Annotated in this window: 38 protein-coding genes; 31 read left to right on the forward strand and 7 right to left on the reverse strand. The window is 70.4% G+C overall.

The genetic code is table 11. From position 1 onward, the window contains the following. Positions 1 to 21: 21 nt before the first annotated feature. Both ACYVF3_RS18155 and ACYVF3_RS18160 read right to left on the reverse strand, forming a co-directional pair. Complete coding sequence (locus tag ACYVF3_RS18155; RefSeq protein WP_461155412.1) at positions 22 to 600, reverse strand: DUF3515 domain-containing protein; 579 nt, start codon at positions 598 to 600, stop codon at positions 22 to 24. A 48-nt stretch (positions 601 to 648) separates the two neighbouring features. Beyond that, complete coding sequence (locus ACYVF3_RS18160; RefSeq protein WP_145737693.1) at positions 649 to 882, reverse strand: Lrp/AsnC ligand binding domain-containing protein; 234 nt, start codon at positions 880 to 882, stop codon at positions 649 to 651. A gap of 73 nt (positions 883 to 955) precedes the next feature. Here ACYVF3_RS18160 and ACYVF3_RS18165 point away from each other — a divergent pair, with 73 nt between their 5' ends. Then, on the forward strand, positions 956 to 1,945 hold the full coding sequence (locus tag ACYVF3_RS18165) for a thiamine-phosphate kinase (protein ID WP_461155413.1): 990 nt from the start codon (positions 956 to 958) through the stop codon (positions 1,943 to 1,945). A 72-nt stretch (positions 1,946 to 2,017) separates the two neighbouring features. On the opposite strand, the gene ACYVF3_RS18170 is transcribed toward ACYVF3_RS18165, so the two are convergent. Continuing rightward, positions 2,018 to 3,346: an MFS transporter gene (locus ACYVF3_RS18170; RefSeq protein ID WP_461155414.1), complete on the reverse strand. Its 1,329-nt coding sequence runs from the start codon at positions 3,344 to 3,346 to the stop codon at positions 2,018 to 2,020. Between the two features lie 358 nt (positions 3,347 to 3,704). Between ACYVF3_RS18170 and ACYVF3_RS18175 the strand changes: the two genes are divergently transcribed. Continuing rightward, positions 3,705 to 4,379 (forward strand): uracil-DNA glycosylase, encoded by a 675-nt coding sequence (locus ACYVF3_RS18175; protein ID WP_461155415.1) that lies wholly within the window; start codon positions 3,705 to 3,707, stop codon positions 4,377 to 4,379. 298 nt (positions 4,380 to 4,677) lie between these two features. On the opposite strand, the gene rpmB is transcribed toward ACYVF3_RS18175, so the two are convergent. After that, positions 4,678 to 4,869, reverse strand: a complete 192-nt coding sequence (rpmB, locus tag ACYVF3_RS18180; protein WP_132625373.1) for a 50S ribosomal protein L28 — start codon at positions 4,867 to 4,869, stop codon at positions 4,678 to 4,680. A 292-nt stretch (positions 4,870 to 5,161) separates the two neighbouring features. Between rpmB and ACYVF3_RS18185 the strand changes: the two genes are divergently transcribed. From ACYVF3_RS18185 to ACYVF3_RS18215, 7 genes are all read left to right on the forward strand, one after another. Beyond that, positions 5,162 to 6,718 carry a DAK2 domain-containing protein gene (locus ACYVF3_RS18185; protein WP_461155416.1) on the forward strand — a complete coding sequence of 519 codons (1,557 nt, stop codon included), beginning with the start codon at positions 5,162 to 5,164 and terminating at the stop codon, positions 6,716 to 6,718. 106 nt (positions 6,719 to 6,824) lie between these two features. Continuing rightward, a complete protein-coding gene (locus ACYVF3_RS18190; protein ID WP_461155417.1) occupies positions 6,825 to 7,172 on the forward strand; it encodes a GntR family transcriptional regulator in 348 nt (115 codons plus the stop codon). Beyond that, entirely contained in the window at positions 7,169 to 8,116 is a 948-nt protein-coding gene (locus ACYVF3_RS18195) for a DUF1648 domain-containing protein (RefSeq protein ID WP_461155418.1), read from the forward strand. Before ACYVF3_RS18190 ends, ACYVF3_RS18195 begins: the two co-directional genes overlap by 4 nt. Before the next feature lie 110 nt (positions 8,117 to 8,226). Beyond that, positions 8,227 to 8,685 (forward strand): hypothetical protein, encoded by a 459-nt coding sequence (locus tag ACYVF3_RS18200; protein WP_461155419.1) that lies wholly within the window; start codon positions 8,227 to 8,229, stop codon positions 8,683 to 8,685. Positions 8,686 to 8,724: 39 nt separating this feature from the next. Further along, entirely contained in the window at positions 8,725 to 10,959 is a 2,235-nt protein-coding gene (gene recG, locus ACYVF3_RS18205) for an ATP-dependent DNA helicase RecG (protein WP_461155420.1), read from the forward strand. 341 nt (positions 10,960 to 11,300) lie between these two features. Then, a complete protein-coding gene (locus tag ACYVF3_RS18210; RefSeq protein WP_461155421.1) occupies positions 11,301 to 14,678 on the forward strand; it encodes a pyruvate carboxylase in 3,378 nt (1,125 codons plus the stop codon). Positions 14,679 to 14,851: 173 nt separating this feature from the next. Beyond that, a complete protein-coding gene (locus ACYVF3_RS18215) occupies positions 14,852 to 15,373 on the forward strand; it encodes a hypothetical protein (RefSeq protein WP_461155422.1) in 522 nt (173 codons plus the stop codon). 155 nt (positions 15,374 to 15,528) lie between these two features. Here ACYVF3_RS18215 and ACYVF3_RS18220 read toward each other — a convergent pair whose 3' ends face one another. Further along, positions 15,529 to 17,592 (reverse strand): HelD family protein, encoded by a 2,064-nt coding sequence (locus ACYVF3_RS18220; protein WP_461155423.1) that lies wholly within the window; start codon positions 17,590 to 17,592, stop codon positions 15,529 to 15,531. 170 nt (positions 17,593 to 17,762) lie between these two features. Between ACYVF3_RS18220 and rsmD the strand changes: the two genes are divergently transcribed. The 8 genes from rsmD (at position 17,763) to mutM (ending at position 23,254) form a co-directional block, all read left to right on the forward strand. After that, positions 17,763 to 18,323 carry a 16S rRNA (guanine(966)-N(2))-methyltransferase RsmD gene (gene rsmD / locus ACYVF3_RS18225; RefSeq protein ID WP_461155424.1) on the forward strand — a complete coding sequence of 187 codons (561 nt, stop codon included), beginning with the start codon at positions 17,763 to 17,765 and terminating at the stop codon, positions 18,321 to 18,323. Positions 18,324 to 18,377: 54 nt separating this feature from the next. Continuing rightward, positions 18,378 to 18,860 (forward strand): pantetheine-phosphate adenylyltransferase, encoded by a 483-nt coding sequence (coaD, locus tag ACYVF3_RS18230; RefSeq protein WP_145737680.1) that lies wholly within the window; start codon positions 18,378 to 18,380, stop codon positions 18,858 to 18,860. A gap of 109 nt (positions 18,861 to 18,969) precedes the next feature. Continuing rightward, complete coding sequence (locus ACYVF3_RS18235; protein ID WP_145737679.1) at positions 18,970 to 19,386, forward strand: guanyl-specific ribonuclease; 417 nt, start codon at positions 18,970 to 18,972, stop codon at positions 19,384 to 19,386. A gap of 405 nt (positions 19,387 to 19,791) precedes the next feature. Continuing rightward, positions 19,792 to 20,520 (forward strand): DivIVA domain-containing protein, encoded by a 729-nt coding sequence (locus ACYVF3_RS18240; protein ID WP_461155445.1) that lies wholly within the window; start codon positions 19,792 to 19,794, stop codon positions 20,518 to 20,520. Positions 20,521 to 20,699: 179 nt separating this feature from the next. After that, on the forward strand, positions 20,700 to 21,272 hold the full coding sequence (locus ACYVF3_RS18245; RefSeq protein ID WP_461155425.1) for a YceD family protein: 573 nt from the start codon (positions 20,700 to 20,702) through the stop codon (positions 21,270 to 21,272). 2 nt (positions 21,273 to 21,274) lie between these two features. Beyond that, on the forward strand, positions 21,275 to 21,457 hold the full coding sequence (gene rpmF, locus ACYVF3_RS18250) for a 50S ribosomal protein L32 (protein WP_125091036.1): 183 nt from the start codon (positions 21,275 to 21,277) through the stop codon (positions 21,455 to 21,457). Between the two features lie 14 nt (positions 21,458 to 21,471). Continuing rightward, the gene (gene rnc, locus ACYVF3_RS18255; RefSeq protein WP_461155426.1) at positions 21,472 to 22,233 is read left to right on the forward strand and encodes a ribonuclease III; all 762 of its coding nucleotides are present in this window, start codon (positions 21,472 to 21,474) and stop codon (positions 22,231 to 22,233) included. Between the two features lie 136 nt (positions 22,234 to 22,369). Continuing rightward, a complete protein-coding gene (mutM, locus tag ACYVF3_RS18260) occupies positions 22,370 to 23,254 on the forward strand; it encodes a bifunctional DNA-formamidopyrimidine glycosylase/DNA-(apurinic or apyrimidinic site) lyase (RefSeq protein WP_461155427.1) in 885 nt (294 codons plus the stop codon). A 189-nt stretch (positions 23,255 to 23,443) separates the two neighbouring features. On the opposite strand, the gene ACYVF3_RS18265 is transcribed toward mutM, so the two are convergent. Then, complete coding sequence (locus tag ACYVF3_RS18265; RefSeq protein ID WP_461155428.1) at positions 23,444 to 25,510, reverse strand: ArnT family glycosyltransferase; 2,067 nt, start codon at positions 25,508 to 25,510, stop codon at positions 23,444 to 23,446. Between the two features lie 186 nt (positions 25,511 to 25,696). On the opposite strand from ACYVF3_RS18265, the gene ACYVF3_RS18270 reads away from it, so the two are divergent. The 4 genes from ACYVF3_RS18270 (at position 25,697) to ACYVF3_RS18285 (ending at position 31,498) form a co-directional block, all read left to right on the forward strand. Beyond that, positions 25,697 to 26,944: a bifunctional glycosyltransferase family 2/GtrA family protein gene (locus ACYVF3_RS18270; RefSeq protein WP_461155429.1), complete on the forward strand. Its 1,248-nt coding sequence runs from the start codon at positions 25,697 to 25,699 to the stop codon at positions 26,942 to 26,944. Further along, a complete protein-coding gene (locus ACYVF3_RS18275; RefSeq protein ID WP_461155430.1) occupies positions 26,941 to 29,160 on the forward strand; it encodes an ArnT family glycosyltransferase in 2,220 nt (739 codons plus the stop codon). The genes ACYVF3_RS18270 and ACYVF3_RS18275 overlap by 4 nt, the downstream gene beginning before the upstream one ends. Positions 29,161 to 29,342: 182 nt before the next feature. Then, the gene (locus tag ACYVF3_RS18280) at positions 29,343 to 30,059 is read left to right on the forward strand and encodes a response regulator transcription factor (RefSeq protein WP_461155431.1); all 717 of its coding nucleotides are present in this window, start codon (positions 29,343 to 29,345) and stop codon (positions 30,057 to 30,059) included. After that, a complete protein-coding gene (locus ACYVF3_RS18285) occupies positions 30,056 to 31,498 on the forward strand; it encodes a sensor histidine kinase (RefSeq protein ID WP_461155432.1) in 1,443 nt (480 codons plus the stop codon). Before ACYVF3_RS18280 ends, ACYVF3_RS18285 begins: the two co-directional genes overlap by 4 nt. Before the next feature lie 58 nt (positions 31,499 to 31,556). Here ACYVF3_RS18285 and asnB read toward each other — a convergent pair whose 3' ends face one another. Next, positions 31,557 to 33,383 carry an asparagine synthase (glutamine-hydrolyzing) gene (gene asnB / locus ACYVF3_RS18290; RefSeq protein WP_461155433.1) on the reverse strand — a complete coding sequence of 609 codons (1,827 nt, stop codon included), beginning with the start codon at positions 33,381 to 33,383 and terminating at the stop codon, positions 31,557 to 31,559. Positions 33,384 to 33,770: 387 nt separating this feature from the next. On the opposite strand from asnB, the gene kdpF reads away from it, so the two are divergent. The 10 genes from kdpF (at position 33,771) to ACYVF3_RS18340 (ending at position 44,888) form a co-directional block, all read left to right on the forward strand. Further along, the gene (kdpF, locus tag ACYVF3_RS18295; RefSeq protein WP_461155434.1) at positions 33,771 to 33,866 is read left to right on the forward strand and encodes a K(+)-transporting ATPase subunit F; all 96 of its coding nucleotides are present in this window, start codon (positions 33,771 to 33,773) and stop codon (positions 33,864 to 33,866) included. Continuing rightward, the gene (gene kdpA / locus ACYVF3_RS18300; protein WP_461155435.1) at positions 33,866 to 35,512 is read left to right on the forward strand and encodes a potassium-transporting ATPase subunit KdpA; all 1,647 of its coding nucleotides are present in this window, start codon (positions 33,866 to 33,868) and stop codon (positions 35,510 to 35,512) included. Before kdpF ends, kdpA begins: the two co-directional genes overlap by 1 nt. Continuing rightward, positions 35,509 to 37,560, forward strand: coding sequence for a potassium-transporting ATPase subunit KdpB (kdpB, locus tag ACYVF3_RS18305; protein WP_461155436.1), 2,052 nt, complete (start codon positions 35,509 to 35,511; stop codon positions 37,558 to 37,560). The genes kdpA and kdpB overlap by 4 nt, the downstream gene beginning before the upstream one ends. A gap of 5 nt (positions 37,561 to 37,565) precedes the next feature. Next, positions 37,566 to 38,168: a potassium-transporting ATPase subunit C gene (locus ACYVF3_RS18310; RefSeq protein ID WP_461155437.1), complete on the forward strand. Its 603-nt coding sequence runs from the start codon at positions 37,566 to 37,568 to the stop codon at positions 38,166 to 38,168. Positions 38,169 to 38,329: 161 nt separating this feature from the next. Next, on the forward strand, positions 38,330 to 40,867 hold the full coding sequence (locus tag ACYVF3_RS18315) for a DUF4118 domain-containing protein (RefSeq protein WP_461155438.1): 2,538 nt from the start codon (positions 38,330 to 38,332) through the stop codon (positions 40,865 to 40,867). Then, complete coding sequence (locus ACYVF3_RS18320; protein WP_461155439.1) at positions 40,868 to 41,548, forward strand: response regulator; 681 nt, start codon at positions 40,868 to 40,870, stop codon at positions 41,546 to 41,548. Between the two features lie 129 nt (positions 41,549 to 41,677). Continuing rightward, on the forward strand, positions 41,678 to 42,049 hold the full coding sequence (locus ACYVF3_RS18325) for a hypothetical protein (protein ID WP_461155440.1): 372 nt from the start codon (positions 41,678 to 41,680) through the stop codon (positions 42,047 to 42,049). A gap of 11 nt (positions 42,050 to 42,060) precedes the next feature. After that, positions 42,061 to 42,654 (forward strand): DUF3558 family protein, encoded by a 594-nt coding sequence (locus ACYVF3_RS18330; RefSeq protein ID WP_461155441.1) that lies wholly within the window; start codon positions 42,061 to 42,063, stop codon positions 42,652 to 42,654. Between the two features lie 9 nt (positions 42,655 to 42,663). Further along, the gene (locus tag ACYVF3_RS18335; protein WP_461155442.1) at positions 42,664 to 44,046 is read left to right on the forward strand and encodes a hypothetical protein; all 1,383 of its coding nucleotides are present in this window, start codon (positions 42,664 to 42,666) and stop codon (positions 44,044 to 44,046) included. Positions 44,047 to 44,048: 2 nt separating this feature from the next. Beyond that, a complete protein-coding gene (locus ACYVF3_RS18340) occupies positions 44,049 to 44,888 on the forward strand; it encodes an ESX secretion-associated protein EspG (protein WP_461155443.1) in 840 nt (279 codons plus the stop codon). Positions 44,889 to 44,985 lie beyond the last annotated feature (97 nt).

A 44,985-nucleotide genomic window follows, 5' to 3' on the forward strand; every position in this document is an offset into this window, starting at 1 on the left:
GTGTGGTGGCCGGGTGGTGGGTCACGGGAAGACGGGTTGTTTCGGGAGCTTCGCGCCGATCAGCTTCGAAAGATCTTGCAGCGGGCCCGTCCCCGTGTCGGCGGGGGCGCTCAGCGCCACGCGCACCGGCCGGTCGACGGCCAGCCACGACGAGTCGCCGCCCTGGTTGATCTCCAGCCAGCTGACCCCCGAGACGTCCATCAGCTGCGACGTCGGGGTCAGCTCAGCGGGCGCGTCGATGCCGCAGCGCACGGTGATCGGGTCGTGCTCCGCATCGCCCCACGCCACGGTCGCGGCGGGCGCCGGCTCGGCCAGCGCCCTGCGCGGCACCAGCGCTCCACCGACCGACAGCTGGGCGGGGAGCGCCGACATCACCGAGGCGCACTCGGCTGACTGCGCCCCCGGCGCGGGGATCGGAGCCGCCGCCAGCGGACCCGTGCGCCGGGCAGCCGCGGCGGCCTCGGCGTCCTCCCGCATCCGGTGCTCGCCGTACCAGCCGTAGACGCCGACGCCCGCCACTCCCACGGCCAGCAGCACGCCGAGCGCGATCGCGATGATCAACACCGGCTTGGGGACGCCGGAACTCTCCTGCTCAACCACGTTCCCCACTACAGCACCACGTGGGGAGCCGGGTGGAACAGGGGCACCTCAGAGGTGAACCACCGGACAGGTCAGCGTGCGGGTGATGCCCTCCACGTTCTGGATCTTGGCGACGACCATCTTGCCGAGGAGGTCGACGTTCTCGGCTTCCGCGCGCACGATGACGTCGTAGGGACCGGTGACGTCCTCGGCGCTGATGACGCCTGTGGAGCCCGCGATCTCGCCGGCGACGGCGGCCGCTTTGCCGACCTCGGTCTGGATGAGGATGTATGCCTGTACCACGGCGTGCCCCTTCGTCTGGCCCACGTGCTCGGGGTAGGAAACTGGCAGAAAGCTACCCCATCTGACCGAGCTGATGCTCAAGGAAGGAAGGTCCCAGTTGGGTCCTGACTCGTCCCAGGAACCACAGACCATTTCCCAGGTGGGTGAGTTCAATCTCATCGATCGAGTGACAGCTGGCCGCGAGCAGTCGCCGGGCACGTTGCTCGGCCCTGGTGACGACGCAGCGGTGCTCGCCGCTCCCGACGGTCGCGTGGTGGCCAGCACGGACGTGCTGGTCGAGCAGGTCCACTTCCGCTTCGACTGGTCGACGCCGCACCAGGTGGGCCGCAAGGCCGTCGCGGTCAACCTCTCCGACATCAACGCGATGGGCGCGGTGCCGACCGGTCTGCTGGTCGGCCTCGGCTGCCCGCCCGACACGCCCGCGTCCGTCGTCGACCAGCTCGCCGACGGCATGTGGGAGGAGGCTCAGCGGGTCGGCGTCGGGATCGTGGGTGGCGACATGGTGTCCGCGCCGGCCCTGACGGTCTCGATCACGGTCCTCGGCGACCTGCAGGGCAGGGCTCCGGTCACCCGCTCCGGCGCGCGCCCGGGCGACGTCGTCGCCGTGGCGGGAAGGCTCGGCTGGTCGGCGGCGGGGTTAGCCGTTCTCGGGCGCGGATTCCGCTCGCCGGTCGCGGTCGTGGGCGCCCACCGCGTGCCCGAGCCGCCCTACGGGGCAGGACCGCAGGCCGCCGTCGCGGGTGCCACGTCCATGGTGGACACCTCCGACGGGCTGCTGGCCGACCTCGGCCACATCGCCGCGGCCTCGCGCGTCGCCATCGACCTGCGCTCGGATCAGGTCGAGATCCCGCAGCGGCTCATCGAGGTCGCCTCCGCTCTCGGCGCCGACGCCCGGCACTGGGTCCTCACCGGCGGCGAGGACCAGGCCCTGATCGCGACCTTCCCCGCCAACCGTCCGGTGCCCCCGGACTTCCGCGAGATCGGCGTGGTCGCGGAGGGATCCGGGGTGACCATCGACGGTGCGGACTACGAAGGCCCCACCGGCTGGGAGCACTGGCGGTAACCGGTCGAAACACCGAACGCCCCCTGGCAGCTGCCAGGGGGCGTTCCTGCTTGTGTGGTGGGTTCCGGCAGGTCAGCTAGCCGGGGCCGCCGATGGAGCTTCCTGCATCAGCGGTTTCCTCGCAGTCTCCTTCATGAGCATGATCGGCACCAGGGCGACCAGTGCCGCGGCCATCAGGTAGAAGGCGGGGAAGTAGCTGTTGCCCGTGCTGCTCACGACCGCGTCGTTGATCAGCGGCGCCGTGCCGCCGAAGGCAGCGGTGGACAGGTTGTAGCCGACGGAGAAGGCCGCGTAGCGGACCTTCGTCGGGAACATCGCCGGCAGCGTCGACGCCAGTGGCCCGATCAGCTGCACGTGGCCGATCGCCAGCAGACCCAGACCGGCGATCGTCGTGAGCACCGTGCCCTGGCCGATCAGCCAGAACGCAGGCACCGGCAGCACCAGGAAGCAGATCGCCGCGGACAGGAACAGCGGCTTGCGGCCGATGCGGTCCGAGAGCGCGCCGATCGGCGTGATGATGATCATCATGAACAGGACCGTCAGCAACAGCGGGATCAGGACCTGGTGCTCCTGCCCGTCGGGCACGTGGAGCGTGTCCGAGAGGTAGGTCTCCATGTAGGTCAGGATCGTGTAGTTGGCGACGTTGATCAGGATGACGATGCCCATGAGGATCAGCAGCTGGCGCCACCACTCGCGGACCAGGTCCCGCAGCGGGGACTTGGCGACCTGGTGGGTGTTCTCCAGCTGCTTGAACGCCGGGGTGTCCTCCAGCTTGGACCGCAGGTACAGACCGACGCCGCCGAGCGGACCGGCGATCAGGAACGGGATGCGCCAGCCCCAGGTCTCCATGGCGGTGCTGTCCAGCGTCAGGATCAGGATGGTCGGCACCAGCGCGCCGAGGCCGAATCCGACCAGCGTGCCGAATTCCAACCAGCTGCCCCAGAAGCCGCGCTTGCGGTCGGGGGCGTACTCGGCGATGTAGGTCGCCGCGCCTCCGTATTCGCCCCCCGTGGAGAAGCCCTGCAACAAACGGCACAGCAGCAACAGCATCGGCGCGAATATGCCGATGGCGCCGTAGGTCGGCAGCAGGCCGATGACGAACGTCGAGCCCGACATCAGCAGAATCGTCACCGCGAGGACCTTCTGCCTGCCGATCCGGTCACCGAGGGGGCCGAAGAACAGGCTGCCCAGCGGTCGGAAGAGGAAGGAGATGGCGAAGACGCCGAACGCGGAAACGGTCTCCAACGGGCCGGGGAAGAACTGGTGGCCGACGTACGCGGCCACGTAGGCGTAGACACCGAAGTCGTACCACTCTGTGCAGTTACCGATCGCCGCTGCGCCGACCGCGCGGCGCAGCAACGACTTCTGCTCCGGTGATTCGGCTGTTTCCTGAGAAGTCATGAGATTGCGGCCCACCTCCGGGTGTTGTCTCCACGCCGTGGTCGATTTGGAACTTCGCCAGAACTTAGCCGAGTGGCCAGGGGGAGGCCACCAAAAGCGCGACATCGAGCATTCCCACGTTATTTGCTTTATCCGGAATCGCACGGCGTCGGTCCCGGAACGCTGCCCCGGAGCGTCACCGATTTGACAGGTGAATTTCAGGGGTGACGGGCGGAAATGGCGCCAACGGAGTAGTCCCGATTACGCATGTGACCCAACTCGCGATCACCGTTACGTCTTTGGTATGTGACGTGTGCCACTGCCGGGTGGTTCTGGGGTTGCGTGCGGGACTCGCGGTGTCGATCGATAGCCTCCCGGCATGGCAGCACGTCCACTGCACGAAACCGTCGAAGCCGGCTGGGCGGAGGCGCTCGCTCCGGTCGCGGATCAGATCACGGCGATGGGCGAGTTCCTGCGCTCAGAGGTCGCCGAGGGTCGAACGTACCTCCCGGCTCCGGAGAACGTGCTGCGCGCGTTCCAGCAGCCGTTCCACGACGTCCGCGTGCTCATCGTCGGGCAGGACCCGTACCCGACGCCCGGCCACCCCGTCGGCCTCAGCTTCTCCGTGGCCGAAGGTGTCGCACCACCGCGCAGCCTGGTCAACATCTTCCGCGAGTACGGCGAAGACCTCGGCCATCCCAAGCCCACCAGCGGTGACCTCACGCCCTGGACCGAGCGAGGCGTGCTGCTGCTCAACCGCGCTCTCACCGTCAGCCCAGGCAAGCCCGGCTCGCACCGGGGCAAGGGCTGGGAGCAGGTCACCGCGCAAGCGATCAAAGCCCTTGCCGCCCGCGAAGAACCGCTCGTCGCGATCCTCTGGGGACGCGACGCCCGCGACCTGCGGCCGCTGATGCCCGGGGTGGAGTGCGTCGAGTCGCCCCACCCGAGCCCGATGTCGGCCGACCGCGGGTTCTTCGGATCTCGTCCCTTCAGCAGGACGAACGAGATCTTGCAGAGCAAAGGGTGGCAACCGATCGACTGGAAGCTCCCCTGATCGTTTTGGGTCCTGCCCACTGCTCTCTGGTTCCGCTGCTTCGGGGTGCGGGTGGCGGAACCTCAGACGCCTCCTGGCTCCGGGATCCGCGACTTGAGTATTAGGGGATACGCGGCGCTGCGGCTGTCCTCCCCAGGAGGCGTCTGAGAACCCGCGGCTGTGCCGGGTGCTGGGGTGGGGCATTGAGGAACCGGCTTCGCCGGTTGCCTGACGAGCTCGTGGCGGGGTGGCGGCTGGCCCCCTGGAATGCAGAAAACCCCGAGGTGAATCACCTCGGGGTTCCTAGCCTCGAAAACCCTCAGCCGCGGGCGACCTTGCCTGCCTTCATGCAGGAGGTGCACACGTTCATGCGCTTGCGCTGGGACAGACCGATCTTGGCGTGCACGGTCTGAATGTTCGGGTTCCACCGGCGCTTGGTCTTCCGGTGGGAGTGCGAGACCGAGTTGCCGAAGCCTGGTCCCTTGCCACAGACGTCGCAGACGGCAGCCACGTCAGACACCCCTTACTTTGCTTGACGGTTACAGCGATGAGGGCTCCGCAGTCCTGCCACGCCGAAGCGGAGAGGCACATGCGGGAGCGCTTCCTGCTCACCGCCGTGCGGCGGCCTGAGCCCGGAGAACCCGGTTGCCCGGGGTCATCGCCACCCTGGGACCGGATCAGTCTAGCCCACCGCTACCGGGAGCTTCCGAGGTGGGGGCCGATGTGCGGCGCAGCACCGCGAGGTCTCCGGCGGCGGATAGTCTCGGCTCCGACCGATCCTAACTCGCGTGGGAGGTTCCCGGGTGTTGCGGACGCTGAACGCGGCGGCTGCCCGGCGCTGGGCGGACCTGGTCCTGTCGGCGCTGACGGCCGAGCGCGACGCGATCGACCGGATCAACGTCTACCCGGTCGCCGACGGTGACACCGGGACGAACCTGCTGCAGACCGTGCGGGCGGCGGTGCGCACTCTCGACGAGGCCGCTCCGGACACGCTCGGCGGCGTTCTCGGCGCGTTGTCCAAGGGTGCTCTCGGCGGCGCCTGCGGGAACTCCGGGATGCTGTTGTCGCAGGCCATCAGGGGTATCGCCGAGCCGCTCCGGGACGCGATGACCGCCGACGGGGTGGCCTGGCGGGAGGCGCTGCGGCGAGCCGAGGAACTGGCCCGCCACGCCGTCGCCGAACCTCAGGAGGGAACGCTGCTGTCGGTGCTGCGGGCGGCGGTGCGCGGTGCCGAAGGGTCCGACGAGCTGGGCGAGGTGGTGCGCACCTCGACGCGGGCGGCGATCGACGCGCTGGCCGCGACGCCCGCTCAGCTGCCCGTGCTGTCGGAGGCCGGGGTCGTCGACGCGGGCGGTCGCGGGCTGGTGGTCCTCCTCGACGCGCTGCACGCGGTGGTCCGCGACGGCGAGTGGCTGGCCCCGAACTCCCCGGTGCCCGGCGAGGCGGACCAGCTGGAGCACGAGTCGAGCTTCTCCTACGAGGTCATGTACCTGCTGGCGGACACCGACGCCGGGCGGGCCGAGGCGTTGCGCGACCGGCTCGCGGGGCTGGGCGACTGCGTGTCGGTCGTCGGCGACGGACTCGACTCCTGGGCCGTGCACGTGCACTGCGACGACATCGGGGGCGCGATCGAGGCGGGCATCGAGTCCGGCCGAGCGCACCGCATCAAGGTGACCCGCTTCGCCGACCAGCAGGCCGCCTACGCCCGCGAGGTGGCGGTGCTGGCGTGCGTGCCCGGTCAGGTGCTCGGCGAGATCTTCACCGCTGAGGGAGCCGACGTGCTGGTCACCGACTCGTTGCCGGTGCCCGCGGAGCTGCGGGAGGCGGTCGCGGGCACCGGTGCCGGCCACGTCGTGGTGCTCCCCAACGACCTGGACACGGCGTTGGTCGTGGAGCGGGCCGTGACCGACATGTCCGAGGGGCCGGAGGTCGTGGTGGTGCCGACCGCCTCGTCCGTGCAGGGGCTGGCCGCGCTCGCGGTGCACGATCCGCACCGGCGCCGGGCGACCGACCAGGTTGCGATGGCGGAGGCCGCTGCCGCGACCCGCCGGGGTGAGCTCTACGTGGCCGACGTGGAGGCGCTGACGTGGGTCGGGCGCTGCCGTCCCGGTGACATCCTCGGCCTGATCGACGGCGAGGTCGTGCTCATCGGCGAGGACCTGACGACCACGGCCCAGGAGCTGCTGACGCGGATGCTGACCACCGGCGGTGAGCTGTTCACCGCGCTCATCGGTGACAACACCCCGCCCGACCTGCTCGGGGAGCTGTCGGCTCACCTGCGTCGGGTGCACCCCGAGGTGGAGATGGCGAGCTACCCGGCCGGTGCCCTCGACTCGTTGCTGCTGGTCGGCATCGAGTAATCGGCGTTTCGCGAGCAGGGGAAGCTTCCTGTCATCCGGAGGAGGTTCCCCGGTTTCGTCCTGCCGCTTCCAAGATGAACAACATGATGCTAGTGTCATTAGCACCATGTTGCTCTCGTTGGACCTCGAAGACGGTCGGCCCCTGCACGAGCAGGCCGCCGACGCCATACGGCGCGCCATCGCCGACGGCGAGGTGGAACCGGGCGACCGGCTGCCTCCCGCCCGCGACCTCGCCGACGCGATGCGCATCAACCCCAACACCGTGCTGCGGGCGCTGCGCGAACTGCGGGCGGAAGGACTGCTGGAGTTCCGCCGCGGGCGAGGGGTGACCGTGCTGCACCGCCCGGATCCGGAACAGGGGCTGCGCTCACGACTGCGCGACCTGGTGGCCGACTCGCGCCGCCAGGGATTCACCGCCGAGGACCTGACTCGGTGGATCGAGGAGGAATCGTGAACCACCGGAAGATCTTCCTGGCCGTCTCGCTCGTCTGGACCGCGGTCGTGACGCTGGCCCTCGTCGGACTGCTGAGGCTGTGGAGCGACCGCCTCCCGGACCCGATCGCCACCCACTGGGGGTTCAGCGGCGTCGCCGACGGCTCCTCGTCACTGGCTGCGTTCCCGCTGTTCATGCTGCCGGCGTGGCTGATCATGGCGCTGCTGGCGGTAGCCGTGGGAACGCTGGGCAAGCGGCGCGCTCACCGGGCCGGCTCCGCGGCCGGGCTGGCGGCGATGGCCTTCTTCTTCGCGGGGATCACGGCCTCGACGCTGCTGGCGAACCTCGATCACACCACCTGGCAGGACGTCCGGTTACCCGGGTGGCACGTGCCGGCGGTGCTGGTCGCGGCCGTCGTGGCCGGTGGACTCGGATGGCTCCTCGGCAACCGAGGGCCGGACGAGCCGGGCACCGAGCACGACGCGGCGGGTGAGCTCGCTCTCGAACCCGGGCAGCGCGCGGTCTGGATCTCCTCGGTGTCCAGCCCGGTTCTCGTCGTCATCGGAGTCCTCGGGCTGGTCGTCGGCCTGGGAACCCTGGCCCTGGAGCTCTGGCAGGTCGCGCCGCCCGCGCTGCTGGTGGGAATCGTCGTGTCAGCGCTGTCGACCGTGCGGGTCCGCGTCGACGAGCGCGGTGTGAGCGCCGCCTTCGGGCCGCAGCGCTTCCCGGTCCGCCGGATCGGCCTGCAGCAGATCAGCAGTGCCGGAGTCGCGCGCCACCGCGCCCTGGAGGTCGGCGGCTGGGGGTACCGGGTCCTTCCCGCCACCACCGCGATCATGCTGCGCGGCGGCGAATGCCTGGTGCTGCGCCTGACCTCGGGCCGCGACTTCGTCATCAGCGTGGACCGGCCGGAACGCGGCGCGGAGCTGATCAACGGCCTGCTCTCGGAGCGCTCGGCGATGTGAGGATGGGAACCTTCCGCTCACCACCCGCGCGTCGTCCCGGGTGGTGAGCGGCCCCGACGTCCGGTGCCGCTAATCTCGGACCGAGTCGTCGAGCGACGCGGGAGAGCGCAGTGCGGATCCGGAGCCGGTACGTGGGGTTGATCGGTGGCTGGACGCTGTGCGTGGCGGTGCTGATGCTGGCCGTGCCGCTGATGGCGGCTGCGCGGCTGCCCGAACCCATCGCGGTCGAGTGGACCGCGACCGGGACGCCGGAGAGCTCCAGCTCGCTGCGCGATTTCCTGGTCGGCAAGCTGCTGTGGTGGCTGGTGGTCGCCGCGGTGTGGAGCGCGCTCGTGCTGCGCGGGGTGCTCCGCAAGCGCGGGGAGGAGCTGGCCGGTGCTGTGATGGCGGTGTTCGGCTGGGTGATGCTGGGAACCGTGGTGCTCACGACGTTGGCCAACCTGGACGCGCCGGACTTCCGCGACGCCACCGGGCTCGCCGGTGAGGGCTGGTTGCTGCTCGGCGCGCTGCCGATGGCGTGGGCCGGCTGGCGGTTCGGCGGCCGGGAAGCAGTCGGTGCCGCCGAGTAACCTGCGGTGCCATCCGAGGACGCAGGCGGAGGACGTGCAGTGACCACATTGGACGCGAAGCTCGACCGGTTGTTGGGCGCCAAGACCGGCAAGGCGCTCGAGTCTGCGCTCGGCCTGGTCACCGTCGGCGATCTGCTGCGGCACTACCCCCGCCGCTACGCGGAGCGCGGTGAGCTGACGGCGATCGCCGGGCTGGAGCTCGGCGAGCACGCCACCGTGCTGGCCAAGGTCGAGCGGGTCACCAAGCGCACCATGAAGTCCCGCCGCGGGACCATCGTCGAGGCCCGCATCACCGACGGGCACCGGTCGCTGTCCTGCACGTTCTTCAACCAGGCCTGGCGCGAGCGGGAGCTGATCCCCGGCAAGCGCGGCATGTTCGCGGGCAAGGTCACCGCCTTCCGCGAGCAGCTGCAGCTCTCGCACCCCGAGTACCAGCTGTTCGACGCGGAGGCCACCGACGTCGGGACCGCGGCCGAGGAGTTCGCGAGCGCGCTGCTGCCGGTCTACCCGTCGGCGCAGGGGTTGCCGTCGTGGTCGCTCGCGCGCTGCGTGAAGCAGGTGCTCGACGTGTGGGACGGGACCGACGACCCGCTGCCGCCGGAACTCCGCGAGCGGCTGGGCCTGACGGTGCTGGAGGACGCGCTGCGCAAGATCCACGTGCCGCAGAACTTCGGCGAGGTCGCCGCGGCGCAGGAGCGGCTCAAGTGGGACGAGGCGCTGGCGGTTCAGCTCAGGCTGGCGCAGCGGCGCAGCGCCACTCAGTCGCACCCGGCGCCGGTGTGCGAGCGCCGCGACGACGGCGTGCGGGCGTCCTTCGACGAGCGGATGCCCTTCGAGCTGACCAAGGGCCAGCGGGAGATCGGCGAGCAGATCGCCGTCGACCTCGGCACCGAGCACCCGATGAACCGCCTGGTCCAGGGCGAGGTCGGCAGCGGCAAGACGATCGTGGCGCTGCGCGCGATGTTGCAGGCCGTCGACGCCGGGCGGCAGGCTGCGATGCTCGCGCCCACCGAGGTGCTGGCCGCGCAGCACGCGCGTTCGCTGCGCGAGCTGCTCGGCGACCTGGCCATGGCCGGGGAGCTCGGGGGAGCCGAGAACGCGACCCGGGTGACCCTGCTGACCGGTTCGCTCAACACCGCGCAGCGGCGCAAGGCGATGCTGGAGGCGGCTTCCGGCGAGGCCGGGATCGTGGTCGGTACGCACGCGTTGATCCAGGACAAGGTGTCCTTCGCCGATCTCGGGCTGGTCGTCGTCGACGAGCAGCACCGCTTCGGCGTCGAGCAGCGCGACGCCCTGCGCGCACGCGGCGGCGAGGAGACCGCACCGCACGTGCTGGTGATGACGGCGACGCCGATCCCGCGCACGGTGGCGATGACGGTCTACGGCGACCTGGAAACCTCGGCGCTGCGCGAACTCCCGCAGGGGCGTTCGCCGATCAGCACCAGCGTGGTGCCGGTTTCGGAGAAGCCGGCGTGGCTGGACCGGGCGTGGGCGCGCATCCACGAGGAGGTCGCCGCCGGGCACCAGGTCTACGTGGTGTGCCCGCGGATCGGCGACGACGAGGAGAGCTCGGGCAAGGGCAAGAAGACCAAGAAGTCCACTGTGGATGACGGTGACGGTGAGGAGCCGCCGCCCGATGACGACGGTGGCGAGCAGCGGCGTCCTCCGGTCGCGGTGATCGACGTGGCCGAGCAGCTGGCCGCGGGCCCGCTTTCCGGGCTGCGGCTGGGGATCCTGCACGGCCGGTTGGCGCCGGACGACAAGGACGCGGTGATGCGGACTTTCGCGGCCGGTGAGCTGGACGTGCTGGTGGCCACCACGGTCATCGAGGTCGGCGTCAACGTCCCCAACGCGACCGTCATGGTGATCATGGACGCGGACCGGTTCGGGGTGTCGCAGCTGCACCAGCTGCGCGGCCGGGTCGGCCGGGGCAGCGCGGCGGGATTGTGCCTGCTGGTCACCGAGGCCATGGGCGGCACCACCACGCGCGAGCGGCTGGACGCGGTCGCCTCGACGACCGACGGTTTCGAGCTCGCGCGGCTGGACCTGGAGCTGCGCCGGGAGGGCGACATCCTGGGCGCCGCGCAGTCGGGTCGCAAGTCCGGGCTGAAGATGCTGTCGTTGTTGCGCGACGAGGACGTCATCGCTCAGGCTCGCGAGGAGGCGGACCGCTTCGTCGGGGCGGATCCGGAGCTGCGGGAGCACTCGGGGCTGGCGCGGATGGTGGCCGAGGTCGTCGACGACGACCGCGCGGAGTACCTGGAGAAGTCGTGATCGCCCTCCGGTGAGGCGCGAAATCCCGGAGTGCGGGCAGTTTTGGTCCGAACTGACCGGGCAAATGCGACATCGATCATGGGCGGTTCGGACCAAAACCGCCCGCCGGGTGCCCCGAGGTGTCCGCGAGATGACCACACAGCTTCGAATAGGTGAGCGAAAGTTCTGCGAATGGAAAGAATGCATGATTTTCTTTCCGATGCAGCTTGTGTGCGCACTGCATTTACGCTGGTCATCAGGGGTGTGGAGGCCTTCATCACCTGACGGGTTCTCCCGTAACGGGGAATTTTCGCGGTAGTGTCTCCCACACCGACCGACACCTGTTATCCGAGGGAGCCGGCATGTTCCGCAAGGTGCTCGTCGCCAATCGCGGCGAGATTGCGATTCGCGCTTTCCGCGCCGCCTACGAGCTGGGAGCGGGAACCGTCGCGGTCTTCCCGCACGAAGATCGCAACTCGCTGCACCGCCTGAAAGCCGATGAGTCGTACGAGATCGGCGAACCCGGCCACCCGGTCCGGGCCTACTTGTCCGTGGACGAGATCATCAACGCCGCGCAGCAGGCGGGCGCCGACGCGATCTACCCCGGCTACGGCTTCCTGTCCGAGAACCCCGATCTGGCCAGGGCGTGCCACGAAGCGGGCATCACGTTCGTGGGGCCCAGCCAGCAGATCCTGGAGATGACCGGCAACAAGGCCACCGCCGTGGCAGCCGCGCGCGACGCGGGCGTTCCGGTGCTGGACTCCTCGTCGCCCTCCACCGACATCGACCAGCTCCTGGCCACCTCCGAGCAGATGACCTTCCCGGTCTTCGTGAAGGCCGTCGCCGGGGGCGGTGGCCGCGGCATGCGGCGCGTCGACGACCCGTCCGGTTTGCGCGAGGCGCTGGAAGCGGCGATGCGCGAGGCGGAGTCCGCCTTCGGCGACGCGACGGTGTTCCTGGAGCAGGCCGTGGTCAACCCGCGGCACATCGAGGTGCAGATCCTCGCCGACGGCGCGGGCAACGTCGTGCACCTCTTCGAGCGCGACTGCTCCGTGCAGCGCCGGCACCAGAAGGTCATCGAGATCGCCCCGGCCCCGAACCTCGACCCGCAGCTGCGGGAGCGGATCTGCGCCGACGCGGTGGCCTTCGCCCGCAAGATCGGCTACGTCAACGCCGGAACCGTCGAGTTCCTCGTCGACGAGCGCGGCAACCACGTGTTCATCGAGATGAACCCGCGCATCCAGGTCGAGCACACCGTGACCGAGGAGGTCACCGACGCCGACCTCGTCCAGTCGCAGATGCGCATCGCCGGCGGCGAGACGCTGGAGCAGCTGGGCATGACCCAGGACGCGATCCGGCTGCGCGGCGCCGCCCTGCAGTGCCGCATCACCACCGAGGACCCGGCCAACGGGTTCCGGCCCGACACCGGCATGATCAGCGCCTACCGGTCCCCGGGCGGCGCGGGCATCCGCCTCGACGGCGGAACCGCCTTCGCGGGAACCAGCATCAGCGCGCACTTCGACTCGATGCTGGTCAAGCTGTCCTGTCGAGGCCGCGACTTCCCGACGGCGGTCGGTCGCGCCCGCCGCGCGCTGGCCGAGTTCCGCATCCGCGGCGTGTCCACGAACATCCCCTTCCTGCAGGCGGTTCTGGACGACGACGACTTCGGCGAAGGGCGCGTCACCACCTCGTTCATCGACGAGCGCCCGCAGCTGCTCACCGCCCGGCACTCCGCCGACCGCGGTACCCGGCTGCTCAACTACCTCGCCGACGTCACCGTCAACAAGCCCAACGGCGAGCGGCCGAGCGCGGCGGACCCGACCTTCAAGCTCCCCGAGGTCGACCTGACGGTCGCTCCGCAGCCCGGTTCGAAGCAGAAGCTCACCGAGCTCGGGCCGGAGGGGTTCGCGCGCTGGATGCGCGAGAGCGGCAAGGTCGGCGTCACCGACACGACCTTCCGCGACGCCCACCAGTCGCTGCTGGCCACCCGGGTGCGCAGCAAGGACCTGCTGGCCGTCGCGCCGCACGTGGCGCGGATGACGCCGGACCTGCTGTCGGTGGAGTGCTGGGGCGGTGCCACCTACGACGTCGCGCTGCGGTTCCTCGCCGAGGACCCGTGGGAGCGGCTGGCGAAGCTGCGCGAAGCCGTCCCCAACATCTGCCTGCAGATGCTGCTGCGCGGGCGCAACACCGTCGGCTACACGCCGTACCCGACGGAGGTGACCGAGCACTTCGTGCAGGAGGCCACCGACACCGGCATCGACATCTTCCGGATCTTCGACGCGCTCAACGACGTCGAGCAGATGCGCCCGGCCATCGAAGCCGTGCGCAACACCGGGAAGTCCGTCGCCGAGGTGGCGCTGTGCTACACCGCTGATCTGTCCAACCCGGACGAGAAGCTCTACACGCTGGACTACTACCTGCGCCTGGCCGAGCAGATCGTCGACGCCGGTGCGCACGTGCTGGCGATCAAGGACATGGCAGGGCTGCTGCGGCCGCCGGCCGCGGCGAAGCTGGTCTCCGCGCTGCGCTCCGAATTCGACCTGCCGGTGCACCTGCACACCCACGACACCCCGGGCGGGCAGCTGGCGACCTACGTGGCCGCCGTGCAGTCCGGTGTGGACGCCGTGGACGCGGCGACCGCGTCGATGGCCGGGACCACCTCGCAGCCCGCGCTGTCGTCGCTGGTCGCGGCGACCGACTACACCGAGCGCACCACCGGGCTGGATCTGCAGTCCGTGTGCGACCTGGAGCCCTACTGGGAGTCGGTGCGCAAGATCTACCAGCCCTTCGAGGCAGGGCTGGCCTCGCCGACCGGCCGGGTCTACTCCCACGAGATCCCCGGCGGTCAGCTCTCCAACCTGCGCACTCAGGCGGTCGCGCTCGGTCTCGGCGACAAGTTCGAGGAGATCGAGGCGATGTACGCCGCGGCCGACCGGATCCTCGGCCGGCTGGTCAAGGTCACCCCGTCGTCGAAGGTCGTCGGTGATCTGGCCCTGCACCTGGTGGGTGCGGGCGTCTCGCCCGCCGACTTCGAGGCCGAGCCGCGCAAGTTCGACATCCCCGACTCGGTGATCGGCTTCCTGCAGGGCGAGCTGGGCGACCCGCCGGGCGGCTGGCCGGAGCCCTTCCGCACCCGCGCGCTGGAAGGCCGCACCAGCACCCGCGCGATCGCGGAGCTGTCCGCCGAGGACCAGGACGGGCTGCTCAACGACCGGCGCAACACGCTGAACCGGTTGATGTTCGCCAAGCCCACCAAGGAGTTCCAGGAGCACCGCGAGGCCTACGGCGACACCTCGCTGCTGCGCAGCAAGGACTTCTTCTACGGTCTCAAGCCGGGCGAGGAGTACTCGGTCGACCTGGAGCCGGGCGTGCGGTTGCTGCTCGGGCTGGAGGCCATCAGCGAGCCCGACGAGCGCGGCATGCGCACGGTGATGGCGGTGCTCAACGGGCAGTTGCGGCCGATCCAGGTCCGGGACCGCTCGGTGGCCACCGACCTGCCGGTCGCGGAGAAGGCCGACCGCGGGAACCCCGGTCACGTGCCTGCCCCGTTCGCCGGTGTGGTCACCCTCGCGGTTTCCGAGGGCGATGCCGTCGAGTCGGGCCAGACGGTCGCCACGATCGAGGCCATGAAGATGGAGGCCGCGATCACCGCTCCGCAGGGCGGCCAGATCAAGCGCCTCGCAATCGGTGCGGTGCAGCAGGTCGAGGGCGGGGACCTCATCGTCGAACTCGGCTGACCCGCACATCGCCGGACCCCTCGACACGGGCCGTTCCTCCTCGGATGGACGGCCCGTGTCGTCGGTGCTGCTCACCCGATGCGGTGAATGCGGCGGTGCGTGGCAACAGGAGTCCCGGTGCGCTCCGTGTTCTCGGTGAACGGATGAGCCGTTTTCGAGACATGGGGGTTGTCATGCGCACACGGATCGCGTCCAGCGCTGGGGTGCTGGTGGCCGCGGCGCTGCTCGCCGGGGGCGGTGTTGCTGCGGCCGACGTGCAGCAGGTCGACTGGCGCAACGCCGAATTCGACGTACCACCGGTGGGTTCCTGCCCGCAGCAGCGGGTTTCGTTCAACGACGGGGCGGGTGAGGCCGGGGACCGGGTCTACCGGTTCGCCCCGGACAAGCCGATCGGCTACGCCGACGTCACCGGCGAAGGCGTCGAGGACGCCCTGATCCTGGTGGAGTGCGGGCCGCGGGACGCGGAGTACTCGCGGGCGCTGATCGGGATGACCACCGACCCGGGCGGCACCGAGCCGCACCCGCTGGGAACCGTGGTCAGCCCGCCGGTGTGGACCCAGGTCCCGGAGGAGTTCCAGGTGTTCCACCAGGACATCGCCGTGTGGATCAACGACTTCGACACCGGGCAGGGGCACACGGAGCACTACCGCTGGGCCTCGTCGGCCCAGGCGTTCGTCCGGATCGACGGTCAGTAGCCGCAGGCCCGAACCCGTCTGCTGACCAGTCCCGCGACATGTCTGGTCGGTGGGGTGGGGAAGTTTTCATGAAAACTTCCCCACCCCACCGACCAACGTCCCCGAGGACCTCACGACCAAAACCTGGAGATGCCGAGGTGCTCGTGTCGTCCGGCTCAGTTCGGCTTGATCACCGCGAGGAGCTGGGTGGCGCGGCTCAGGGCCACGTACAGCGCCCTGCGCCCGGTGGTGGACTCGGCCGCCAGGCCGTCCGGGTCGACCACCGCGACGGCGTCGTACTCCATGCCCTTGGAATCGAGGCTGCCCAGCACGCGGAGCCGTGACCCGTCCGCATCGGACAGCCAGGCCCGGACCTCGTCCCTGCGCGACATCGTGGTGATGACGCCGACCGTGCCCTCGGCCCGGTCCAGCAGGTCCAGCGCCGTTTCCCGGGTCGTCGCGGCGATCCCGTCCGCGGTCGCCTCCCGCACGTCCGGCTCGATACCGGTGGTGCGCACGGCCGTCGGCAGAGCGTCCGGGTCGACGAGGTCGCGCACCGCGTCCGAGGCGTAGTCGAAGATCTCCGCCGAGTTCCGGTAGTTCGTGCGCAGCGTGAACGTGCGGTGGTTGCGCTGCCCGATCAGGGCCTCGGCCCGGGCGGTCGCCGCCTCGGCCGGATCCGGCCAGGACGACTGGACCGGATCGCCCACGATCGTCCAGCTGGCGTGCCTGCCGCGGCGGCCGACCATCCGCCACTGCATCGGCGAGAGGTCCTGCGCCTCATCGATGACGACGTGGGCGTACTCGTCGTAGTTGACGGCGCGGCGCGGCTGCTCCGCGTCCGGTTCGGCACGCCGGGGGCGCTTGGGCGGCGGGCCGATCAGCATCCGCAGCTCGTCGATCAGCGCGACGTCGGCGACCGTCCAGTCCGACACCGACGACTCGGCGATCGACGCCCACGACTTGGCCAGCAGGTCGACCTCCTCGGCGGCCAGCAGCCGTCGCGCCGCGCGGGCCAGCCGGTCCGGATCCGACAGCCAGCGCAGCACCTGCATCGGATACAGCGCCGGCCACCAGGCGACCAGGAACCGGTGGAACTCGATGCGCTCGCCGATCTCGCTGATCAGCCGGTCCCGATCCGGCTGGAAATCGCCGCCCGCCAGGCCCTTCGCCTGCTGCCACAGCGCTTCCAGCAGCGCGTCGGCGGCCTTCATCCGGGTCTTGTTCGGCTGGCCGCCCTTGTTGTGCAGGTTGCGGCGGATGCGCTTGAGGTCGTCGGCCTCCAGCTTGAGCACCGCGCCCCGGTAGTACATCTTGAACGACTCGGGAGCCTCCGGTGGCGCCAGGCGCAGCGCGCGGCGCAGCACCTTCACCATCCGCGAGGAGCCCTTGACCTCGGCGGTGCGCGGATCGTCGATCTTCGAGGTGCCGAGCCCGTCGAGCACCTCGCCGAGCGCCCGCAGCTCCACGTTGTGCTCGCCCATCGACGGCAGCACCCGCGAGATGTAGCTCATGAACACCGGCGACGGGCCGATGACCAGAACGCCCGGCCCGCCGAGCCGCCGCTGCTCCCGGTAGAGCAGGTAGGCGGCGCGGTGCAGCGCGACGGCGGTCTTGCCGGTGCCGGGACCGCCGGTGATCTCGGTGACGCCGCTCTCCGGCGCCCGGATCGCCTCGTCCTGCTCCTTCTGGATGGTGGCCACGATGTTGCGCATCGTCTCGCCGCGCGAGCGGGTCAGCGCCGCCATCAGCGCGCCGTCGCCGATCACCCGCATGTCCGGCGGAGCCTGCTCCGGCGCCAGCAGGTCGTCGGAGACGTCGATCACCTGCTCGCGCGAGCAGCGGATCACCCGGCGCCGGATCACGTCCTGCGGGTGCTCGGGAGTGGCCTGGTAGAAGGCGGCGGCCAGCGGGGCGCGCCAGTCCACCAGCAGGTTGTCGAAGCGCTGGTCGCGGATGCCCAGCCGGCCGATGTGCACGGCGTCGCCGGTGCCCAGGTCGAGGCGGCCGAACACCAGGCCCTCGGACTCGGCGTTGAGCGCCTGCAAGGTCCGGTTGGCGTGGTGCAGCATCACGTCCCGCTCGTTGAGCGCCTCGGGCGTGGCTTCCTTGCCGTACTCGTAGCTCTTGTCGCGCATCGCCTCGGCTTCGGAGCGCAGCTCGTCGAGCCGGGCGTAGACGCGGTCCACGTGCTCCTGCTCGACCGCGATCTCGGCCTGCTTTTCGGATGCTTCGGACACCTGTGACTTTCTCCCGGTCTTGCGCGGTGGGCAGACCCAACAGAGTACGCGCGGCGCCGGGCGGGCCGACGTCTCCCGCCTGCCGTCGCGGCTGGTCCGCGGGCGTAAGATGCGCGGTGGCGGAGGACCCGCGGAGCACCCGCGCACCAGGGGTGCGCGACGATGTCCCGGTGACGCGGATCGTGGCGGGAAGTGCGGGTGGCCGACGGCTGGAAGTGCCCCCGAAGGGGACCAGGCCGACCTCCGAGCGGGTTCGCGAGGCGCTGTTCAACTCGCTGGAGACGATGCTCGACATCGACGGTCTCCGCGTTCTCGACCTCTACGGCGGTTCCGGAGCCCTCGGGCTGGAAGCTCTCTCGCGGGGAGCCGGCCACGCGACGTTCGTCGAATCCGACCGCCGCGCGGCGTCGATCCTCAAGCGCAACGCCGCCACCTTGGGCTTCCGCGACGTTCGGGTGGAGCAGGCCAAGGCCGAGACGCTGACCGCCGCCGCGATCGCCGAGCCGTTCGACGTCGTGCTCGCCGACCCGCCCTACGACCTGTCCGCCGAGCTGCTGCAGCGCGTGCTGGAGGGATTGGTCGCCCACGGCTGGGTCGGGCCGGGCAGCGTGGTGATCGTCGAACGCGCGGTCCGCAGCGGTGAACCCGACTGGCCCGACCCGCTGGAGGCGTTGCGTTCGAAGCGCTACGGGGACACCTCGGTGCACTGGGCCGTGATCGAACAGCGGTGAGCCAGGCCACGTCGAGCTGGGGGTTGGCCCGACCTGCTGCTAACGTCCCAGCCCATGAGGCGTGCGGTATGTCCAGGCTCTTACGACCCCGTCACCAACGGTCATCTGGACATCATCGAGCGAGCGTCCGGCCTGTTCGACGAGGTCGTCGTCGCGGTGCTGATCAACAAGAGCAAGAAGGGCTTGTTCTCCGTTGACGAGCGCCTGGAAATGCTGCGCGAGGTCACGGCCCCGTGGCCGAACGTGCGCATCGACTCCTGGCACGGTCTGCTGGTCGACTACTGCAAGGCCAACGAGATCGGCGCGATCGTCAAGGGCCTGCGCGCGGTGAGCGACTTCGACTACGAGCTGCAGATGGCGCAGATGAACCAGCAGCTGTCCGGGGTCGAGACGATGTTCATGTCGACCAACCCGCTGTACAGCTTCCTGGCGTCCTCGCTGGTCAAGGAGGTCGCCACCTACGGTGGTGACGTCTCCAACCTGCTGCCGCCGAAGATCGAGCGTCGGCTGCGCGAGCGCATCGCGGAGAACGGTTAACCTCCGCAACACCGCCGGGTCACGCAGGTTTCGGCGAATCGTCTGCCGTTCCCTTCGGGTTCCCGCCATTTCCGCTGGCCGGCGCCGCGCCGCGGTTAGCGTGATCGCCATGAAGAAGTCAGTGCAGATCCTGCTGGCCGCCCTGCTCGCCGTGGCGGGGCTCGTCGGCTTCCAGTCCAGTGCCTTCTCCGCCGCTCCCGCCCCGGCTGCCGTCGCGCAGGCCGAGTGCGGGGACACCGCCGGGTTCGAACCGGTCACGCTCTCGTCCCTGCCCCCGGAGGCAGCCGAGACCGTCGACCTCATCAAGGCCGGCGGCCCGTTCCCGTACCCGGAGGACGGCCAGACCTTCGGCAACCGCGAGGGACTCCTGCCCGACTGCGCGGACGGGTACTACAAGGAGTACACCGTCGAGACCCCCGGCAGCGACGACCGCGGCGCCCGCCGCTTCGTCGTCGGCGAGGCGGGGGAGTTCTTCTGGACCGATGACCACTACGAGAGCTTCTCCATCACCGACATCAACGCGTAGTTCCGCGGTCGTTCTGCTCGGCGGTGCCGGTAGCGGAACCTGACACGTCTCCTGGCCTCCGTGCGCCACGACTCTTGTACGTCCCGCGGCGTGCTCACCCGGAAGGCGTGGCAGAACCCGCGGCGGTGCAGGTTGCGAGGGTGGCTCCCACGCCTCGCGGCTGCGCCGCTTGCGCGAGCGAGTCTGATCGTGGTGCGAGGGAACCTCCCTGTCACTCGTGGTGGCAGGGAGGTTCCCTCGTTCTCGTCGATCGCTCGGGTGGTGGCTTGACACGCGGATGGCGGATTTCCCCCGCGTACGGGGGTCGCGCAGGCAGACTGGGAGGGGAACGGCCCGTGATCGGCATCGCGCGGCGTTCTGACATGCTTGAGCGGCGCGGCGCTGAACGACTGCAGGGAGATCATGGTGTACCGGGTGTTCGAGGCCCTCGACGAGCTGGTCACGATCGTCGAAGAGGCGCGTGGCGTCCCCATGACCTCGGGTTGTGTGGTCCCGCGCGGTGATGTGCTGGAGCTTCTCGACGACGTGCGGGACGCGATCCCGCAGGAGCTCGACGACGCCCAGGACGTGCTGGACCACCGCGACGAGGTGGTCACCAAGGCCCAGACCGAGGCGGACAAGTCCGTCGCCGAGGCGCGCACCGACTCGGAGCGCACCCTCGCCGAGGCCCGCGCCGAAGCGGAGCAGCTGCTGGCCGAAGCGCGCGAGCAGGCCGACCACCTGCTGTCCGACGCACGCGGCCAGGCCGAGCAGACCGTCACCGCGGGCCGCCGCGAGTACGAGGACTACGTCAGCCGCGCTCAGTCCGAGGCCGACCGGATGGTGCAGGCCGGTCGTGCCGCCTACGAGCAGTCGGTGCACGAGGGCAAGGCCGAGCAGGCTCGCCTGGTCACCGACACCGAGGTCGTGCAGGCGGCCAACGCCGAGGGCAAGCGCATCGCCGAGGAAGCCGGTGAGGAGGCCGAGCGGCTGCGCAGCGAGTGCGACGCCTACGTCGACTCCCGCCTGGCCGACTTCGAGGACCTGCTGGGCCGCACGCTGCGGACCGTCGGCAAGGGTCGTCAGCAGCTCCGCAGCCCGATGGGCGCGCCGTTCGACTACGAGGAGTGGCAGCCCTCCGCGGGCGCCAACTGACACCAGCGGTCCACCGGTCCGCTGGTCCGGCGCCGAAACCCCTGTGAACAGGGGCTGGTGTCGTTCGCGGACCGGCGTCGCGTACGCTGGGAGGGCTGACTTGGGGTGCGTGCCCGATCCGTCGAGGCGCCTTCTCACCGTCGGCCGAATGCCCATTTCACCAAGCACCGAAATTCGTGATGTCTCAGAGCCATGAACCGCGCACTGCGCAAGCCGGCCCTTGGGTGATCGACACCCGGGAAATCGGCCACCGGGCCGGTAGCAGCCGTGCCTACACGCGCAAGGCCCCGGCGCCCGCCGGCTTCGGGCTGGACATGATCAAGGTGCCCGAGGGCGAACCGGTGGACCTCGATCTGCTGGCCGAGTCCGTGGTGGAGGGCGTGTTGGTGTCGGGCACGGCGTCGGCCCGGCTGACCGGCGAATGCGTCCGGTGCTTGGACCCGGTCTCCGAGGAGATCGAGATCGAGCTCCGGGAGCTGTTCGCATACCCGGACAGCGCGACCGACACCAGCACCGATGACGACGAGGTGGAGCGGGTCGTCGACGACCTGATCGACCTCGAACCGGTGGTGCGGGACGCGATGTTGCTGTCGCTTCCCTCGGCGCCGTTGTGCTCGCCGGACTGTCAGGGGCTGTGCTCCGGGTGCGGCGTGAAGTGGGCCGAACTCGCCCCCGAGCACACGCATGAGACCATTGATCCTCGCTGGGCCGCGCTTCAAGAGCGGCTCGGCGGTACCGAAGAGGAGAAGTAGTCGTGGCCGTCCCGAAGCGCAAGATGTCCCGGGCCAACACCCGTCACCGCCGTTCGTCGTGGAAGACCTCGGCGCCGACGCTGGTCGAGTGCTCGAACCGCTCCTGCCGCGAGCAGAAGCTCCCGCACGTCGTCTGCCCGGCCTGCGGTCAGTACGACGGCCGTCAGGTCGTCCAGCCCGCCTGAGTGGCGGCCACGTAGTGGGGGGAAAGCAGCCGCGAGCCCGTCAGATCGACAGGGCTCCGTTGTTGGCAGCGCTCGGCGTCGAGTTGGACGCCGAGCTGCTCACCCTTGCTCTCACCCACCGTTCGTACGCGTACGAGAACGGCGGTCTTCCGCCGAACGAGCGGCTGGAGTTCCTCGGCGACGCGGTGCTCGGTCTGGTGATCACCGATCACCTCTACAACGAGCACCCGGACCTGCCTGAGGGACAGCTCGCGAAGCTTCGAGCCAGCGTGGTCAACATGCACGCGCTGGCCGGGGTGTCCCGCGGGCTCGGTGAGGGCGGGCTCGGTGAGTACCTGCTGCTCGGTCGTGGTGAGGAGCTCACGGGGGGCCGTGACAAGGCGAGCATCCTCGCGGACGGGCTCGAAGCCGTGCTCGGCGCCGTGTACCTCGCTGAGGGCATCGACGTCGCGCGCGCAGTCGTGCACAAGCTCTTCCAGCCGTTGCTGGCCGAGGCGCCGCAGCGCGGTGCCGGCCTGGACTGGAAGACCAGCCTGCAAGAGCTCACCGCCTCCGCGACTCTCGGCGTGCCCGAGTACCGCGTCGAGGAAGAAGGGCCTGACCACCGCAAGGAGTTCAGCGCCTTCGTGTCCGTCGGCGGCCAGACCTACGGGCGCGGCGACGGACGAACCAAGAAGGAAGCCGAGCAGAAGGCGGCCGAAGCGGCTTGGCGCCAGCTCAACGAGCAGGTCAACGCTGCGCAGGTCGAAGATTCTGCGACGGATTCCATATCCTGAGCGAAGTCGGTTCATCTCGAACCGATCGGAAAGAGGGACGTGATCAGCGGCCGGGCACTACCGGTCGGCCTCTGATCACGTCCCTCTTTCGCGCCCGCCTGCCGGGTGCTCGCCCGGCGTGGGGAAGGATGCGCTCGTGCCTGAGTTGCCCGAGGTCGAAGTGGTCCGCCGCGGTGTCGCCGAACACGCCGTGGGCCGCACGCTCTCCAGCGTCGAAGTGCTGCACCCGCGTGCCGTCCGCCGCCACGCGCCCGGCCCGCAGGACCTCGCCGCGAGGCTCGCCGGGAGGGCCCTGACGGCAGCCCGCAGGCGCGGCAAGTACCTGTGGGTCGAACTCGGCGACCACTCCGGGGCGACCGACGGCGAGGCCCTGGTCGTGCACCTCGGGATGAGCGGGCAGCTGCTCGTGCAGCCCACCGACGCACCTGACGAGAAGCACCTGCGCGTCCGGATGCGCTTCGCCGACGGCGGTGCTGAGCTGCGGTTCGTCGATCAGCGCACCTTCGGCGGGCTCCAGCTCGCCGAGCTCGTCGAGGTCGACGGGGTGGCACTTCCCGAGCCGGTCGCGCACATCGCCCCCGACCCGCTGGAGCCGGTGTTCGACCTGGACCGGCTGACCGAGCGCTTGCGCGGTCGTCGCACCGGCATCAAGCGCGCGCTGCTGGACCAGAGCTTGGTCTCGGGCATCGGCAACATCTACGCCGACGAGGCGCTGTGGCGGGTCAAGCTGCACTGGGCGCGCCCGACCGAGACGATGACGCGACCCAAGATCCGCGAGCTGTTCGCGGCCGCCACCGATGTCATCGGCGAAGCGCTGCACGTCGGTGGCACCTCGTTCGACGCGCTCTACGTCAACGTCAACGGCGAATCGGGATACTTCGACCGCTCGCTGGCGGTCTACGGCCAGGGCGGGAACCCCTGCCCGCGGTGCGGGGCCTCGATCCGCCGCGATCCGTGGATGAACCGTTCCGCCTACACCTGCCCGGTCTGCCAACCGAAACCCCGCAACGCGCACTCGTGACCTCGCTCCACACCACGAGTGGCTGACGGCACGAGCGGCTGACGCCACGAGCATCTGACGCCACGAGCACCTGACGGCACGAGCGGCGAAAACCCGGGGGAATCCCAGTTTTAGTCCAAACCGAGGACCTTCGGTGCCCGAAATGTCGGCTCAGTTTGGACTAAAACTGGGATCGGCTGCTGAGTGCGGTCAGGCGGCGCCTCTGCAGTCGTAGAGGTGGGTGGTGGCGGTGGTGTCTCCGCCGTAGGCGGCCGGGTCGACGATCGCGCAGTGCTGGGCGACCCATCCCGTGGAAGCGTCCACCACCGCGGTGTCCACCTCGCCTCCCATGCTCCGCACTCCCGAGGTGCCACTGGTCCACACGTACCTGAGCTTCCCGTCGGCGACGTGCTTCTCGAGCTCGTCGACCGTCGGGGCCGGGTCGTTGCCGTTGTAACCGCCGACGGCCATCACCGGCTGCCCGGTCTCGAGGATGACCGGTGCCGCGACCATCGATCCCACCACGGCCACCAGCCAGGTCTCGTCGGCGTGGTGATCGGTGAGGTAGCGCATCAGCTGCGGGTCGACCTGCTCGCCGCCGGATCGCTCGCCTCGCCGGTCTCCGCGACCGCCGTCCGGCATTCCGCCGGGCATCCCGGTCGGCTGCGCGCCGTTCGGCCGCTGACCGCCGTCGGGCATCCGCCCGCCTCCCGGCCCGCCGTGCCCACCGCCGCTGGGGCCGGCCGAGGGGAACGTCGCTTGCACCGGTGTGGACAGCGGGGTGACCGCGTACGCCGTCGGGCCCGCCAGCGAAGCCAAGACTCCCACCAGCGCGCCGGCCGCGATGAAGGGACGCTTCCTGTCACGTCCGCCGCTGCGGGGGAGGAGCAGGGGAACCATCATCGCGATTCCCGCGGCGAGGGAGACCGCTGCGACAACGGTTCCCATCCACGGCAGGAAGTCCTCGTTCTGGCCGAGCAGGTGCGCGCTCCAGAGACCGGTGGCGATGACCGAGGCGGGAAGCAGGAGGCCCCACCACTCGGTGTCGCGGGTCAGGCGCCACATCGCGTGGGCGCCCATGCCGGTCACCGCGGCGAGCGGGGGCGCCAGGGCGACCGTGTAGTAGGTGTGCCAGATGCCCGAGGCGAAGGTGAACACAGCCGCGGTGACCAGCAGCGTTCCGAACCACAGCAGGAAATCCGCGCGTTCGGCGTCGTCCCGGGGGCGGTGTCGGAGGTGCACGAGCACCGCGACCGCGCCGAACAGCGCGAGCGGGAAGAGCCAGCCGATCTGCGGTGCGACCTCGCCGCTGAACAGTCGTGCCAATCCGGCATCGTCCATGCCGCCGCCGGGCCCGCCGCCGGTCATCGCGCCGGCCGGGGGCGCTCCGCCGCCGGGCATGCCGCCCGGCGACCCACCGCCCGGGCCGCCACCCATCATCCCGGGCGACATGATCTGAGCCTGCCCTTCGACGCGGCCGAGCCCGTTGTAGCCCAGCAGCAGGTCCAGGACGGTGTTGTCGGTGCTGCCGCCCACGTAAGGGCGCGCCGAGCTCGGCACCAGATCGACCACGACGAGCCACGACAGGCTCACCGCCGCCAGAACTCCGCCCGCGACGGACAGGTTCAGCAGCTTGCGCGTCCACTTCGGACATGCCGCCACGAGGTAGACCACGGCGATCACCGGAACCACGAAGAGCGCCTGCAGCATCTTCGTGTTGAACGCCAGGCCGATCGCCACCGCGCACCACACCAGCGGCGGCAGCGTCCCGGACCGGATCGCGCAGGAAGCGGCCCACAACGCCAGGACCAGCAGCAACGTCAGCAGCATGTCGGGGTTGTTGTGTCGGGCCATCACGACCGCGATCGGCGTCACCGCCAGGGCGAGCCCGGCGAGCGCTCCGGCGAGGGGGCCGGAACTCCGCCGCACCACGTGCTGCACGACCCACACCGCGCCCACGCCCGCGAAGGCCTGCGGCAGCAGCAGACTCCAGGTGTTGAACCCGAAGACCCGTGCCGACAGCGCCTGCACCCACAGGGCGAGCGGCGGCTTGTCGACCGTGATGAAGGCTCCGGCGTCCAGCGCGCCGTAGAAGAAGGCCTCCCAGCTGCGCGTCATCCCCAGCACCGCAGCCGAGTAGTAGGTGTTGGCCCACTCGTTGATCGACAGCGCCCACGTGTTGAGGAACGCGGCGATCGCCAGCACCGCCCAGCGAACGGGAGGTGACCATCTCGGCTCCCCGGTGCGGGCGTGCGGCAGGCGCAGACGTGCGGGCATGGGCGGATTCCTTTCCGGGCGGGCATTCCGAGCGTCGAGGGTGGCTGCCGCAGCTGGGAGGAACGTGTGAGCCGGCTGCACGTCCACCGGGGACGCGCACTCCCAGCCGATTCCCAGGTTCCGTCAACGGGGCTCGCACCTGCGTCCGGCTTGATGGATGCCGAACCGGATGAGAGGTGGTGGGAGATGAGTGCCGTGCCGCAGCTCGGCGCCGAGGAAGAGCGCCGGGCATCGCACCGGACCGCGACGGTCGACGTGGTGGTCCCGGTCCACAACGAGGAACGTTCCCTTCCCGGGTGCTTGGAGGTGCTGAGCCGCTACCTGGGCGAGGGATTTCCCTTCTCGTGGTCGATCACGGTCGTCGACAACGCCAGCACCGACTCGACGCTGCAAGTGGCGCACCGGCTGGCGCAGGAGTTCCCCCAGGTGCGGGTGCTGCACCTGGACCGCAAGGGACGAGGGCTCGCGCTGCGCACCGCCTGGGAGTACAGCGACGCCGATGTCGTGGTCTACATGGACGTCGATCTCTCGACCGGGCTGGACGCGCTGCTGCCGCTGGTCGCGCCCCTGGTCAACGGGCATTCCGATCTCGCGGTCGGTTCCCGGCTGGCGCCCGGTGCGCGCACGGTGCGCGGCGGGAAGCGGGAGATGATCTCCCGTGGCTACAACAAGATGATCAGGTGGTCCCACGGCGCGCGGTTCACCGACGCCCAGTGCGGGTTCAAGGCCGCCCGCACCGACGTGATCCGCCCGCTGCTGCGGCAGGTCCGGGACGAGTCGTGGTTCTTCGACACCGAACTGCTGCTGCTGGCCGAGCACAACGGCCTGCGCGTGCACGAGGTGCCCGTGGACTGGGTCGAGGACGTGGACACGCGGGTGAACGTGGTGCGCACGGCGACCGACGACATCGCCGGGCTCATCCGGGTCGCGCGGGCCAAGGTGACCGGTGCCGCGCGGGTCCCGGGCTTGCCGCGACGTCCGCAGCCCCGGGCCGCGCACCCGCAAGCGGTGCTGGCGAAGCGGGAGAACGGGCTGCTGTGGCAGCTTGTCTCGTTCGGCGCGATCGGCCTGGTGTCCACCGTGCTCACCTCGGTGCTCTACGCGCTGCTGCGCGGTTGGTGGCCACCGCTGCTGGCGAACCTGGTCGCGCTGACGGTGACGACGCTGTGGAACACCGAGGCCAACCGCCGCTACACGTTCTTGCAGCGCGGCTCGTCCAGGCGAGTGCACGCACAGGGCCTGATCGTGTTCGCGCTGTACTACGTCGTCACTTCCGGGGCGCTGCTCGGGTTGCACGCCGCTTCGGCCGATCCGTCGCGCTGGCTGGAGGTCCTGGTCCTCGTCCTGTCCTCCGTGGTCGGCACCGCTCTGCGGTTCGTACTGCTCCGCTCCTGGGTCTTCGCGGCCCCGGCCGAGGAAGAAGGAACATCATGATCGCCGTCGACGAGGCTGCTCCTGCGCAGCGAACGAGCCCGGCGCCGCGACCGGCGAGACGGCTGGCGCTGGCCGGGATCTGCGCGCTCGCGGCCGTGCTCCACCTCTGGGGGATCGGGAGTTCTTGGGGGAACGGCTACTACTCCGCGGCTGTGAAGTCGATGTCGACGAGCTTCGAAGCCTTCTTCTTCGGCTCGTTCGACGCCGCCGGTGTCGTCACCGTCGACAAACCGCCGATGGCCCTGTGGTTGCAGGTGATCTCGGTGAAGGTCTTCGGGTTCAACCAGTTCGCAGTGCTGTTCCCGCAAGCGGTCTGCGGTGTCGTGGCCGTGTTCCTGCTGCACCGCACCGTGCGCCGGTGGGCTGGTGAGAACGCGGCGCTGATCGCCTCCCTGGTACTGGCGCTGAGCCCGATCTCGGTGCTGATCAACCGGGACAACAACCCGGACACGCTGCTGGTGCTGCTGGTGGTGGCCGCTGCCTGGGCGATGACGCGAGCGATGTCCGAACGCCGCTCGACGGGCTGGATCGCGCTGGCCGCCTTCCTGGTCGGCTGCGGGTTCACGACCAAGATGCTGCAGGCCTGGATGGTGTTGCCCGCGTTCGTCGCGGCCTACCTGGTGGGCAGCAGGAGCGGTGCGGGCCGGAAGGTCGCCGACCTCGGCGTCGCCGCGGGCGTGCTGCTGGTGAGCTCCTTCTGGTGGGTGGCGGCGACCGCGCTGTGGCCCTCGCCCAAGCCCTACATCGGTGGCAGCACGGATGGTTCGGCGTGGGACTTGATCGTCGGTTACAACGGCTTCGGCCGGATCCTCGGCGAGGGTGCGGGTCAGGGCGGTGGGCCCGGCGGCGGTGGAGGTCCTGGCGGCGGGGGTGGGTTCTCCGGAACGGCCGGTGTGCTGCGGATGTTCAACGAGCAGCTGGCGGGTCAGATCAGCTGGCTGCTCCCGCTGTGCGGACTGGTGCTGGTCGCGATGCTGGTGCTCGGCGTGCGGCACTGGCGCGCGGGAGGTTCCCCCGATCGCGAGCAGGCCTCCGGTTGGGTGCTGTGGGGCGGCTGGCTGGTCGTCATCGCGGTGATGTTCAGCTTCGCCCAGGGCACGATGCACCCCTACTACACGACGATGCTGGCGCCCGCGGTCGGCGCGGTGGTCGGGGCCGGTCTCGTCCGGTTCTGGCAGTGGTACCGGCAGCCGGGCGGGAAGGCCTGGTTGCTGCTGCCCGCGGGTGTGGCGATCACCGTGGCGTGGGCGATGAGCGTGGTGGCCAGGGACATGAGCTGGCACCCGTGGACCGGCTACCTGACCGTGGGGCTCGGCGCGCTGGCGCTGGTGGTCCTGGTGATCGGTCGGCTCGGGCGTCCGGGGCTGGCCAAGACGGGTTTCGCGCTCGCCGTGGCGGCGGTGCTCGCGGTGCCCGCGACCTGGTCGGTGATCGGTGTCGCCGGCGGCGAGACCGGGATGATGGGCGGGGTCAACCCGATGGCCGGTCCGGAGACGTCGATGGGTGGCCCGGGCGGTGGGCGGCACGACCGGATGCCCTCCGGGGACGGGCAGACCCCTCCGGGGCGGGACGGTCAGGCTGCTGAGGGGATGACCGGGCCGATGCCTCCGGGCATGTCCGGTGATGGAGGCCGCGGCGGCATGGGCGGTCCCGGCGGAGCGGTTCTGAGCGCTGATCAGCAGAAGATCGTCGACCACGTGAAGGCCAACGCGGGTGGTGCCGAGGTTCCGCTGGCGGTGGAGGGCGGCGCCAACGGTGCGTCGAGCTACATCATCAACACGGATCTGACGGTGGTCGGCATGGGCGGCTTCATGGGGTCCGATGACGCGCCCTCGGTCGCCCGGCTCACCGAGTGGAAGCAGCGAGGCCAGCTCGGCTTCGTCCTGCTCGGAGGCGGTCCGGGAGGCATGATGCGCTCCCCCGACGCCCAAGACCAGAACGCCCAAGACCCGAACGCCCAAGACCAGAACGCCCAAGACCCGAACGCCCAAGACCCGAACGCCCAAGACCCGAACGGCCAAGACCAGAACGCCCAAGACCAGAACGGCCGGTCGAAGGACGCCGGGCGAGGCGGAACGCAGATGCCCGGAGGCGGGCGAGGTGGCCGGGCGGCCACCGACCGGGAGAACTGGGTGAAGCAGAACTGCACCCTCGTCGACCCCGCCACCTACGGCGGCTCGACGGACTCCTCCCAGCAGCTTTACGCCTGCGGGTGAGGGCGGCTCGGTGGTGATCCACTCGGCCAGTGGTCAGTTTTGGTCCGAACCGCCCGGGTTTCACGTCCGTTTTGTCGGGAAGGTTCGGACCAAAACTGCCCACGCGTCACCCGGACGAGTGGGGCGGAGACATGGGGGCGGGCGTTCAGCGGGCTTCCAGGGTTTTCCCAGGGAGGTGAGTGATGCTGGAGGGCGTGGTGGACAGCAACGGAGCGCGAGTGCTCGTCGTGGACGACGAGCCCAACATCCTGGAGCTGCTGGCCGCGGCCCTGCGGCTGAGCGGGTTCGAGGTCCGCGGCGCCGCGACCGGGGAGGAGGCGTTGCGCGAGGCGGGCGATTTCCACCCGGACATCCTCGTGCTGGACGTGATGCTTCCGGACCGCGACGGGTTCTCCGTCGCCACCGAGCTGCGCAGCGGCGGCAGCACGGTCCCGGTCCTGTTCCTCACCGCCCGGGACGCGGTCGAGGACCGGATCGCCGGGTTGACCGCGGGTGGCGATGACTACGTCACCAAGCCGTTCAGCCTGGACGAGGTCGTGCTGCGGCTGCGGGCGATCCTGCGGCGGGTCCGCCCGGAGCAGGACGACGGGGCCAAGCTGCGCTACCAGGACCTGGAGCTCGACGAGGAGACCTACGAGGTCCGCAGGGCGGGGCAGCTGGTGAGCCTGTCGCCGACGGAGTTCAAACTGCTGCGCTACCTGCTGATCAACGCCGAGAAGGTGGTCAGCAAGGTGCAGATCCTGGACCGCGTGTGGAACTACGAGTTCGGCGGTGACTCCAGGATCGTGGAGTCCTACATCAGCTACCTGCGGCGGAAGGTCGACTTCGCGTCGCCGCCGCTGATCCACACCATCCGCGGCGTCGGCTACGTGCTGCGGCTCCCCCCGGAGAACCGATGAAGGTCTTGCGCACGCTGCGCGGACGGCTCGTGCTCGTGCTGGTCGGCGCGCTGGTCGTGGGTCTGCTGCTGATGGGCTTCACCAGCGTGGCGCTGCTCAACCGGTCGCTGGTGGAGCGCACCGATGACCGGCTCGCCGAGCTGTCGATGCCGTGGGAGGCGGGCCGGATGCCCCCTCCGGATCCGATGCACCGCCCGCCCGGTGGTCCCGGGCGGGGCGAGCTGCCGACCGACTTCCGCGTGCTGATCTTCGACGCCGCCGGTGATCAGGTGGGGGGAATGATCGGTGCGGCGGAAGGTGATTCGGGAGGGCCCCTCCTGCTCAACCCGGAGCGCGGTCCGCAGATCGGCACCGTTCCGGACAGGGCGGGCGGCTCGGACTGGCGGGTGCGGCGCGTCCAGCTCGCCGGCGGGCGCAACGTGGTGCTCGCCCTGTCGTTGGGCAACGCCCAGGCGACGGTCGGGCAGTTGGTGACCATCGAGCTGGTCGTGGGCGGTGCTGTGCTGCTGGTGCTGGCTCTGGCCGCCGCGGGCACGGTCCGGCTCAGCCTGCGCCCGCTGGCCCGCATCGAGGACACGGCGGACGCGATCGCCGCAGGTCAGCTGGATCGCCGGGTGCCGGACCAGGATCCGAGCACGGAGACCGGCCGGCTCGGCGAGGCGCTGAACACGATGCTGGGGCGGCTGACCGACGCGTTGCAGCAGCGGGAGCGCTCCGAGGACCGGCTCCGCAGGTTCGTCGCCGACGCCTCGCACGAGCTGCGCACGCCGCTGACCTCGATCCGCGGTTTCGCCGAGCTCTACCGCCGCAGCGAGTCCCACGAGCCGGAGGACGTCCGGATGATGATGGGCCGCATCGAGTCCGAGTCCGTGCGGATGGGCGGCCTGGTGGAGGACATGCTGCTGCTGGCCCGGCTCGACCGGCAGCGCACCATCGACCTGGTGGAGCTGGATCTGGTGCCGCTGGCCCGGGATGCCGTGCAGGACGCCAGGGCTCGCGATCCGGAACGCGAGATCGTGCTCGACGCGCCCGAAGACCTGCGGGTGCTGGGCGATGCTGCTCGTCTGCGCCAGGTCCTGACCAACCTGGTCAACAACGCTCTCGTGCACACGCCGCCGGGTTCGCCGATCGCGGTCGAGCTCGCGCACGCGACGCCGAGCGACCGGGCGCTCGCGGCAGCAGGTGCGGAACCCGGCCACGGCACGAGGATGGTCTCGGTGACGGTCGCCGACGCAGGGCCGGGCATCCCGCCGGAGCACGCGGCGAAGATCTTCGACCGCTTCTACCGCGTCGACGACGGCCGCACCCGCGCTTCGGGCGGCACCGGGCTGGGTCTGGCCATCGCCGCGGCTCTGGCGCAAGCGCACGGCGGTCGTCTGGAGCTGCACGAGAATCCGGGCGGAGGCAGCGTCTTCCGGCTCCTGCTACCGGTCAGCTGAACGTGAGAAGGGGAGCCGCACTCGGTGAAGTGCGGCTCCCCCTTCGGTTCTCACGACCTCAGAGCTTGATCGTGGGGTTGTGCAGGTCGAACCAGACCGACATGTCCAGGGCGCGCTCGAAGGCGTAACGAGCGGCCATGTCGATCGCCGACGGGTCCTGCTCGACGGCCTCGGTGATCCACTGCTTGTTCAGCAGCGACAGCGCCGGGTTGTCGGCCTTGACCAGGTCGCGGACCTGGCGCTGCAGGGCCTCGGCGTACTTCGGGTCCTGGGTGGACGGGTACGGGCTCTTGACCCGCTCGACCACCGACTGCGGGAGGGTGTCGGCGGTGGCGTGGCGGAGCAGGCTCTTCTCGCGACCGTCGAAGGTCTTCAGCGACCACGGGGTGTTGAAGACGTACTCGACCAGGCGGTGGTCGCAGAAGGGCACGCGCACCTCCAGTCCGACCGCCATGCTCATCCGGTCCTTGCGGTCGAGCAGGTTGCGCACGAACCGCGTGAGGTGCAGGTAGCAGATCTCCCGCATCCGGCGCTCCAGGCCGGTTTCCCCGTCGAGGGTCGGCACCTCCTTGAGGGCGGTGCGGTAGGAGTCGTCGATGAACGACGGGAGATCCAGCGCCGCGGTGACGTCGGCGTCGAGCACGTCGTACCCCGCGCCCTGGCTCTGCACGGCGGCCATCCACGGGAAGGTGTCGGCCGCGCGCACCTCCGGGTCGTGGAACCACTTGTAACCGCCGAAGACCTCGTCCGCGGACTCACCGGACAGCGCCACCGTGGAGTGCTGCCGGATCGCCTTGAACAGCAGGTACAGCGACTGGTCCATGTCGCCCAGGCCCATCGGGAAGTCGCGCGCCTGCACGGCCGCGCGGCGGACCTCCGGGTCGGCGAGGGTCTCCGGGTCCAGGACGATGTCCTGGTGCTGCGAGCCGACGTGCTCGGCGACGTCGCGCACGTACGGTCCGTCCGGGGTGGCGCGCAGCGGGTCGGGGACGAAGTTCTCGGTCTGGCCGAGGAAGTCGACCGCGAAGCTGCGCACCTGCTCACCGCTTTTGGCCAGGTGCAGCCCGGACAGCGCGGTGATGGCGCTGGAGTCGAGGCCGCCGGAGAGCAGCACGCAGCGCGGCACGTCCGAGATCAGCTGGCGCTCCACGATGTCGTCGAGCAGCTCGCGCACGTGGCCGACGGAGGTCTGCTGGTCGTCGGTGTGCTCGGCGGCCTGCAGCTTCCAGTAGGTCTGCTCGCGCAGGCCCTTCCGGTCGAGGGTGACGATGGTGCCCGGCTCGACCTCGCGCATGCCCGACCAGATGGCCTGGCCGGGGGTCTTGACCATGCCGAACAGCTCGCGCATGCCGTCGGCGTCGACGACCTTCTCGGCCAGCGGGTTGGCCAGGATCGCCTTCGGCTCGGAGCCGAACAGGACGCCGTCCTCGGTGGGGTAGTAGTACAGCGGCTTGATGCCCATCCGGTCGCGGATGAGCAGCAGCTTCTCCTCGCGGGAGTCCCAGACGGCGAAGGCGAACATGCCGTTGAGGTGCTCGGCGACCTGCGCGCCCCACTCGAGGTAGCCGTGCAGCACGACCTCGGTGTCGCTGTCGGTGTCGAAGCGGTGGCCGCGGCGGCGGAGCTCGTCGCGGAGCTCGGTGAAGTTGTAGGCCTCACCGCTGTAGACGATGGCGACCTGACCGCTCTCGGCCTCCATCGGCTGCGCGCCTCCGGGGAGGTCGATGATGGCCAGCCGCCGGTGGCCGAGCGCCGCGTGCCTGCTGACCCACGTGTCGCCGGCATCCGGGCCGCGACAGGTCATGGTGTCGCACATGGCGTCGACCGTGGGTCCGTGCTCGGTCAGGTTGCGCTGGAAGTCGATCCAGCCGGAGATTCCGCACATTTCCGGATGTTTCTCCAATTCGTTCGTCCCGTGCTGATTTCGGGCGTTTCGCCTCGAGGTTTCCACGCACCGACTTGTTAGCAAGATTAACGAGATCGTTGCATCGATGAAACCAACTAACGGGGTGAAGTCACCCACCCGCAAAACAGTCAGAACTGCGGAAACCAGGAGGAAAGCGGCCTCGCGTCAAGAACGCATCAAAGCCGCCCGCCGCCGCATCAAGGAGTCGTCATGGGACTCGACCGCGCCTCCGCGGGGGGTTTGGCTGGACCACGGGTCACAAGAAGCTCGAAAGGAGTGACCGGTCGTGGTCGATCTCGCGTTCGCCGCTTTGCTGGTCGGCGGATTCCTGGCGCTGGCGCTGCTGCTGCGCGGTGTGGAGCGGTTGTGAACGAGCTGCTCGCCAACGTCGCCGGCGGGGTGCTGGCCCTGCTGCTGATCGGATACCTGTTCGTCGCGCTGGTCCGGCCGGAGAGGTTCTGATGGGCGTGCTGCAAGCGGTCCTGCTGGTGGCCGTCCTCGCGGTCGTGCACAAGCCCTTCGGGGACTACATGGCTCGCGTCTACACCGCTGAAACCGATTGGCGCGTCGAGAAGGTCGTCTACCGCCTGGCCGGAGTGGACGGTTCCGCGCAGCAGCGCTCGACCGGCTACGCGAGAGCGGTGCTGGGATTTTCCTTCGTCTCGATCGCCCTGCTCTACGCGATGCAGCGGCTGCAACCCCTGCTGCCGCTGAACCTCGGACGCGGCGCGGTGCCGCCGTCGATGGCCTTCAACACCGCCGTCAGCTTCGTCACCAACACCAACTGGAAGTCCTACGTGCCGGAGCAGGTGCTCGGGCACGGCGTCCAGATGGCCGGGCTCATGGTGCAGAACTTCCTGTCCGCCGCGGTGGGCATGGCCGTGGCGGTCGCCCTGGTGCGCGGTTTCACGGGGAACGGGAGCGGCCGGATCGGCAACGCGTGGGTCGACATCACCCGAGGCTGCACCCGGATCCTGCTGCCCGTTGCGGTCGTGGCCGCGATCGTGCTCGTCGCGCTGGGCGTGGCCATGAGCCTCGCACCGGGATGGCAGGTCACGGGCCTGGACGGGCAGGCGCACACCATCGCGACCGCGCCGATCGCCAGCCAGGAGGCCATCAAGGAGCTGGGCACCAACGGCGGCGGTGTGCTCAACGCCAACTCCGCGCACCCGCTGTCCAACCCGGGCGGTGCGTCGAACCTGCTGGAGATCTTCCTGCTGCTGGTCATCCCGGTCTCCCTGACCCGCACCCTCGGCACCCTGGTCGGCGACCGCAGGCAGGGCCACGCGCTGCTGGCCGTGATGGGAACCCTCTGGGCGGCGCTGCTGGCCGTCACCTGGTGGGCGGAGACCCACCCGAACGGCCCGGCGACCCTGGCAGCAGGAGCCGCGATGGAGGGCAAGGAAACCCGCTTCGGGATCGGCGCCTCCGTGCTGTGGGCGGTGAGCAGCACCGGCACGTCCACCGGAGCGGTCAACGCGATGCACGACAGCTTCACCGGCCTCGGTGGTGGGACCGCTCTGTTCGCCATGCTCATCGGCGAGGTCGCTCCCGGTGGAGCCGGTTCGGGGCTCTTCGGGATCCTCGTGCTGGCCGTGATCGCCGTTTTCCTCGCAGGGCTCATGGTCGGGCGCACGCCCGAATACCTCGGCAAGAAGCTGGGGCGCCGCGAGGTGACGGCCGCTGCTCTGTCCGTGCTGGCGATGCCGACCGCGGTGCTGCTCGGCACCGGAGTGGCGATGGCGCTTCCGGCCACCCGCGACGCGCTGAACAACACCGGCGCGCACGGGCTTTCCGAGGTCCTCTACGCCTTCGCCTCGGCGGGCAACAACAACGGGAGCGCCTTCGCCGGACTCACCGCCACCAGTCCCTTCTTCCAGGTCGCGCTGAGCATCGCGATGCTGGTGGGGAGGTTCGTGCCGATCATCGCCGTGCTGATGCTCGCGGGCTCCCTCGCGAGCCGGCAACGCGTGCCCGCCACGGCCGGGACGTTGCCGACCACCGGACCGCTGTTCGCCGGACTGCTCGGCGGCACGGTCGTCCTCGTCGGAGCGCTGACCTTCCTGCCCGCGCTCGCACTCGGCCCGATCGCGGAGGCCCTGTCATGACCGCCACCCTCAAACCCGCGCTCGACGCTCACGCCGCAGGCAGGAGAACCGCAGCGGGAGCGTTCCCATCGCGGCAGCTGCTCACGGCCATCCCCGAAGCGCTGCGCAAGTTCCACCCCCGGCACCAGCTGCGCAACCCGGTGATGTTCGTGGTGTGGGTCGGTTCGGTGCTGACCACCGTCCTGGCCGCGCTGTCCCCGGACGTCTTCGGCATCGCCGTCGCGGCGTGGCTGTGGTTCACCGTGCTGTTCGCCAACCTCTCCGAAGCGGTCGCGGAGGGACGCGGCCGCGCGCAGGCGGAATCATTGCGCCGCACCAGGACCGAGGCCGTCGCCCGCAAGCTCACCGACGCCGGTGAGCGGAAGGTTCCCGGCACCGCGCTGGTGGTGGGCGACCTCGTCGTGGTCGAGGCGGGCGAGACCATCCCGGGCGACGGCGACGTGGTCGAGGGCATCGCGACCGTCGACGAGTCGGCCATCACCGGCGAATCCGCCCCGGTGATCCGCGAATCCGGCGGGGACCGCTCCGCCGTCACGGCGGGCACCTCGGTGCTCTCCGACCGGATCGTCGTGCGCATCACCGCCGCACCCGGCGAGACCTTCGTGGATCGGATGATCGCGCTCGTCGAAGGCGCGCAGCGGCAGAAGACGCCCAACGAGATCGCGCTGACGATCCTGCTGGCCACGCTGACGATCGTCTTCCTGCTCGCGGTGGTCGCCCTGCAGCCGATGGCGGTCTACTCCGGCTCGGCGATCGAGGTCACGACCTTGACGGCGCTGCTGGTCTGCCTGATCCCGACCACGATCGGCGCGCTGCTCTCGGCGATCGGCATCGCGGGGATGGATCGACTCGTGCAGCGCAACGTCCTCGCCAAGTCCGGCCGAGCGGTGGAGGCCGCCGGTGACGTGGACACGCTCCTGCTGGACAAGACCGGGACCATCACGTTCGGAAACCGGCGTTGCACCGCGCTCGTCCCGGCCGACGGCGTCGAGCCGGCCGAACTCGCCGAGATCGCCCGGCTGTCGAGCCTCGCCGATCCCACGCCAGAAGGCAGCAGCATCGTGGCCTTCTGCGCGCACGAGTTCGGGCTGCCCGAAGGTCCCGTCGGTGCGGAGGCGCGCGCGAGCGAGGTTCCCTTCACCGCGCGAACGCGGATGAGCGGCATCAACCTCGACGACCGGACGATCCGCAAGGGAGCCATCAGCGCGGTGCGCGAGCTGGTGGGGGGACTTCCCGGTCAGATCGTGCGCTGCGCCGACGAGATCGCCGCTGCGGGCGCCACGCCGCTGGTCGTGGCCGAGAACGGCCGGGTGGTGGGCGTGATCCGACTGTCCGATGTGGTCAAACCCGGGATGCGGGAGCGCTTCGCCGAACTGCGCGCGAGGGGCATCCGCACGGTGATGATCACCGGGGACAACGAGCTCACCGCTCGCGCCATCGCCGCCGAAGCCGGGGTGGACGACTACCTCGCGGAGGCCAAGCCCGAGGACAAGATGGCCTTCATCAAGTCCGAGCAGGCCGGTGGGCGGATGGTGGCCATGACCGGCGACGGCACCAACGACGCCCCCGCGCTCGCCCAGGCCGACGTCGGGGTCGCGATGAACACCGGCACCAGCGCGGCCAAGGAAGCCGGCAACATGGTCGACCTCGACTCGGATCCGACCAAGCTGATCGAGATCGTCGAGATCGGCAAGCAGCTGCTGATCACCCGCGGCGCGTTGACGACCTTCAGCGTCGCCAACGACCTGGCCAAGTACTTCGCGATCCTGCCCGCGCTCTTCGCGGCCATCCACCCGCAGCTGGGCGCGCTGAACGTGATGCGGCTGGCGACGCCGGACTCCGCGGTGCTCTCGGCGGTCGTGTTCAACGCGCTGGTCATCATCGCGCTGATCCCGCTGGCGCTGCGCGGTGTTCGCTGCCGACCGTCCACCGCGGCCGCGCTGCTGCGGCGGAACCTGCTGATCTACGGGCTGGGCGGTGTGGTGACGCCGTTCGCCGGGATCTGGCTGATCGACCTGGTGATCCGATTCGTGCCCGGTATCGGGTGAGGGGAGTGAGTGCTGTGCTGCGGCAGACGCTGGCCGGACTTCGGTTGTTGCTGGTGGCCACGGTCCTGCTCGGCATCGGGTATCCGATGGCGATCTGGGGGGTCAGCCGCCTCCCGGGGCTGGCGGACCAGGCGGAGGGCTCGCAGATCGTGGTGGACGGCCGCGCGGTCGGCTCGTCGCTGATCGGGATCGACCCGGTGGCGCACGATCCGGCCCACGATCCCTACTTCCACACCCGGCCCTCGGCGTCGGCGGAAGGTCCCGTCGGTCCCGGCGACCCGGCCACCTCCGGCGGCTCGAACGACGGCGGTTTCAGCGATGAGCTGCTGGCGGCCGTCCACGAGCGCCGGACCGCCATCGCCGAGCGGGAAGGGGTCGCCCCCGAGGCCGTTCCGGCCGACGCGGTCACCGCCTCCGCGAGCGGGGTCGACCCGCACATCAGCCCCGCCTACGCCGGACTCCAGGCGCCGCGCGTGGCGCGGGTGACGGGACTGCCGCTCGACGAGGTCCGCCGGCTCATCACCGAGTGCGAGGAAGGCGGCCTCGTGTCGCCCCGCGCGGTCAACACCAGCACCCTCAACGTCGCCGTCCGGGGAGCCGCCGGGTGATGGCGGGAGGTGTTCGCGCACGACCACCGGGTCGGGGACGTGACAGGATCCTGACCTGGTGGTCCGGGCCCCGGTGGGTCGCCCGCCGCGGTGCGATCGCGGGGAAATGACATCGGTTGATCATCGGCGCTAATAACAGCGGGCAGTAGGAGACTGGAGTCGTGGAACACGGGCGCAAGCGCGGTGAGCTGCGGATATACCTCGGGGCCGCGCCCGGGGTCGGCAAGACCTACGCGATGCTCGCCGAAGCGCACCGCAGGGCCGGGCGCGGCACCGACGTGGTGGTCGGGTTCGTCGAGGACCACGGCCGGGCCAAGACGGCGTCCCTAGTCGAGGGCCTGGAGGTGCTGCCGAGGGGCGAGGTGCCCCATCGCGGTGTCGTGCTGACCGAGCTCGACGTGGGCCGATTGCTCGCGCGCGCCCCCGAGGTCGCCGTCGTCGACGAGCTCGCCCACACCAACGCCCCCGGAAGCCGCAACGAGAAGCGCTGGCAGGACGTCGAAGAACTGCTCGACGCGGGCATCACCGTGCTCTCCACCGTCAACGTGCAGCACCTGGACAGCCTCAACGACGTGGTGGAGACCATCACCGGCGTCCGCCAGCAGGAAACCGTCCCCGACGAGGTCGTCCGCCAGGCGGAGCAGATCGAGCTGGTCGACATCACCCCGCAGGCGCTGCGACGCCGCATGGCGCACGGCAACGTCTACCCGGCGGAGCGGATCGACGCGGCGCTGGGCAACTACTTCCGCACCGGCAACCTCACCGCGCTGCGCGAGCTGGCGCTGCTGTGGCTGGCCGACCAGGTGGACGTGGCCCTGCGCCGGTACCGGGCCGAGGAGCAGATCACCGACACCTGGGAGACGCGGGAGCGGGTCGTGGTCGCGGTGACCGGTGGCCCCGAGAGCGAGACGCTGATCCGCCGAGCCCGGCGGATCGCCGCGCGGGCCGGTGCGGAACTGCAGGTCGTGCACGTCCTGCGAGGGGACGGGCTGTCCGGGACGCCCCCGCGCGCGCTGGCCAAGGCGCGCAAGGTCGCCGAGGCGGTCGGGGCCAGCTTCCACTCCGTCGTCGGCGACGACGTTCCGGAGGCGCTGCTGGAGTTCGCCCGCGCCGCCGACGCCACCCAGCTCGTGGTGGGAACGTCTCGCCGGTCGCGCTGGGCGCGCGTCTTCGACGAGGGGATCGGTTCGACCACGGTGCAGAAGTCCGGGCCGATCGACGTGCACATGGTCACCCACGACGAGGCCGGTGGACGGCGGCTGCTGAAGAACATCGCCCGCAACCCGCTGTCCTCGACCCGCCAGGCCTGGGGCTGGGTGCTGGCGGTCCTGCTGCCCTCGCTGGTCACCGTGCTCGCCACAGTGCTGGGGGACGTCACGCTGTCGACCGACGTGGTGGGCTACTTCCTGGCCACGATCCTGGTCGCCCTGGTCGGCGGGATGGCCCCGGCGATCGTGGCCGCCCTGCTCGCGGGCGGCCTGCTGAACTTCTTCTTCGCCGAGCCCCGGTACTCGCTGCTGGTCACCGATGCCGAGACCGTGGTGACGCTGGTGGCGATGATGCTGGTCGGGGTGCTGGTCGCGTTCACCGTCGACCGCGCGGCACGGCTCGCCGAGCAGGCGGCGCGCGCCGGCACGGAAGCGACCTTGCTCTCCTCCTACGCCCGCACGGTCCTGATCCACCCGGACCCCGTGGCGCCGCTGCTGGAGAAGATCGCGGAGAACTTCGGGCTCACCTCGGTGGCCCTGCTGGAACGCGGTGAGGACGGCTGGCGGGTGGCCGCGAGCACCGGCGGCGACCCGTGCCGCCGGCCTGACGAGTCCGATGTGGACATCGAGGTGACCAAGGACGCCCACCTGTCGCTCCGGCGCGCGGGCAAACGCCCCCTTCCCGCAGCGGATCGGCTCGTGCTGGAAGGCGCCGCCGGGCAGGCGCTCCTCGCGCTGCGGCAGCAGCGGATGGCCGACGACGCCCGGGAAGCGCAGCGCCGCGCCGACGCCACGCAGCTGCGCACCGCGCTGCTGTCGGCGGTCGGCCACGACCTGCGCACGCCGCTGGCGTCCATCAAGGCGTCGGTCAGCAGCCTGCGCGCCCCCGACCTGCGGCTCTCGCCCGACGACACCGCCGAACTGCTGACCGGGGTGGAGGAATCCGCGGATCGGCTCACCGAGCTCGTGGACAACCTGCTGGACTCCTCGCGCCTGGCGACCGGCGCCGTCTCCCCGCAGCTGCACCCCGTCGGCTGCGACGAGGTCGTCGCCCGCGCGCTGGTCGGCCTGGACGGTCGGCACCACATCGACGTCGACATCTCCGAGCGGTTGCCGCGCGTCGTGGCCGACCCCGGGCTGCTCGAACGGGTCGTGGCCAACGTCGTGCAGAACGCGCTGAAGTACGGCCGCCCGGGCGGTGAGCGCATCCGGGTCGGCGCCAGCTCGCACGCCGCCCGCGTCGAACTGCGCGTCGTCGACCACGGGCCAGGACTCCCCGCCGGCGCCGACGGTGACGCGTTCGCCCCCTTCGAGCGCCTCGGCGAGCGCGGTGAGCGCGGCGATGCCGGACCCGCCGGTGTCGGGCTCGGACTGAGCGTGGCGCAGGGTTTCGTGGAAGCGATGAGGGGAACCATCCGCGCGGAGGACACACCCGGCGGCGGGCTGACGGTCGTGGTCTCGTTGCCCGCAGCGGACCGGCAGGGGGAGTAGATGGCGAAGGTCCTGGTGGTCGACGACGAACCGCAGCTGCTGCGCGCGCTGCGGATCAACCTGGCCGCACGCGGGTACCAGGTGCTCACCGCCGTCGACGGGAGATCGGCCCTGCGCGCTGCGGGCGAGGGCAAGCCCGACGTGGTCGTGCTCGACCTCGGGCTGCCGGACATGGACGGCAGCGAGGTGATCGCGGGTCTTCGCGGCTGGACGACGGTTCCCATCATCGTGCTCTCGGCGCGCACCGACTCCACCGACAAGGTCGGCGCGCTCGACGCGGGGGCCGACGACTACGTCACCAAACCCTTCGGCATGGACGAGCTCCTGGCTCGGTTGCGCGCCGCGGTCCGGCGCGCGAGCACCAGCGGCTCGGCGGACCAGCCGGTGGTCGAGACGGCGACCTTCACCGTCGACCTCTCGGCGAAGAAGGTCCTGCGCGACGGCGTCGAGGTCCACCTCACTCCCACCGAGTGGGGAATGCTGGAACTGCTGGCGCGCAACTCGGGACGGCTCGTGGCGCAGAAGCAGATGCTGCACGAGGTGTGGGGGCCGCAGTACGCCAACGAGACCCACTACCTGCGCGTCTACCTCGCCCAGCTTCGTCGCAAGCTCGAACCGGACCCCAGCCGGCCCCGGCACCTGCTGACCGAGCCGGGGATGGGCTACCGCCTGGAACCGTGAGCCGTCGCATGCGCGGTTGCGAATAGCCGCCGGAAGTTCGGCGGAAGTGGGTGCTGGGCGCGTCGGAGCGCTGCTACTGTCGGTTCCGACCGGGTGATCAAATCCCGCCGCGACCTGGGGGTTTCCGCGATGACGACGCCACCACCGCCTCCCGCGCCGGGCTCCGGCGCGCCCGGGCAGACCATCACGGTCAACAAGGACAACGTGCTGGCCGTCCGCAGGACGATCCTGGCAGCGGCCGAGGACGCCGGCGAGAGGTTGAACGATCTCGCACCGAGCCTCGCGGTGAGCCCGCCCGCCGGCGACGAGATCTCCCAGCGCGCCGCGGCCGTCTGGACCGCGAACCTGCTCGGGAACCCGGATTCGCACTTCAAGCGCCTGCAGCAGTACGTGGACAACGTGGTCGCGCTCGGCGAGCAGCTCGGTGAGGCCGCCAAGCAGTACGGGTACACGGACGAAGAGATCAGCGCTTCGTTCCAGTCGAAGCGGGGACCGAAGTGAGAGGTAAGCCGGTGCGCTTGCGCACCTGGGCCGCAGCGGTGACCTCCGCCGCGGCCGTGATCGCGTTGACGGGCTGCACGGTGAACGGCCCCGACCCCGCACCCGCGCCGACCGCGCCCGAGACCGGGTCGGCGAACCTCCCGCAGCGGCCGGCGGAACTCGCCGTCGCGGGGAAGGGCGACGCGGACGTCTGCACCTGGATGAGCGCTGAGCAGCAGACATCAATGCTGGTCGGTCCGGGAGAGCCGTTGCCCAAGGACGGCAACAACTACAGCGGTTGCGGCTACCTCGGCGACACCGGGGCCGCGCGGTTCGCCATCGGGGTGCGGATCGTCCCCGAAGCCATCGACATGTTCCTGCAGAAGATCAACTCAAGCCCGGGAACGCGGCAGACGTACCAGCTCAACGGTTTCGGGACCGTGCAGAGCCAGATCAACGGCGGGGAGAGCCTCGGGTGCGACGCCTTCGTTGACGCGGCCGAGGGGCAGACGATCTGGATCAACATGCAGTTGCAGACGCCCAACGCCATGAACGCCGACCAGATGTGCGAGAAGGCGCAGACCGCAGCGCATTCCGCCGTCAGCACGTTGCAGGCTCGGAGCTAGGGGACTGACGTGACCTACATCGACCCGATCCGCGACATCCGCTTCAAGGGGATGGACATCCCCGAGCTGCAGAACTGGATCGCCCAGATCAAGCAGGGCCAGGGCACCCAGGCGATGCAGGGGGCCGTTCGAGCGCTCGACAAGTGCGTGCAGGTCGTGGTCGACCTCGACGACACGTTGCGGCGCGAGCTCGGCAAGCTGCAGGTCGAGTGGGAGGGCAGCGCGGGCAGCCTCGCCGCCGAGGCGACTCGCCAGCAGAGCGTCGCCTTCGGTGACGCGCCCGACCCGCTCGCCGTGTCCGCGAGCAGCGTGGACGCGCAGGCCAGCGGGTACGAGTCGGCGCTGCACCGGCTGCCCAACGCCGACGAGCTGCGGCATCAGCAGTCGGAGAACGTCTTCGAGTGGGCCGGTGGCGGGTTCGGCTACGAGAGCGACTACGACCAGGAGGCCAAGCAGATCGAGGCCCAGAAGCAGGCCGCGCAGGCGGCGCTGGGCAACTACCGCGACACCTCGGTCGAGCAGGCTCAGGCCTACCAGCCGCTTCCCACGATGCCGGCTGCCGCCGTGGCGCCTGCGGCGTCGTCGGGACAGGTGCCCTCCGCCGGGATCGGCTCTTTCGGGAGCGCGACCGGCGGCTCCTCGGCCGACTTCTCCGGAGCAGTCGTCGGCGGTGCCGTCGCAGGCGGTTCGGTGGCCGGTGGCACGGTCGGCGGCGGGACCGTCGGTGGTGGTCAGGTCGGCGGTGGTCAGGTCGGTGGAGACCGACCGGGCGCACCGAGAACCCCGGTCGCGCCGCCGCCTGCGGGCCAGCGCCCCGGAGGGCGGCCTGGCGATCAGGAACGCCCCGATCAGGAGCGCCCCGGGCAGGAGCGGCCGGGATCCGACGAGCACGCCGCGGAGTTCGACGCCGAGCCGAATCCGCAGGCGCGTTCGGATGACGACGGCGGAATCAGCACCGGCACGATCCTCGGTGTCGCCGCAGGGGGTGCGGCCGTCGTCGGCGTCGGCGCCTACGCGGCGAGCCGGGCCCTCGGCGGACGGGCGCCTGCGACCGCCGACGGGCCCAAAGTCGTTCCAGGAGCGGGTGAGTCGAAGGCTCCCTCGACCGCGCGCGGCGGGTCCGTCGTCGGCGGCGGCCCGGGCGACACGACGGCGGGCAAGGCGGCGGGCGGCACGCCGGGCAGCCGTCCCGCGGCGGGATCGATGATGTCGCCCGCGGCCACGCGCGGCCAGAAGCCGGGCGAGGACGCCGACCACGAGAACAAGTACATCGCCGAGGAAACCCCGTTCGACGACGACCGGCTCGTCGCGCCGGCCGTGCTCGGGAACGTCGAGCCGGCCGCTCGCGACGACGAGGACGACGACGAAGACGAGCCGGAGAAGCAGGACTGACGTTGCGCCCCGGAGCCGAAGCCGACTCGATCTACCTGTCCGCGCTGGAATTCGACGTCCTCTGCGAAGCGGCGGGTTTCGAGGACCGGCGGCACATCATCCTCGACGTGCCCAGTCCCGGAACCACCTACACCGAGCGCGCCGACCTCGTCGCGCAGGCGTGGGAATCGTTGCGGCACAAGCGGCTCGCCGAGGCGAAGCGGGACCGCGTCGAGGTGGAGCTCGCCGACCTGCTCGGACTGCTGGACCGGCCGCAGCGCAGCATCGACGTGCGCATCTGGGCCGATCGCTCGATCCGCGCGCTGGCGTGCGCGAACGGCGGTGAAGGGCTGCTGGCCGTCGTCGACGGCGACGTGGTCGAGCTGACCCCGATCCGCGGCGGGTCGCTGGCCGAGGCCGCGGTGTCGGTCGCCGGTGACGTGCCGCCGGGGCCGGGCCGGGCGGTCAGCCTGCCCAACGACGCGCTGCGCAAGGCCTCCGACGTCGCCGGTGCGGGGAACCCCCTGGTGTTCACCGACGAACTGCGAGTCCTGGGCATCGCCCACGACGATGCGGCCGACGTCGCCAACATGGCCCACAGCATGGGAATTCGCGGTCAGTTCGGGGCGGAGGCAAATCCCGGGCGGGGCAAACCGGAGCGGGCCGGTCGGGTCGTCGCCTTCCACGACACCGATCGGGGCCGCTACCTGCACGTCGTGCGCAGCAGCGGCGACGGCCGCGCGTGGAGCACCATCGCGCCTGCCGACAACGCCCGGCTCGCCGAGTACGCGCGGGAACTCCTCACCGAGGTCTGGGACGACCCGTCCGCCCCGCCGCCGGGCATGGACCGGGTCACCCTGTGAACCACGCGTTGTCATTTCCCAGTTTTAGGAGTCGTTTCAGAATGCGGCGGAGCCGCTGTTTCAGGTGTGGGACTCAGCTGGCACCGCCGCGGGTTCT

The organism is Saccharopolyspora tripterygii, from assembly GCF_054778355.1.

Excerpts from the sequence above, each read along its gene's own strand:
- ACYVF3_RS18165 (WP_461155413.1), top strand. The coding sequence starts at position 956 with ATGCTCAAGGAAGGAAGGTCCCAGTTGGGTCCTGACTCGTCCCAGGAA.
- ACYVF3_RS18170 (WP_461155414.1), bottom strand. The coding sequence starts at position 3,346 with ATGACTTCTCAGGAAACAGCCGAATCACCGGAGCAGAAGTCGTTGCTG.
- ACYVF3_RS18175 (WP_461155415.1), top strand. The coding sequence starts at position 3,705 with ATGGCAGCACGTCCACTGCACGAAACCGTCGAAGCCGGCTGGGCGGAG.
- ACYVF3_RS18190 (WP_461155417.1), top strand. The coding sequence starts at position 6,825 with ATGTTGCTCTCGTTGGACCTCGAAGACGGTCGGCCCCTGCACGAGCAG.
- ACYVF3_RS18210 (WP_461155421.1), top strand. The coding sequence starts at position 11,301 with ATGTTCCGCAAGGTGCTCGTCGCCAATCGCGGCGAGATTGCGATTCGC.
- ACYVF3_RS18215 (WP_461155422.1), top strand. The coding sequence starts at position 14,852 with ATGCGCACACGGATCGCGTCCAGCGCTGGGGTGCTGGTGGCCGCGGCG.
- coaD (WP_145737680.1), top strand. The coding sequence starts at position 18,378 with ATGAGGCGTGCGGTATGTCCAGGCTCTTACGACCCCGTCACCAACGGT.
- ACYVF3_RS18235 (WP_145737679.1), top strand. The coding sequence starts at position 18,970 with ATGAAGAAGTCAGTGCAGATCCTGCTGGCCGCCCTGCTCGCCGTGGCG.
- ACYVF3_RS18245 (WP_461155425.1), top strand. The coding sequence starts at position 20,700 with ATGTCTCAGAGCCATGAACCGCGCACTGCGCAAGCCGGCCCTTGGGTG.
- ACYVF3_RS18265 (WP_461155428.1), bottom strand. The coding sequence starts at position 25,510 with ATGCCCGCACGTCTGCGCCTGCCGCACGCCCGCACCGGGGAGCCGAGA.
- ACYVF3_RS18270 (WP_461155429.1), top strand. The coding sequence starts at position 25,697 with ATGAGTGCCGTGCCGCAGCTCGGCGCCGAGGAAGAGCGCCGGGCATCG.
- ACYVF3_RS18275 (WP_461155430.1), top strand. The coding sequence starts at position 26,941 with ATGATCGCCGTCGACGAGGCTGCTCCTGCGCAGCGAACGAGCCCGGCG.
- ACYVF3_RS18280 (WP_461155431.1), top strand. The coding sequence starts at position 29,343 with ATGCTGGAGGGCGTGGTGGACAGCAACGGAGCGCGAGTGCTCGTCGTG.
- ACYVF3_RS18285 (WP_461155432.1), top strand. The coding sequence starts at position 30,056 with ATGAAGGTCTTGCGCACGCTGCGCGGACGGCTCGTGCTCGTGCTGGTC.
- asnB (WP_461155433.1), bottom strand. The coding sequence starts at position 33,383 with ATGTGCGGAATCTCCGGCTGGATCGACTTCCAGCGCAACCTGACCGAG.
- kdpA (WP_461155435.1), top strand. The coding sequence starts at position 33,866 with ATGGGCGTGCTGCAAGCGGTCCTGCTGGTGGCCGTCCTCGCGGTCGTG.
- kdpB (WP_461155436.1), top strand. The coding sequence starts at position 35,509 with ATGACCGCCACCCTCAAACCCGCGCTCGACGCTCACGCCGCAGGCAGG.
- ACYVF3_RS18320 (WP_461155439.1), top strand. The coding sequence starts at position 40,868 with ATGGCGAAGGTCCTGGTGGTCGACGACGAACCGCAGCTGCTGCGCGCG.
- ACYVF3_RS18325 (WP_461155440.1), top strand. The coding sequence starts at position 41,678 with ATGACGACGCCACCACCGCCTCCCGCGCCGGGCTCCGGCGCGCCCGGG.